The sequence below is a fragment of the Streptomyces sp. NPDC026500 genome, assembly GCF_055567635.1.
Genome location: NZ_JBVHQB010000020.1, coordinates 1 through 54,689 on the forward strand (window position 1 = coordinate 1; position 54,689 = coordinate 54,689).

The window sequence follows — 54,689 nt, forward strand, 5'->3', positions numbered from 1 at the left end:
TCAGGAACAAGATCGGCACGCACCCGGACACCCTGCCGACCAAGATCGACGAGCACAAGACCTGCGGCTCAACTCATTCTGAAACGATCAGTAAGAGCCGCGGCCTTGAGTCCTCAGCGTTCCGCCCAACTGATCAAGTCGGTCCTGAAGGAATACGCACAGTGAAATTCGCAGAGCTCACGAACCCCGACCGTCCGGCGTGGATCGCCTCGTCCTACAGCAATGGTGCCGGCGGGGAATGCGTGGAGGCCGCCTTTGTGTCCTCAGGTGTCCTGGTGCGGGATTCCAAAGTGCCGGGCGGCCCTCATGTCAAAGTGTCTGCCGAGGCGTGGCGCGGGTTCCTCACGACACCGATGAGATGAGGAGAACGGCGGCACCTTGTCTCTCGTTGCCGGGTGCACGTCACCGCTGGCCCACCTGACCGGGCTCCGCGCCGGGGGTGAGCCCGGCGGCCTCAGCCGGGGAGTTAGCCTCGATCTGTTCGGAACGACCCTGTGAGCAGGAGACAGCAATGGCGAAGGTACCGGCCGCGGTGGTGGCCGCCGGGGGGCTTGTCGGTGGGTATGGCGTCGCCCGTTGGACCAAGAAGCGGCAGCTCGGCGGGGTCGTGCTGGCCGGCGCCGGGGCCGTCGCCGCGCGGCAGTGGAAGCAGCAGGCCGGCGGGAAGGCCGCCGGGGCGCTGACCGCCGCCTACGTCGTCGCCTTCGCCGGGTCGCATCCGCTGGCCAAGAAGGTGGGCGCCTGGCCCGCCGTCTTCGGCGTCGCCGGTGCCGTGGCCCTCGCCTCCTGGGCCGTCGCCGACCGGCACGCCTGAACGACGAGCGGCCGACCCCGGTAAGCAACAGGGTGACGAGGAGCGCCTCGCGGCCAAGCCCGTCGGCCCGAGCAGACGGTCTCTAAGGTCCGCCTAAGCTTTCGTGAGAGTTTCCTTGAGTTCCGCCTGGTCTTCTCGGCCGTGGGTGACGGCAGCCGCCGGACCGCCCGCGAGCGCGAGGAGAGCATGTATGCCACGTACGCCAGGCACGTCACGTATGAAGAGCAAGGCACAGTGGACGGCCGTGATCGCCGCGGCCACCGCGGCGATCTGTCTGACCGGGTCGGCAGCCGCGTCCTCGAACCCGTCGCCCGGTGGAAAGCCGAGCACGTCCGCGTCGGTCGACGCGGCGAAGGCCGCCAAAGCCAAGGCGGTCGCGGCCGCCAAGGCGAACGGCAAGGACCAGGGCAAGGGCAAGCCGGTGGAGGACCAGGCGCGGCTCGTGGAGGCCTTCACGAAGGGGATCGCCGCTCGGCTCGGGGTGAGCCCGGCGTCTGCGCGGCAGGCGGTCAAGGAACTGTTCGCGCTGGCTGACCGCCACGGCGGAGTCGATCCGCGAAGCCCGGAGTTCGCGGCCATCGCGAAGCGGCTCGGCGTCACCCCGGGACAGTTCGAGAAGGCACTTTCCGCGACCAAGCAGGCCATCGGGAAGCAGCAGGGCCCCGGAAAGCCCGGCGAGGGCAAGGACAAGGGCACAGGCGCGAACAAGGGCAAGGACAACGGCAAGGACAAGGGCAAGCCCGGACGCGACAAGCCCGTCATCAAGCACCAAGGGCCGGACGACCCCGCCGACGTGCGGAGCATCGCCTCGGGTGTCGCCCTTCGGCTGGGAGTGAGCACGGCCTCCGCGGAGCGAGCGGTCAAGGAGCTGTTCGCGCTCTCCGACCGGCCGGGTGGTGTCGACGCGGGAAGCGCGGAGTTCGCGGCCATCGCGAAGCGGCTCGGCGTCACCCCCGGACAGTTCGAGAAGGCACTGTCCGCGACCAAGCAGGCCGCGATCGCCAAGGAGCAGTCCCTGAAGGGCTGATCGAGCCGGCTCAGCTGATCCGGCTGAGCTAGTTGAGCCAGCTGAGCTATCTGAGCTATCTGAGCCACCCGATCCAGCAGCGTGACGGTCGGTCCGGTGCTCCCGGGCCGACCACCCTTGCCACCCTCTCTCACCCATTCGTCCCGCCCTGTCCGTCCCCGCCTCCCGGACAGCCCTCACGCCTATCCTTCATCCCCTATCCGCCCCGACCCCCGAACAGGACGATTGCCCCATGCGTGTGCTGGTGGTGGACGACGACGACGCGGTGCGCCTCGCGCTCTCCCGGGCCCTGGTCCGGGACGGCCACGAGGTGGCGGAGGCGAGCGACGGAACATCGGCTCTCGCGGAGCTCGGCGGCAGTCGGCCCGACGCCGTCATCCTCGACGTGCTCATGCCGGAGCCCAACGGCCTGGAGGTGTGCCGCCGCATCCGGGCCCGGGGCGACCGCGTGCCGATCCTCATGCTGACCGCCCGGGACCTGGTGGAGGACCGGGTCGCCGGGCTGGACGCGGGCGCCGACGACTACCTCGTCAAGCCGTTCGCGCTGGACGAGTTGCGGGCACGGATCCGTGCCCTGCTGCGACGCAGCGGCGCGGCCCAGGAGGAAGTCGTCCGCTTCGCCGACCTGGAACTGGACGTGGCGGCCTGCCGGGCCCGACGCGGTGGGCGGACGCTGGAACTCACCCGCACCGAGTACGCGCTCCTGGAGCTGTTCCTGCGCAACCCGCAGCGCGTGCTCAGCCGTTCACTCATCTTCGAAGCGGTCTGGGGCTACGACTTCGGGCCCTCCTCCAACGCCCTCTGGGTCTACGTCAGTTATCTGCGCGCAAAGCTGGAGGCGGGCGGCGAACCCCGGCTGCTCCAGACCGTGCGCGGACTCGGCTACGTACTGCGGGAGGAGCCGTGACCCTGAGCAACCGGGTGGCGCTGGCCGGGGGCGCCGTGGTCTGCGCGGCACTGGTGCTGGCCTCGCTGATCATCTACCCGTCGCTGAGCGCCGGCCTGCACCACCAGCACGACTCCCTGTTGGTCACCGCCGCGGACAAGGACGCCTCCAAGCTGCTGGCGGGGTTCAAGACCAAGATGCAGCAGCTCGAGCGGGAGGGCACCCCGCTGTCGGCGCCGACCTCGCCCGTCACCGTCGGCTCCACCCAGCTCCAGTTCATCGTCCCGCCGGTCACCGCCGGCTCCGACGCCGACTTCATCCCGGTCACCGAGAAGGACGTCCAGGTCGCCCGGGGCGCGGCCCCGGCCTACTTCCAGGACGCCCAGTACAAAGGGGTGAACTACCGGGTCTACACAGCGCCGTTGGCCCACTGGAACGGCGCGCTCGTCCGCGCCTCGATACCGCAGTCCGTGGTCGACTCCACCCTCGGTCCGCTCGCCGTCATGCTGATCGTGATCACGGCCTGCGGCACCCTGCTGGCCACCGTCGGCGCGCGGCTCGTCGCCGGCCGGGTGCTCCGCCCCGTGCGGCGGCTCACCGAGACGGTCGAGCACATCACGGCCACCCAGGACCTCACCGCCCGGATCGATGTACGGGGGCGCGACGAGATCGCCCGGCTGGCAGGCTCGTTCGCCGCGATGATGACGGCCGTGGAGGAGTCGGTACGTGCGCAGCGGCAGCTGGTCGCCGACGCCTCGCACGAACTGCGCACCCCGCTGACCAGCATCACCACCAATCTGGAGCTGCTGAGCGAAGGCCCCGGCGTGGCCGATCCGCAGGCCCCCGCACTGGTCGAACAGGCCCGCACCCAGGCCGAGGAACTCCGGTCCCTCGTCAACAACCTGGTGGAACTGGCCCGGTTCGGGCAGCAGGACGCCCACACCGAGGACACCCGCCTCGATCTGCTCACCGAGCGGGTGGTGGCCCGGACCGCCCGCCGCAGCCCGCAGGTGGCGCTGCGCACCGATCTCTCCGTGTGCATGGTGCACGCCGACCCCGACGCACTGGAGCGCGCCGTGGGCAACCTCGTCGACAACGCCGTCAAATGGAGCCCGGCGGGAGGTCAGGTCCTCGTCGCGGTGTTTCCCGACGGTACGGTCACGGTCACCGACGAGGGCCCGGGCATCCCCGCGGCCGACCTGCCCTTCGTCTTCGACCGCTTCTACCGTTCGCCGACCGCCCGGTCCCTTCCCGGGTCCGGCCTCGGGCTCGCGATCGTCAAGCAGGTCGCGGAGACCCACGGCGGCACCGTGGCCACCGAACCCCTGGACCAGGGTCTGCGCATGAGACTCTCCCTCCCGGCCGCGCCCTGACCCCGCGCGGCCGACGGGGCCTCGGCGGCCCTCAGAGAACGCCCTCCCCCACCCGCTCCCCCGCCCCCCGAAACGCCCGCCGGTACGCGTACGGGCTCGTCCCCACCACCCGCTTGAAGCGCTCCCGGAATGCCGTCGGCGAGCCGAACCCCGCCTGGATGGCGATGCGTTCGACGGGGTACGTGGTCGTCTCCAGGAGGTACTGGGCGCGTCGCACCCGGGCCCGGTGCAGCCATTGGAGGGGTGACGTGCCGGTCTGTTCGCGGAAGCGGCGGTTGAGGGTGCGGGTGCTCATACCGGCGTGACCGGCGATGTCCTCCAGGGTCAGTTCCCGGTCCGCGTTCTCCTCCAGCCAGTCGAGGAGCGGCTCCATCGTCGCGCCCGCCGGTACGGGTGGCTGGGTGTGGACGATGAACTGGGCCTGACCGCCCTCCCGTTCGAGCGGCATGACGGACATCCGGGCGGCGTGCGCGGCGACGGCCGAGCCGTGGTCCTTGCGGATCATGTGCAGGCACATGTCGAGGGCCGCCGCCGCGCCCGCCGAGGTGAGGAACTGGCCGTTGTCGACGTAGAGCACGTTCGGGTCGACGGTCACCGCCGGGTACCTGGCCGCCAGCTCCCGGGCCGCGACCCAGTGCGTGGTCGCGCGCAGTCCGTCCAGCAGTCCGGTGGCGGCGAGGACGAAGGCGCCGACGCAGACCGAGGCGATCCGGGTGCCGTTCGCGGCCGCCGTGCGCAGCGCCTCCGTGACGCCCGGCGGGAGGGGGGCGGACGGGTCGGCGACGCCGGGCAGGACGATCGTGTCCGCCTCGGCCAGCGTCTGAAGGCCGTACGGGGCACGCAGCGTGAAGGCGCCCGCGCTCACCTCCGTGTCCGCCGTGACCGCGCACACCCGGGTCCGGTACGCCGGTCGGCCGTCGGGCAGCCGGGCCCAGCCGAAGGTGTCGATCGGGGCGGAGAGATCGAACGGGATGACCTGGTCGAGTGCCAGTACGGCCACAGTGTGCATGGCCAGAGCGTAGGCATACGCCGGATTCCCGTCATGCGGCCGGATGCGGGCGGCAGCGGCCGGCCGGACCCCGACCCCGGGCGAGACCAGCGGTGAGGTGCTGGCCGGAATTCGTTGGCCCCTGGCAGAAGTGCCACTTCTCCAAGATCTGTCCAGGCCCCTACCGTCACCCCGTGACCAAGTTCCTCCTCGCCGTCCATGTCATCGCCGCGATCGTCGCCATCGGGCCCGTCACGGTCGCCGCGAGCATGTTCCCGCCGGCCGCGCGCAAGATGCTCGAAGCGCCGGACGACCCGGGCGCGCTCGCCACCACGCGGCTGCTGCACCGCATCTGCCAGGTGTACGCCGTGGCGGGCGTCGTCGTCCCCGTCTTCGGATTCGCCACGGCGAGCGACATGGGCGTGCTCGGCGACCCCTGGCTGATCGTCTCGATCGCGCTGACCGCGCTCGCGGCCGTGGTCCTCGCCGCCCTGGTGCTGCCCCGGCAGAGCGCGATCCTGGAGGGCGCCCTCCAGAGCGGGGCGGCGCGGGACGGCGCCCTCCAGAGCGGGGCCCTCCAGGCGGGAGCGGTCCAGGAAGGTGCGGTCCGGGCGGGAGCGGTCCAGGAGGACGTGGTCCCGGTGGGGGCGGTGGACCGTACGGCGACTGTTCGGCTCGCGATGTTCACCGGGATCTTCAACCTGTTGTGGGCCACCGTCACCGTCCTGATGATCATCCGGCCGGGGTCCACCACGGGGGCCTAGTACGACCGCCGCCGGGGGCTCCGCTCGCCCGCCCGGCATGCGCGCCGGAGCACACTCCCGAGCGCATACCGGAGCCCGCTTCCCGGGGCTTAGGATCCCGACCATGAACGCACAGCGGGAACAGTCGACGCCCGGCGCCTACCTGACCTTCGTGGAGCGCCGGTTGACGGCGGACGGATGCGCCACGCGATGGGAGGACTGGGCCGGGGTGCCCGTACTCGTGGGGCGCCGGGCCGAGTTCCGGATGCGCTGGATGGCGACGAAACTGCATCTGTTCACGGTGGCCGCGGCCGTCCCGGAGATAACCGTGCCGGTCCTCTCCGGCTTCACCGACCAGGTGATGCGGTACGCCAAGGACACCAAGGGCGGTCTGCCGGTCGGCCTGCAGAACGGTATCGGCGCCTTCCCGCTCCTGGTCAGCGACCGGGTCGATCCGGCGGCCGTGCAGTGGGCGGAGGCGCAGCAGCGGGTCAAGTTCGCCTGCATGACACGGCCCGTCGTGGTCGACAGTTCGCGCCAGTACGTGGGCATGTACCGCGGCAAGCCGGTCCTCGGGCGCGTCTACGCCTCGTACTTCAACGAGAAGGGGTCTCAGTACTTCTACGGCCAGTGCGGGCACGGGCGGTGCGCCCTTGCCTCCGGTGCGGGGGGGTGCGGCCTCGCGCTCGGCGCGCCCCCGTTCCGGCGCACCCGACCTCCAGGCGCGCCTCACTCCAGGCGCGCCTCACATCAGGCGCCGCCTCCGGCGCGCCTCACCTCCGGTGCCCCAGCACATTCACCACCCGCCCGTTCGGATCCCGTACGAAGAACCGTCGTACACCCCACTCCTCGTCACGCAGCTCCCGCAGGACCTCCGCACCCGACGCGGTCAACCGCGCGTACACGGCGTCGACGTCCTCGACCTCCACGCTCAGGTCGGGGACGACGGGGGCGGTGCGTTCCTCGGTGAGGAAGCTGATCTGTGCGGTGGGGTTGGACGGGGACGCGAGCGTCATGACCCAGCCCTGGTTCATGACCTCCTCGAAGCCGAGCAGGCCGTAGAAGTCCCGGTTCGTCGCCATGTCCTTCTCGGAGCCGATCCGGATGTCCGGGACGATCCTGCGGACGGTCATGGGCCTGCCTCCTCACGGCCCACGCAGGTGAGCCGGTTCTCGTCGCGGACCGGGGCTGTTCTCGTCACGGACCGTGGGACCCACGCCCGCGGACGGTGAACCGGCGGCTCAGCGTCGGCCTGCCAGGGCCCACTCCTCTTCCATGGCGTCCGCCAAGTCTGCCCTGAACTGCCGGGCCACCGCGGCCACGACAAGCACGACGGCGGCCCCGAGCAGAGTGACGGCCGCCCACGTCAGCGGCCACACGTCGGCGAAGCCGTCCGGAGCGGCGGGATGGGTCCGCAGCGAAACATAGAGCAGGGCCGCCGGAGGCGCCGCGACCAGGAGCAACGGCCAGGCCAGCGCGTCCCGGAGGCCGAAGTGGACGGCCAGGAGCACCAGGATCGCGGCCAGGGCGAGGACGCCCGTTCCGGTCACCGGGGTGGTCTCCACGGCCGAGCCCGGTGTCTCGGGGCGGTTGCGCAGATCCCAGGGGAGGCAGAGGAAGTACGCCGCGCAGGACAGAGCGGCGCCGAGCACGCGCGTCAGCCAGCGTTCCGGCCAGGGGCGCGTTCGCAGAGGGCGGAGCAGCTTCTCGGTCATGGCTAGGAGAATTCCGCGCCCGGCGGGGGCGCGACAGAGTACGCGTACTCAGAACGGCCCGCCTTGAAGGGCCACTTGGAACCCGGAGGGCTCGCGGCGGAAAGCGTTCGGCGCCCGACGGAACACGTCCAGCCCCGACGGAACACGCCCGGCGCCCGACAGAACACGTCCAGCGCCCGACAGAACACGCCCGGCGCCGGACGGAAAGGGCACGGCGGCCGGGCGGAAAGGGCACGGCACCGGAACTCATGTCGCGCGTGCGGACGGTGCCTTCGACGACACGTCGGTCTCGGCGGGCGCCGTCGACAGCGGCGCGGCGATGTCCTCCAGGGAGCGGCGCTCGGCGTTGACCGCGAGGAACACGGCGACCAGGCCCGCGGCGCACATCAGACCGGCGCCGATCTGGAACGCGAGCACCGTGTCGCCGACGACGCCGGACTTGGTGAGGTCCGCGAAGACCAGCGGCCCGCTGATACCGCCGGCGGCGGTGCCGATGGCGTAGAAGAAGGCGATGGCCATCGCGCGCGTCTCCATCGGGAAGACCTCGGAGACGGTCAGGTAGGCGCTGGAGGCGCCCGCCGACGCGAAGAAGAGGACCACGCACCAACAGGCCGTCATCGTCACCGCGTTCAGTGAGCCCTGGTCGAAGAGCCACGCCGTGCCGAACAGCAGCAGGCCCGAGAGCAGATAGGTCGAGGAGATCATCACCCGGCGGCCGACGGTGTCGAAGAGCTTGCCGAGCAGCAGCGGGCCGAGGAAGTTGCCCGCCGCGATGACGGCGAAGTAGTAGCCCGTGCCGCCCGTGGGCACGTCGAAGAACGTGGTGAGGATGGAGCCGAAGCCGAAGGTGATCGCGTTGTAGAGGAAGGCCTGGCCGATGAAGAGGGCGAGGCCGAGCACGGCCCGTTTCGGGTAGTGCCCGAAGACGGTCCTGGCGATCACGCCGAAGCCGATGCTCCTGCGCTGCCGGATGGTGATCTCGCCCTCGGGTGCCGGCAGCGGTTCACCCCGTTCCTCCTCGATCTCCTCCTCGACGGAGGCCACCAGCTCTTCCGCGGCCTCACCCTTGCCGTGGATGAACTGCCACCGCGGGCTCTCCGGAACATGCCGCCTGACCAGCAGGACCACCAGGCCGAGGACCACACCGAGGCCGAACGTGAGCCGCCAGCCGAGGTCCTTGGGGAAGATGTCCGTGTTCAGCATGACGATCGACAGCAGCGCGCCGCCGATCGCGCCGAGCCAGTAACTGCCGTTGATGATCAGGTCGACACGGCCGCGGAACCTGGCGGGGATGAGTTCGTCGATCGCCGAGTTGATGGCCGCGTACTCGCCGCCGATACCGAAGCCGGTGAGGAAGCGGAAGGTGAAGAACCACCAGGCGTCGAAGGACAGCCCGGTCAGCGCCGTCGCCGAGAGGTAGACGACGAGGGTGACCATGAAGAGCTTCTTGCGGCCGTGCCGGTCCGTCAGCCAGCCGAAGAACAGGGCGCCCGCGCAGGCGCCCGCCACATAGAGCGCCGCCGCGATACCGGTGACCTGCGCCGCGGAGATCGCCAGACCGCTGCCCTCCTCGGAGAGCCGGCCCGCGATGTTGCCGACGGTGGTGACCTCCAGACCGTCCAGGATCCAGACGGTCCCGAGACCGATCACGATCATCCAGTGCCAGCGGGACCACGGCAGCCGGTCCAGACGGGCGGGAACGTTCGTGGTGACCGTGCCGGTGGAGGCGGGGGTCGGGGCCGGTGATTCCGGCGATTCCGGCGAGGCTGGGGCGGTCATGTGGGCTCCCTCTCCTTCGAGTGAGCCGCCCGGGTTCCCTGTCTCCGCCCGGCTACGCCCCCAGAGCCCGCGACACCACGTAGATCAGCAGTCCGGCCAGTGAGCCGACCACCGTGCCGTTGATCCGGATGAACTGCAGGTCACGGCCGATGTTCGCCTCGATCTTCTTCGTCGTGTGCTCGGCGTCCCAGCCGGCGACCGTGTCCGTGATGAGCGAGGTGATCTCCTTGCGGTATGTCGTCACGACGTACACCGCCGCGCCCTCCACCCAGCTGTCGACCTTGGCCTGGAGCTTGGGTTCGGTGGCCATCCGGGCGCCGAGGGACAGCAGCGAGGCCCGCACGCGCAGCCGCAGCTCACTGCGCTCGTCCTCGGCCGCGGACACGATCATCGACCGTACGGCCGTCCACGCGGAGGCGATCAGGTCCTGGACCTCGCCGCGGCCCAGCACCTCGCCCTTGAGGCGCTCCACGCGCGCGCGGGTGTCGGTGTCGGACTGGAGATCGGAGGCGAAGTCGGTGAGGAACCGGTCGAGGGCGCCGCGGGCCGGGTGGGACGGGGAGTCGCGCATCTCGGTGACGAAGCGAAGCAGTTCCTTGTAGACGCGCTCGCCGACCTTCTTGTCGACGAAACGGGGCGTCCAGCCGGGCGCGCCGCCCTGGACGGCGTCCATCACCTGCTCGTCGTGGAACACCAGCCAGTCGTGGGCGCGGGTGACCACCAGGTCGACGAACCGTCTGTGGCCGCCGTCCGCGACGATCTTCTCCAGCATCTTCCCTATGCCGGGGGCGATCTCCTGGGCGTCGGCGCGGCGGGTGATCGCCTCCCCGACCACGGCCTGCACGTCGGAGTCCCTGAGGACGGTCAGCGCCCCTCTGAGCGCGGCGGCCAGTTCGGCCGTGACCCGGTCGGCGTGGTCCGGATCGGCGAGCCAGACGCCCAGCCTGCTGCCGATGCCCACCGCGCGCAGCCGCTGCCGGACGACCTCCTCGGAGAGGAAGTTCTCGCCGACGAACTCGCCCAGCGAGACGCCCAGCTGATCCTTCTTGGTCGGGATGATCGCGGTGTGCGGGATGGGCAGGCCGAGCGGGTGCCGGAAGAGGGCCGTGACCGCGAACCAGTCGGCCAGCGCGCCGACCATGCCCGCCTCGGCGGCCGCCGCGACATAGCCGGCCCAGGCGCCCGCGCCCGCGTGCGAGGCCCATTTGGCCAGCACGTACACGACGGCGACGAAGAGCAGCAGCGCGGTGGCGGTCGTCTTCATCCGGCGCACACCGCGGCGCTTCTCCTCGTCGGCGGCGCTGAAGGTGTTCATAGCCCGGCCCGGTGGTCCGGCGGCGGGCGCGGCGTTCACTGCGTTCGTGGCGGTGCCGGGACGGGCATGCTGCTCCATGTCGTCCGCTTCACCCGAATTCGTGCGTTCCATTCACTCCACCCGTTCGCAGGCCCTGTCGCGCCCCGTTCACATTGTCCCTTTCTCCCTCTCTTCATGACCGACTCCTGGAACGACACAGGAGTTCCCGGCGTCTGTTCGGATGGGGAATCGACCAGGGCGTCCCCTAGGGGGCGGGTCGGAGCTCGTCCACCGCATGACGCATCATGGGGTGATCGCATCGGAGCCCCCGGGCTCCCTCGTTCGAGGAGAAACGCACCGCATGACCAAGCGTCACGGTTATGCCCTGCTCGCCGCGGTCCTCGCCGTGGTCGTGACCCTTTCCGCAGCCATATACCTGGGCGTCGCGGCCGGCGACGGCAACGGCGCCAGGGCCGACGTCACCGGTGGCCGCACGTCGCACAACGCCGCCGCCCCCGCCTCGACCGGCACCTGGGTCGGCGCCTGGTCCGCCTCCCCGGCCGGAGCCGAGCCCGGCACGGAGCCGAGCGGTCTGGCGGGCCGCTCCGTACGCAACGTCGTGCATACGGCCGCCGGCGGTACGAGTGCCCGCATCACGCTGTCCAATCTCTACGGGCAGCAGCCGCTGGTCGTCACGCACGCCACGATCGCCGTCGCCGCGACCGCGAACAACGCCGCCGCCGCGGTCGACACCATGCGCCGCCTCACGTTCGGCGGCGCCACGACGGTCGTGGTCCCGTCCGGCGGCCAGGTGAAGAGTGACGCCGTGGGCGTCCGTATCCCGCACGGCGTGGACGTCCTCGTGACGACGTACTCGCCGACCCCGTCCGGTCCGGTCACCTACCACCCGCGCGCCCGGCAGATCTCGTACGTGGCCGACGGCGACCGCACCGAGGACGTGAGCGCCGCCCGGTACACCGAACAGAGCCCGTACTGGCGTTACTTGACCGCGCTCGACGTGCTCAGCGACGAGGCCACGGGCACCGTCGTCGCCCTCGGCGACTCGCTCACCGACGGCGTCACCTCCACCGTGGGGGCCAACCGCCGCTGGACGGACGTCCTTTCGGAGCGGCTGCGCGCGTCGGCCGGATCCGGCACCACACCCCGCTACAGCGTCGTCAACCAGGGCATCAGCGGGAACCAGGTCCTCGCCGGGGGCTTCGGGCGGCCGGCCGACAGCCCCAGCGGGCTGAGCCGGTTCGGACGCGACGTGCTCGACCGTACGAACGTCAAGGCCGTCGTCATCGACCTCGGCGTCAACGACATCCTGCGCAACCCGAACCAGGTCGACCCCCGCACCGTCACCGACGGCCTGCGGACCCTGGTGCGGCAGGCGCACGCCCATGGACTGCGGGTGATCGGCGCCACCCTGATGCCGTTCCAGGGGTACCGCGGGTACACGGACGCGCGGGAGGCCGTACGCCAGGCAGTGAACGCTGAGATCCGGGGCGGGAAGGTGTACGACGCCGTCGTCGACTTCGACGTGGCACTGCGGGACCCGTACGACCCGCGAAGGCTGCGGACCGACTACGACTCGGGCGATCACCTGCACCCCAGCGACAAGGGGTTCCGGCGGATGGCCGACGTGTTCGACCTGAAGGACCTGAAGGGGTCGGCTCCGGCGGAGCTGTGATCCGCCGGAGGCCCGCGGCCCACGAAGGCACAGAAGATCAGCGGTCCCGAACGGCCCCGGACGGCCCCGGACGTCAACGACCCCGGACAGCTCCGGACGTCAACGATCCCGGATGCCTCCCGAGGTCAACGGCCCCGGAGACCGCCGGAGTTCAGTAGTCGCCGTCGCGAGATCACCAGTCGCCGTCGCGCCGTCGATGGCGGTCCTCCCGGCGCTCCCGGTGCCGCTCCCTGCGGTCCTCGTGGCGCCGGCGGCGGTCCTCGTGGCGGTCACGGATCAGGTCGCGGACGTCGTCGAGCGCGTCGTACGCGTCACCGAGGCCCCCGCCCTGCGAACCCTGCAACTCCTTGCGGGACTCCCTGCGCTCCAGCTTCTCCTGGCGGCGCTCCTCCTTGAGGCGCTGGCGCTCCGCACGGGTGAGTTTGCGCTCGACCCCGACACCGCCCCAGAAGGCGAAGCCCGTGATGATCACCCGGGGCGCCCCGGGGTCGCCCGCCCGGTCCGACTCGCGGTGGTCGAAGCCGCCCATGATGCCGATGCCGCGGACGACGACCTCGACGCCGGGCGGCACGATCACATTCATCCCGCCCATGACCGCGACGCAGTTGATGACGACCTCGCGATCCGCGAAGTTCGCCTCGCGCAGGTCGATCTCACCGCCTCCCATGAAGGCGAAGGCGTTGAAGCGCTTCGGCACCGTCCAGCGGCCCTTGCGCTCGAAGCCGGACAGGATCGCCACGCCCCACGCGGACGAGCCCTCGCCGCCGACGATACGAGAACCCCAACTCCCGTCGTCCACGGGCTGCTTGACCATGGAGACGCGAGCGGTCGGGGCCTCGCCCGGCAGATCGCGGGTGATCGGCGCCAACTCCCCGTAGGTACGCGCCGTGTACGTCGCCTCCAGCCGCTCCTCGAACTCCTCCATGTCGAGACGGCCCTCCGCGAGGGCGTCCCTCAGCTGTTCGGCGACTCGTTCACGATCGGCGTCGGAGGCACGCAGCTCCGGGAGTTCGTCGTCGGTCATGGACAGCAGCCTACGAGTTCCCCCGCCCGCTAGCCATCCGGCCCACCCTTCCCGCAGCCTCCGCTACGAGACCGTCTTCCCCGCGTACATGCGGCTGATGACCGCCTCGATGTCCGGCTCCCGCACCGAGAGATCCACCAGCGGGTACTCCGCCGCGATCCGCGCCACCAGCGGAGCGGCCGACCGGGCTGCGGGGAAGGCCAGCCACTGCCGCGGCCCCTCCACCTTCACCACCCGCGCCGACTCCACCTCGATCGGCGGCAGTTCCCGCTCCAGGTCCACGATCAGGGTCCGCTCGCTCTCCCCCACCTCGTGCAGCCCGCTCAGCGCACCGTCGTACATCAGCCGTCCGTGGTCGATGACCATCACCCGCCGGCACAGTTGCTCGATGTCGGTGAGGTCGTGCGTGGTGAGCAGGACGGTCGTGCCGCGCTCGGCGTTCAGGTCCCGCAGGAACTCCCGGACCCGCACCTTGCTGACCACATCGAGCCCGATCGTCGGCTCGTCGAGGTAGAGCACCTCGGGATCGTGCAGCAGAGCCGCCGCGATGTCGCCGCGCATCCGCTGCCCCAGCGACAGTTGCCGTACCGGAACGTCCAACAGGTCGCCCAGCTGCAGGAGTTCGACACAGCGGTCGAGGTTCTCCCGGAACCGCGCGTCCGGGATGCGGTACATGCGATGCATCAGCCGGTAGGAGTCGATCAGCGGGAGGTCCCACCACAGCGTCGTACGCTGCCCGAACACGACCCCGATCCGGCGCGCGACACGGGTGCGCTCACGGGACGGGTCGAGCCCGGCGACCCGCAACCGGCCGCCGGACGGGGTGAGGATGCCGGTGAGCATCTTGATGGTGGTCGACTTGCCGGCGCCGTTCGGGCCGATGTAGCCGACCATCTCGCCGCGCGCGACGCTGAAGGAGATCGAGTCGACGGCCCGCACCTGCCGCCGCTCGCCACGCAGGAAGCCCGTCTTCTTGCGCACGTCGAAGACCTTCTCGACACCGTCGAGCTCGATGAAGCCGGCCGCCTGGCCCGCTTCCGTCTCCGAGCCGGCTCCCCTGCCCGTCTCCGGGCCGGCTCCCTTTCCCGGAGAGGTGAATTCGCTGTTTCCGGCGATGGCCACGCCCATTCCCCTAACTTCCCGTACTCCGGTACGCGCGCAGCCCCGCGCGCCAGGCGATCCCGGCCAGCGCGCAGCAGCCCGCCGCCACGAGTGGTGGTGCGAACGCGACCCACGTCGGCAGGTCGAGCGGATAGGGCCGCCCCAGCACATACAGCGCGGGCAGCCAGTTGACGAAGGCGAGCGGGAGGACGAAGGTCACCCCGCGCACCAGGTCCTTGGCGAAGACGGTCGGCGGGTACTGCAGGAGCGTATTGCCTCCGTACGTGAAGGAGTTCTGCACCTCGGAGGCGTCCTGTGCGACGAACTGGAAGGCCGCGCCCGCCACGAACACCGCCGAGAAGATCGCTCCGCCGCTGAGCAGCATCAGCGGGATCATCAGCACCTTGAGCGGCGTCCAGTGGATGTCGAGGACGGCGAGGGCGTATCCGAGGACGAGCAGCCCCTGGGTGATCCGGCCGAGGCGGCGCAGCGCGAAGCGGTCCGCCGCGACCTGCGCGAGCACGGGCGCCGGACGCACCAGGAGTGTGTCGAGGGTGCCGTCGCGCACCCGTCGCCCGAGCCGGTCCATCGAGCCGAGCCCAAGGTCCGCGAGCCCGAAGGCGGTTCCGGACAGCCCGTAGAGCAGGGCGACCTCGGGCAGGCTGTAGCCGCCGAGCCGGTCGACCTGCGAGAACATCAGCAGGATCGCCACGAAGTCGAGGGCGGTCGCCGCGAAGTTCCCGAAGGCGGTCATCGCGAAGGAGGCACGGTAGGCCATCGTGGAACGGATCCACATCGCGGTGATCAGCCGGTAGGCCCGCAGCCCGTCCCGCAGCCGCTCGTACGCCCCCTGCCGCTCGAAGGGGTGAGCGTCCACCACGCGGGCCGTCTCCCGCACCACGCCGACCGCGGTCCGCGCCCCCTCCCCCATGGGACCGGCCACCTCGCGCGTCTCCTCCTCCACCGGGTCAGCCACCCTGAACCACCACCCTCCGCGTCGCCACCGACTGGACGAGCCGCCCGGCCACGAGCAGCCCGATCGCCCAGGTGGCCTGTCTCGCGAAAGTGACCAGCGGGTCGGCCGTGCCGAGCAGTACGTCGACGGGCGCCTGGATCAGCGACGACCAGGGCAGCGCCCGTACGACCTCGCCGAGGACGCCCGGGAAGACGTTCAGCGGCAGCAGCATCCCCGAGCAGAAGATCCCCGCGATGAAGGTCAACTGCGCCACCCCCGCGCCGTCGAGCAGCCAGAACGCGGACAGCGCCACCAGGAAGCGGATCGCGAAACTGACGACCACCCCGAGCGCGACCGCGACCAGGAAGGCGAGCCAGGTCAGCGGATCCGAGGGCAGCGCCAGGTCGAAGACGAGCGCGCCGAAGGCGAGCGGGACCACTCCACGGCCCATCAGATGGAACAGCGCCCGGCCCATGTCCTGCGCGAGCCACCACATCTGGAGGTCGGCCGGCCGGTACAGGTCGATCGCGATGTCACCCGTACGGATGCGCTCGATCAGTTCGTCCTCGAAGCCGCCGCCCATCACCGCAACCACCATCAACAGCGCCTGGCTGACCCAGACATAACTGAGCGCCTGCGCCTGGTCGTAGCCGCCGAGGTGCGGCTTGGTGTCCCACAGGGCCATGAACAGGTACGCCAGGATCAGCCCGAAGACGGTGTTGGTGAAGACACCCGCCGCGGTGGCGATCCGATAGGTGGCGTAACGCCGGAACCCGCTTCCCGCGACAGCCGCGTACAGCCGCGCTGTGCCCACAACCCGTCCCTTTCCCCAGCGTTGAGCCAAAGCGCAGGAGCCTAGCCCCGGCCCGGCGTGGCCCGCCAGGCATTTTCCGGCGCGACGCGTGCCGGACGAGGGAACGGAACGCATGGTGCGAGAGTCTTCAAGAGGGGCGTACCAGGCGTACGCGGGCGTATGGGAACGTATGATGCGAAACAGGAGTCCGGCGAACAGATGAGCGACGAGCCGCAGCAGCGCAGCCAGGGCTGGGCACCCAGGGAACCGGAAGCGGGCCCCCGCCCGGCCCCGGCCACCGCGGCGGAACAGCGGACAGGACCGCGGACGACGCCGGGCAGGCCCGGCAAGAAGCCGAAGCGGAAACAGCGGCCGAAGCGGACCGGCCTGCGCAGGCTCGTCCCGACCTGGCGCATGCTGCTCGGCACGGTCCTCGGCGCAGTGCTGCTCCTGGCCGGACTCTTCGCGCTCGGCTACTTCCTCGTCAGGATCCCGTCCGCGAACGCCGCCGCGATCAAGCAGAGCAACGTCTACCTGTACGCCGACGGCAGCCAGCTCGCCCGCGACGGTGACGTCAACCGCGAGAACGTCTCGCTCACGCAGATCTCCAAGGACGCCCAGCACGCCACCCTCGCCGCCGAGGACCGCGACTTCTACAGCGAGTCCGCCATCGACCCCAAGGCGATGCTCCGCGCCGGCTGGAACACGGTCACCGGCAAGGGCAGACAGTCCGGCTCGACGATCACCCAGCAGTATGTGAAGAACTACTACCTGGGCCAGGAACAGACGGTCACCCGGAAGGTGAAGGAGTTCTTCATCTCCATCAAGCTCGACCGGGAGAAGAGCAAGGACGACATCCTGGAGGGCTACCTCAACACCAGCTACTACGGCCGCAACGCCTACGGCATCCAGGCCGCGGCCCAGGCCTACTACGGCGTGAACGCCAGGGACCTGACCGTCGGCCAGGGCGCCTACCTCGCCGCCCTGCTCAACGCGCCCAGCGAGTACGACGTGATCACGCACCCCGAGAACAAGGCCGCGGCCCTCGCCCGCTGGAACTACGTCCTCGACGGCATGATCAAGCAGAAGTGGCTGACCCGGGCCGCCCGCGACCGCGTCGCCTTCCCGGAGCCGAAGCAGGCCAAGGGCCCGGCGGGTCTCTCGGGCCAGCGCGGCTACCTCGTGCAGGCCGTCAACGACTATCTGACCTCGAACAAGATCCTCGACGAGGACACCCTCACCAGCGGCGGCTACCGCATCACCACCACACTCCAGAAGTCCAAGCAGGACGCCTTCGTGAAGGCCGTCGACGACCAGGTGATGGACCAGCTCGACAGGAAGAACCGCAAGGTCGACACCTACGTCCGCGCCGGCGGCGTCGCCATCGACCCCTCCAGCGGCAAGGTCCTCGCGATGTACGGCGGCATCGACTACACCAAGCAGTACGTCAACAACGCCACCCGCCGCGACTACCAGGTCGGCTCCACCTTCAAGCCGTTCGTCTTCACCTCCGCCGTCCAGAACGGCTCAGGGACCCAGGACGGCGGTGCCATCACCCCGAACACCGTCTACGACGGCACCGACCAGCGCCCCGTGCAGGGCTGGAACGGCGGCTCCTACGCCCCGGAGAACGAGGACGGCGTCTCGTACGGTGACATCTCCGTCCGCACCGCCACCGACAAGTCGGTCAACTCGGTGTACGCGCAGATGGCCGTCGACGTCGGCCCGGCCAAGGTGGAGAAGACCGCCGTGGCCCTCGGGCTCCCCGCCGACACCCCCGACCTGACCGCCTCCCCGTCCATCGCGCTCGGCCCGGCGACCGCCAGCGTCCTCGACATGGCGGAGGCGTACGCCACGCTCGCCAACCACGGCAGGCACGGCGCGTACACGCTCGTCGGGAAGATCACCAAGGACGGCTCGGAGGACGTGAAGCTGTCGGCCCAGGACGTCCGGCCGAGCGCCCGGCAGGTGGTGAGCCGCGAGGCCGCCGACACGACGACGTCCATGCTCCAGAGCGTCGTCGACGGCGGCACCGGGCAGGCCGCGCAGGACGCCGGCCGGCCCGCCGCGGGCAAGACCGGCACGGCCGAGGAGGACACGGCCGCCTGGTTCGCGGGCTACACCCCCGACCTGGCCACCGTCGTCTCGGTGATGGGCCAGGACCCCGAGACCGGCGCCCACAAGTCCCTGTACGGCGCCCTCGGAATGGCCCGCATCAACGGCGGCGGCTTCCCCGCGCAGATCTGGGCCCAGTTCACCCAGGACGCCCTGGACGGAACCGAGGCCTCGGACTTCGACCTCCAGCTCCAGCCGGGTGCCGAGGAACCGGACACCACCGAGTACGACCCCGGTGATCCGGCCGTCACCGACGGCCAGGACGCCGGTGGCACCACGGACGGCGGCCAGGACGGGACCGGGACCCAGGGCGGGGTCAACGGCAGCACACCGGCGTCGACGAACGGTCAGACGCAGGGCCAGGGCCACACCCAGGGCCAGACCAACGGTCAGACCAACGGCCGGACCCAGGGTCGGAGCCAGGGACAGAGCCGGGGGCAGACCAACGGCGGCGCCCATGCCTCCGGCGGAACCACGACCGGTGCCACCGGTGGCACCACCACGGACGGCGGTACCACCGGATCCACCACGACCGGCGGCACCACGACCGACGGGGGCCCCATGGACGGCGGCATCACGGGCACGACAGCGGGCCAGGGACCGCTGAGCGGGCTCACACCCAAGAAACAGAAGCACTGAGCGGGCTCAGGACCGCAAGGACGGAGGTCGGTCCGGCTGCCGAACCGACGGCCGGACCGGAGCCCGATCCGACAGCCGGACCTGAGTCCGATCCGACAGCCGTACCGGAGGCCGATCCGACAGCCGTACCGGAGGCCGATCCGACAGCCGTACCGGAGGCCGATCCGATCGCCGTGCCGGAGGCCGATCCGATCGCCGTGCCGGAGGCCGATCAGGCGGTCAGATCCCCAGGTCCTTGATGATCTTCGCCACGTGCCCGGTCGCCTTCACGTTGTACAGCGCCCGCTCGACCTTGCCCTCCTCGTCCACGACCACCGTGGAGCGGATGACACCGACGACCGTCTTGCCGTACAGCTTCTTCTCACCGAAGGCCCCGTACGCCTCCAGGACCGTCTTGTCGGGGTCCCCGACGAGGGTGACCTTGAGCGACTCCTTCTCACGGAACTTGGCCAGCTTCTCGGGCTTGTCCGGGGAGACGCCGATGACGTCGTATCCGGCGCCCGCCAGCAGGTCGAGGTTGTCCGTGAAGTCGCAGGCCTGCTTCGTGCAGCCGGGGGTGAGGGCGGCCGGGTAGAAGTAGACGATGACCTTGCGGCCCTTGTGGTCGGCGAGGGAGACCTCGTTGCCGTCGGCGTCGGGCAGGGTGAAGGCGGGGGCGGTGTCGCCGGGCTGGAGTCGCTCGCTCATCTGAACCTCACGTGGCCGGGGTGGATGGAATGGATACGGAACGAGCGTAATGGGGGGTCCCGAGGGGTGCGGTCCGGTCCGAACTGACAGACTGTCCGAATCAGGGAGTCACTACACGACCACGGAGGCAGCGCGGTGTCGGATACGTCGAGAACGCCGGATACCAGGACTCCGGCGCAGATCGAGGCGGACATCAAGCGCCGCCGCACAACACTCGCCGACACGCTCGACGAGATCGGCGTACGGGTGCACCCGAAGACCATCGTCGGAGACGCCAAGGCGAAGGTCGCCTCCAACATCGATCACACACTCGGACGTGCCTACATCGGTGTCAATCGCGTCGTCGGCGACGTGAAGGGGCAGTTCGTCACGGAGGAGGGCGCGCCCCGCCTGGAGCGCATCGTGCCGGTGGCTCTGGTCGCGGTGGGCCTCGTCGGACTGCTCGTCATGGGCACGCGGCGGCGCAAGCGCTGACCCGCCCGCGTACGAAACCGGCCGGGACAGGTAGGTTCGGGGCGTGAGCGCCAATCGTGAAACGCACAGCACCCATGACGACAAGCTGCCCATCCGGATGCTGCACGACCGCGTGCTGGTACGGCAGGACGCCGCCGAGGGCGAGCGGCGCTCCGGCGGCGGCATCCTGATCCCCGCGACGGCGGCCGTCGGCCGTCGCCTCGCCTGGGCCGACGTCGTCGCGGTCGGGCAGAACGTCCGTACGGTGGAGCCGGGCGACCGGGTCCTGTACGACCCCGAGGACCGTGCCGAGGTCGAGGTGCGCGGGATCGCCTACGTGCTGATGCGCGAACGGGATCTGCACGCCGTGGCCGCGGACCGCTTCGAGGGGTCCGAGGACTCCACCGGCCTGTATTTGTAGGGCATACGCCACCCGAAGGGGCCGGTGACCATGGTCACCGGCCCCTTTGCCTTTCTTTTGCTACGGTGGAAGGACCCCCGACGAGACGCGCCGTACCGGGGCTCCGCAAAGACGACGCACTCCGTCAAGCCGTCGTCTCCCGGAGGTGCCCCCATGGCCTGGGTCCTGCTCATCCTCGCCGGTCTGCTCGAAGTGGGCTGGTCGATCGGAATGAAGTACACGGACGGCTTCACACGCCCGGTCCCCAGCGTCCTCACCGCCGCCGGCATCGTCGCGAGCATGGTCCTGCTGTCGTACGCCGCCAAGTCGCTCCCGATCGGCACCGCCTACGGCGTCTGGGTCGGCATCGGCGCGGCGGGCGCGGCGATCCTCGGCATGCTCGTCCTCGGCGAACCGGCCACCGCGGCCCGCATCTTCTTCGTCTGCCTGCTCCTGGTGTCAGTGGTGGGCCTGAAGGCTACGTCGGGGCACTGACCTACCCGCCGCGGCCGCGTCAGAACGAGATCCACACATCCGGAGCCAGGTCCGGCCGCCCTGGCACGGGCCTTCGCTCCTCCGTCCACGCGTCACCGGCGACCTCGGAGGCGACGCGCCGCCAGAAACGCACGGCACCGGGGTTGCTGTCCTGGAAGGCGACCGTCCACGGCCCCGGGTGCCGGGCGACGACGTCCCGGACCGCGTGCAGCCCGACGCCTCTCCCCCTGACCCCACGCACGACGAAGAAGCTGTTCAGAACTCGCGTGGGACCGGCGAGAGCCCGCACGAACGCGAACCCGACCGGATTTTGCCCGGCCGTGAAGAGGTACGGGGACCAGTCGTCGGAGTCGGTGAAGGCCGTGTGGAGCCGTTCGGCGCGGAACGTCCCGTCCGGTCCGGGCAGTTGACCACCGAACTCGGACAGGTCGTGCCGGAACATCAACCAGAGCCGCTCCACGGCCGGACGGTCGTCGTCGGTCGCCCGACGAACGGTGACGTCCCCGGGCAGGATTTCTCTCTTGAACGTGGTCGCAGACATGAAAAAAGCCTCCCGAGCGGACAGAGGTCCGAGCCCGGAAGGCTTTGCTGACGATCAAAAACATACCACTGGGTGTGACTGTCACTTCAAGCGCCGCGCCTGGGGCAAGCCGGAGAGATCCGCCCCCATGCCGACCGCTCACCGCGTGCTCGTCGTCCTACCCGAGCACGCCGGTCGAACCAACAGGACCCAACTGCACAGAGCCCTGACGGAAGTCGGAGTGCCATGCGCATGCGCGAGTTGCGGCAACACTGGTGAATGGCCGGGGCGCCGCATCACCCTCCAGATCGACCACATCAACGGAGACTGGCACGACAGCCGCCGGGAAAACCTGCGGTACCTGTGCCCGAACTGCCACGCGCTGACAGATACGTGGTGCCGACAGAAGGAAAGGCCGCCGCTCGCCGGATAGCCGCCGCTCGCCGTACACTTGCACCCGCCCGCCACGCTCGACGACGGGCAGGCTAGCGGCCTTGGCGGAACGGCAGACGCCTCGCGTTTAGGGCGCGATGGGAGAAATCCCGTGAGGGTTCGAATCCCTCAGGCCGCACTCACCTTCACTTGCAAGGTCCGGCTTGCGACTTCCGCAAGCCGGACCTTGCCGGTACGTGGTGCGCCCCCCTCAGCCCAGCAACTCCCGCACCACCGGCACCAGCGCCCGGAACGCCTTCCCCCGGTGGCTGATCGCGTTCTTCTCCGCGGGGGTCAGTTCCGCGCAGGTTCGGGTGTCGCCGTCGGGCTGGAGGATCGGGTCGTAGCCGAAGCCGTTCGTGCCGGAGGGGATGTGCCGGAGGGTGCCGCGCAGTTGGCCCTCGACGACGCGTTCCGTGCCGTCCGGCAGGGCGAGGGCCGCCGCGCAGGCGAAGTGGGCGCCCCGGTGGGGGGCTTCGATGTCGGAGAGCTGGGCGAGGAGCAGGTCCAGGTTGGCCCGGTCGTCGCCGTGGCGGCCGGCCCAGCGGGCGGAGAAGATGCCGGGGGCGCCGTTCAGGACGTCGACACACAGGCCCGAGTCGTCGGCGACGGCGGGCAGGCCGGTGGCCTGGGCCAGGGCGTGGGCCTTCAGCAGGGCGTTCTCGGCGAAGGTGACGCCGGTTTCCTTGACGTCGGGGATGTCGGGGTAGGCGTCCGCGCCGACGAGGTCATGGGTGAGCCCTGCGTCGGCGAGGATCGCCGTCAACTCGGTGAGCTTTCCGGCGTTGCGGGTGGCGAGGATCAGGCGGGTCATGGTCGCCAGTATCTCCGAGTCCGGTCCTGGGCCCGGCCCCCTGGGCGGCGCCCAGTCCGGCTCCGAGTCCGGCGCCTGCCCTCCCAGTCCAGCCCCGGCCTGGCTCCCGCCCAGCCTCGGTCCACTTCGCCGTCCAGGCTCCGCCCGGGCCCCCGCCCGGTCACTAGCCGGGCCGGTCACTAGCCGGGCCGGTCACGGGCCGGGCCCCGGTCCTGTCGGCCCCCGCTACGGCGTGCACACCTTCGTCAGTTCGCCCGCCGCCGCCGTGACGGGGCTGATGTCGGGAGTGCTGTCGCCGTTCTTGACGGCCGTACGGACGTTGTCGACGGCCTTGTTGAGGTCGTCGACCGCCTTGTTGACGTCGGCGTTGTCGGTCTTGTCGCCTATCTTGGCGAGATTGTTCTCTATGGAGTTGAGGGACGCGTCGGTCTGCGTCGGGTCGTTCGCCGCGTTCTCGACGGCCTGTTGGAGCGCGGTGACGCTGTCGGCGATCGAGTCGGCGGTCTGCACGCAGTCGAGCGCCTTGTTGACCGCGTCGCAGCCGACGGCCGCCGGCAGGACGACGAGTGCGGCGACGACGGCGAGTGCGGCGGTACGGCGGCGATTGCGGTGGCGCGCGGCCATGGAACGGTCCCTCCCCGTGGGCATGATGTGGTGCGGCCGCGTCGGCGGACCGCACCGGCCCGCTGCGCGGTCGGCCCGATCCGCCCGAAGGGGCCGGCGGGCGCACGGCTGGACCGTACGCCCGTACCCATAAGAACGCGACGGGCTAACCCGCGGTTGCCTCACCGGTCGCTTCGAGTACCGCGCGCTGGATGGCGGCGAGTTCGTCGCAGCCCGCGACGGCCAGATCCAGCAGGGCGTTGAGCTCCTTGCGGTCGAAGGGCTCGGCCTCGGCGGTGCCCTGGACCTCGACGAAGCGGCCGTCGCCGGTGCACACGACGTTCATGTCGGTGTCGGCCCTGACGTCCTCCTCGTAGCAGAGGTCGAGGAGGGGGACGCCGCCGACGATGCCGACGGAGACCGCCGAGACCGTGCCGGTGAGCGGCTTGCGGCCGGCCCTGATCAGCTTCTTGCCCTGGGCCCAGGTGACGGCGTCGGCCAGGGCGACGTACGCGCCGGTGATGGCCGCGGTGCGGGTGCCGCCGTCGGCCTGGAGGACGTCGCAGTCGAGGACGATGGTGTTCTCGCCGAGCGCCTTGTAGTCGATGACGGCGCGCAGCGAGCGGCCGATGAGGCGGCTGATCTCGTGGGTCCGGCCGCCGATCTTGCCGCGGACCGATTCGCGGTCGCCGCGGGTGTTGGTGGCGCGGGGCAGCATGGAGTATTCGGCGGTGACCCAGCCCTCGCCGCTGCCCTTGCGCCAGCGCGGGACTCCTTCGGTGACGGAGGCCGTGCAGAAGACCTTGGTGTCGCCGAAGGAGACGAGGACGGAGCCCTCGGCATGCTTGCTCCAGCCACGCTGGATGGTGATGGGGCGCAGCTGTTCGGGGGTGCGGCCGTCGATTCGAGACATGGCGTCGAGCCTATCCGCACAGGGGTGAGGGGCTGCCCGCCGGTGGCGGAAACAGCCCCTCACGGGTGAGCCGGAGCTTCTGAAGCGGTGTGCGGATCGGGGGGAGCCGGGCCGGCTTCAGTGGGTTCCGTCGCTCACATCATGTCTTCGATCTCTCCGGCGATGGGGTCGGCGTCGGTGCCGATGACGACCTGGATGGCGGTGCCCATCCTGACGACTCCGTGGGCACCGGCGGCCTTCAGGGCGGCCTCGTTCACCAGGTCCGGGTTGGCGACCTCGGTGCGGAGCCGGGTGATGCAGCCTTCGACCTCTTCGATGTTGTCGATGCCGCCGAGCCCGGCGACGATCTTCTCAGCCTTGGTGGCCATGTCCTACTCCCTGATCAGAACCGCTTTGTCGCAGTAACCCACAGTTGGCCCATCTTCGCGAGCGGTCATGTCGTAGGTGCCGAAGGATGGCGATCACGACAGAGCGACAGCCCGTCCACTGGTCTACACCAGTGGACGGGCTGTCGCCAAACCGGCCCGGCCCGGAGGACGCCCATGAGTGCCGTCAGCGCCGTCTCGCCAGCACGCGCCCGCTGGAACAAGGCTTTCCAGGGGCTGCAGAAGATGGGCCGGAGCCTGCAGTTGCCGATCGCCGTGCTGCCGGCCGCGGGCATCCTCAACCGGCTGGGGCAGCCGGATGTGTTCGGCGCGGACGGGCTCGGCTGGGACAACCTCTCCAAGGTGATGGGGGCGGCGGGCGGCGCGCTGCTGGACGGCCAGCTCGGGCTGCCGATGCTGTTCTGTGTCGGCGTGGCCATCGGTATGGCGAAGAAGTCGGACGGCTCCACGGCGCTCGCGGCGGTCGTGGGCTTCCTCGTCTACTACAACGTGCTGCGCGCGTTCCCGGAGACCTGTCCGGGCGGGAGCGTCAAGATCAAGCTGGGCTGCCAGCTGGAGGACAACTCCGTCGTGGAGTTCACCTACCAGAACCCCGGGGTCTTCGGCGGCATCGTCATCGGGCTGCTGTCGGCGTACTTCTGGCAGCGCTACCACCGGACGAAGCTGGTGGACTGGCTCGGCTTCTTCAACGGGCGGCGCCTGGTGCCGATCATCATGGCGTTCGTGGCCGCCGCGTTCGCCTCGCTGTGCGTGTGGGTCTGGCCGCCGATCGGTACGGGACTGGAGAACTTCAGTGACTGGCTGGTGGGGCTGGGGGCGTGGGGGGCGGGTGTGTTCGGCCTGGCCAACCGGGCGCTGCTGGTGATCGGTCTGCACCAGTTCCTGAACGTGCCCATCTGGTTCCAGTTCGGCAGTTACACCAAGCCGGACGGGCAGGTCGTGCACGGTGACATCAACATGTTCCTGGCGGGCGACCCGAACGCGGGGCAGTTCCTCACGGGCTTCTTCCCGATCATGATGTTCGCGCTGCCGGCGGCGGCGCTGGCGATGACGCACTGCGCGAAGCCGCATCGCCGCAAGGAGATCGGCGGCCTCATGCTCTCGGTCGCCCTGACGTCGTTCGTCACGGGCATCACCGAGCCGATCGAGTACTCGTTCCTGTTCATCGCGCCGCTGCTGTTCGCGGTGCACGCGGTGCTCACCGGCGTTTCCATGGCGGTGACGTGGGGGCTCGGGGTGCACGACGGCTTCAGTTTCTCCGCGGGCCTGATCGACTACATCATCAACTGGAACCTGGCGACCAAGCCGTGGGCGATCGTGCCGATCGGGCTGTGCTTCGGCGCCGTGTACTACGCGATCTTCCGGTTCGCGATCACGAAGTTCGATCTGAAGACCCCGGGGCGGGAGCCCGAGGAGGACGTCGAGGACACCACCAAGGCATAGGCCTCCCCGCCAGGAGGCGGGCCTCGCAGGCCTCTGCGCGAAGGGCCCCCGGACCGACTGCGGGGGCCCTTCGCCGTAAACGGAACCACTTGTTCCCGTTATGGCCGAGACCACAAAATTCGTGGGTTCCTTATCCAGCCTTCACCGTGCTAGAAACAGGTCTACACCACTGAGTGGTGTAGACCACGCGAGGCAGACGAGTCACCGCGTGCCGTCGAAGACGCCGCCGTCCTCTCTCCTGTCCCCTGGGCGGCGCCTGCCAACTGGAGGAAGTTGATGACCACGGCCAGCGCGGTACCCGCCGCCGAGAAGAAGAAGGGCGCCGGCGCGATGGCGGTGCTGCAGCGCATCGGCCGCAGCCTGATGCTGCCGGTCGCCGTGCTGCCCGCAGCCGCGCTTCTGGTGCGCCTCGGCAACACCGACATGCTGGGGCGCCCGTCGTTCCCGACATTCCTCACCAAGATCGCCGGCTTCATGGCGGCGGGTGGCAACGCGATCCTCGACAACATGGCGCTGCTGTTCGCGGTGGGCATCGCGATCGGCTTCGCGAAGAAGTCGGACGGCTCGACCGCTCTCGCGGCCGTGGTCGGTTACCTGGTCTTCAAGAACGTCCTGTCCACGTTCACCGACAAGAACCTGCCGAAGGTGGCCACGGCCGTCGACGGCAAGGTCGTCATGGTCGACGCACCGGTGGACGCCAAGGTGCTCGGCGGCGTCGTCATGGGCCTCGTCGTGGCCCTGCTCTACCAGCGCTTCTTCCGCACGAAGCTGCCCGACTGGGCGGGCTTCTTCGGCGGCCGCCGTCTCGTCCCGATCCTGTCGGCCTTCGCGGGCCTGGTCATCGGCATCGTCTTCGGCTACATCTGGCCGGTTCTCGGCACGGGTCTGCACAACTTCGGCGAGTGGCTCGTCGGTTCGGGCGCCGTGGGTGCCGGCATCTTCGGTGTCGCCAACCGTGCGCTCATCCCGATCGGCATGCACCACCTGCTGAACTCCTACCCCTGGTTCCAGGCGGGCGACTACCACGGCAAGAGTGGCGACATCTCGCGCTTCCTCGCGGGCGACCCGACCGCCGGTCAGTTCATGACGGGCTTCTTCCCGATCATGATGTTCGCACTGCCCGCGGCCTGCCTCGCGATCGTGCACTGCGCCCGCCCCGAGCGCCGCAAGATCGTCGGCGGCATGATGTTCTCGCTCGCCCTGACCTCCTTCGTCACGGGTGTCACCGAGCCCATCGAGTTCACGTTCATGTTCATCGCGCCGGCCCTGTACGCGATCCACGCGGTCCTCACCGGTGTCTCGCTGGCGCTCACCTGGGCTCTCGGGATGAAGGACGGCTTCGGCTTCTCCGCCGGCGTGGTCGACTTCGGCCTCAACATAGGCATCGCGTCCAACCCCTGGGGCCTGGTCCTGGTGGGTCTGTGCTTCGCGGCCGTCTACTACGTCGTCTTCCGCTTCGCGATCACCAAGTGGAACCTCCCGACGCCGGGCCGCGAGTCCGACGAGGAGCTCGCCGAACTGCAGAAGGCCGAGGCCAAGTAACAGCAGGCTTTCCGTTCAGCACAGCCGAATTCCCCGGGCCGACCGCCGGTCCGGGGAATTCGGCATGCCCGGAAAGCGAATGGACCGGCGCCCCCACAGAAGAAGGAAGAGCTGCAAAGTGACCTCAATCACTCACCATTCGGACTTGATCATTTACGTCTCCCGCATCTAACGTCTTCATCGGTCCGGCCATGAACACGACCAAGAAGGCCGGCCATGACCAGAACAAGTGGGGAAATTCGATGAGTCTTCAAGCTCTTCGCGAGATGCAGTTCACCGCGCTCACCGACGAGGAGGCGGCCGCCGTCTCCGGTGAGGGCAAGCCGAGCCGAGCCCAGTGCGAGTGGATTTTCGCGCAGATCGGCAATCCGATGTCGTGCAGCTACGGGGACTATTACAAGCTCTGGAAGTCGCTGGGCTGCGACAAGCTCTGAGGCCGACCGGTGCCCGCCCCTCGCTCGGGGCGGGCACCTCCTTTTCACAGGCCCAGGAGATCCTCCTTGAAGTGGCAGAGCTACCACACCCGTCAGTCCGGGGAAACGGACTGCGGCCCCGCGTGCGCCCACACCGTGCTGCTGCGGCACGGCGTGGTCGTCGACACCGCGATCCTGCGCGAGTCGATCGGGCTCGGTGAACGCGGTTCGAACTTCCTCCGGCTCCGCGACACCCTCGCGGGGTACGGCGTCGACAGCGAACTGCTGCGCCTCGACATCGCCGAGCTGGCCCAGGCCGTGCGGCTGGCGGGCCCCGCGGTCATCCTGATGGACGACGAGGGCTACCGGCACTTCGTCGTCGTCCACGAAGTCACCGCTCAGGGCGACTTCATCGTCGGCGACCCGCTGATGCACCGCCCGATGCGTCTGCCGCCCGAGACGCTGGCCGAGGTGTTCCACGGCGAGGCCCTGATCACCGACCGCCCCACCGCGCGGCCGGCACTGACCGCACGGCTGCGCCGTCCGGGTTCCGCCGGACTGCTGAGGCAGGCGGTCCGCGATCACCGGGGCCGGCTGGCGACCGTTCTGCTCACCACGGTCGTCGTCTCCCTCGTGGCCCTGCTCAACAGCCTGTTCGTGCAACTGGCGGTGGACCGTGTCGTACGGGACGGCTCACGGTGGCAACTAACCGTCATATCAGGCGAGTTCATCGCTGTCGCATTGGCGGCGGCCGGGGTCCAGTACCTGCGCGGCCGGGTCATCGTCGCGCTCAGTCAGTCACTGCAACGACAGCTCTCCGAGCGCTATCTCGGCAAGTTGCTGCGCCTTCCCGCCCGGTACTTCAAGAGCCGCAGAGCGGGCGACCTGGTCAGCCGGATCGACGACGTCCAGGAAATTCAGGGCCTGATCACCTCGGCCGCGGTACGGGCGGCCGTCGACCTCTGTGTGGTCTTTTCCGTCGGCACCTACCTGCTCGTTTCGAACCCGGTCCTCTTCCTTTTCCTTATTCCGCCCGCCGGCGTCAATCTGCTCAGTTCCTTCCTCCTCTACCCGCACATCAAGAACGCTGCGGAAGAAGCGCTCCAACGCGACGCCACCCTGAAATCCGAGACACTCAATGTGCTGCGCGGCCACGGGGAGCTCATCGGATACGGCCGACGGGAATTCGCCTTCCACCGAATGACGCGGGCGCTGGACCGAAGAATCACCTCCGAAACCCGACTGGGCCGACTGGAGAACTTCAATTCGGTGATCAAGGCGGGCAACCAGACCGTGTTCACCGTGGTGATCGCCTGGGCCGGCCTCACACACATGCTCTCCGGATCCCTCACCGTCGGACAGGTCTTCGGATTCCTCACCATGTCCGGCTACTTCCTCGGCGCCATGGACTCCGTGGCCTCGCTCCAGGTCACCGCCCAGCGCACCTCGGCCGCCCTCGGCCGGTACCGGGACGTCATCCTCCAGCGGGACGACGACCGCCGGAGCCTGAAGGACGCGGAGGCGCAGACGCCGCTCGAACCGGCCGACCTGGCGGTCAGGGACCTCGGCTTCGCCCACGAGGGTTCCGGCCGTGACACGCTCTCCGGAGTCGATCTGGACATCCCCCACGGCACGAGCGTGCTCCTGCGGGGCGCGAACGGCTCGGGAAAGAGCACCCTCCTCGCCCTGCTGGCCGGAACCCACACCGGATACCGGGGCAGCATCCGACTCGGCGGCGCCGAAGTCAGCCGGATACGCGAATCCGACCTCCACCGCCACATCCTCTACGTCCCCGAGAACCCCGTCCTGCTCACCGCGTCGCTGCGGGAGAACCTCACGCTCGGCGTCGCCCGTGACAGCGCCGACATCGTGGAAGCCTGCCGTGTGGCTTGCTTCCTGGACGTGATCGACAGCCTCCCCGAAGGCCTGGACGAACCCCTCAGGGAGAGCGGCGCCGGTCTGTCCCGGGGACAGATCCAGCGGCTGTCGATAGCCCGTGCCGTCCTGCACGCCCCCGAGGTCTACCTGTTCGACGAGACGTTCAGCGGGATCGACCGCGAGACCCTCACCCTCATCTGGGGCCACCTGGGCTCTTTGAAGGGAACGAAGGTCATGGTCTCGCACGGCCATGTCCAGGACATTGCGTTCGACCTCGTCCACACCCTCGGCTGAATCCCGACCGGAAAGGCCCCACCACCTCCGATGAAGCTCGCGAATCTGCTGGATCTCGTCCGCACGGACGGCGGCCTCCCACCGTCCCGGCTGGCCGCCGACCTGGCCCTGATCACCACGGTGTCCCTGGACCTCGCCGAGACCGAGCTCGCCTCTTCCGACTGCGCGCGGATGGCAGCGTCGTACGAGCGGAGCCGACCCGCCACTGTCACGGCCGTCGTCCTCACCCGCGACGAGGAGGAGCGTGTCGAGGGCACGCTGCTCGCGCTCGCCCGCGACGCCGACCACTGCCTGCTGATCGACTCCGACTCCACCGACGCCACGCTGGAACGTGCCCGCCGGGCCCGGCCTGACCTGCGCGTCCTCTCCGCGCCCTGGGTCGAGGACTTCGCCCACCACCGCAACCTCGCCCTCGACGACGTAACGGAGGGCTGGATCCTCCACGTCGACGCGGACGAGGTCCTCGCCGCCGAGCACGGGGGCCGCATCCGCCGAGCGCTGACCGTCCTCGACCACCTCCTGCCCACGGCGGACTTCGTCGTGTCGCCCGCGATCGCCGACATCGACGGCCCGACCTACACCAACACCCAGCGCGTCCTGCGCTCCGGCAGCCCCTTCCGTTTCATGGGCCGCGTCCACGAGCACCCCTACGACGTCTCGGGGAACACGCCGCCCCGCGTCGGCATCGATGTGCGGCTGGACCACTCGGGGTATCTGCCGGAAGTGGTCGAAACCCGCGGAAAGCGCGACCGGTACGGCCGGCTCTGCCGGCTGGCCGCGGCCGAGGAGCCCGACAACCCCAAGTGGGTCTTCTACGAGGTCCGCGACACGCTGGACTACCGGACCATGTCCCGAAAGGAACTGACGGCGGCCTTCACCCGGATCGAGAAGGCCTTCGAGGGTGCTGCTCCCGGTGCGGGACCGGAGTACCGGTCGGAGCGGACCGTGGACGCGTGGGCCCTGCTGTGCGAGCTGGCCGTCCGTTTCGGCGGAGCCGAGGAGATCCGCGCCTACACCGCGCTGCTCGCCGGGGCCGGGAGGTCGGTGGAGGCGACGTACTACCGCACCGTGCTGGAGTCGAGCCGGTTGCTCGGACGTCTCTCCGCGCTCGTCGACGGCGTCACCGCCGTCGAGCGGGACGAGGAGCCGGACAACCGGCATCTGATGGCGCGGCTCTTCGAGCTCCAGGCGACGCTGGCGCTCGCCAGCGGCCGGTACGAGACGGTCGTGCCCGCCTACGGCAAGGCCGTCGCGCGGGGTGCCGGGCAGAGTGTGACCGAGGACTTCGCGATGCTGGCCCGTGTACTGCCCGGCCCGCACGACGGCGCCGGGCAGTAACAGCGGTCAGATCTCGTACGTAGCCCCCGGCGCCGCCAGTTCCACCGGACCGGTGTACGCCGAGCGGGCGTCCGTCAGGTTGGTCCGGGCGTCCGTCCACGGGGGGATGTGGGTGAGGACCAAGCGGCGGGCGCCTGCGCGGGCGGCGGTCTCGCCGGCCTCGAGGCCGTTGAGGTGGAGGCCGGGGATGTTCTCCTTGCCGTGGGTGAACGCGGCCTCGCACAGGAACAGGTCCGTGTCGCGGGCGAGTTCGTCCAGGGCCGCGGTCACCCCGCTGTCCCCGGAGTACGTCAGTGACCTTCCGCCGTGCTCCACCCGGATGCCGTACGCCTCGACGGGGTGGCTCACCCGCTCCGTGTGCATCGTGAACGGGCCGACCTCGAACGTGCCCGGCTTGACGCTGTGGAAGTCGAAGACCTCGCTCATCGAGGACGCGGACGGCGTGTCGCCGTAGGCCGTGGTCAGGCGGTGCTCCGTTCCCTCGGGTCCGTAGACGGGGATCGGGTCGCAGCGCCCGCCGTCGTGGCGGTAGTAGCGCGCGACGAAGTACGCGCACATGTCGATGCAGTGGTCGGCGTGCAGATGGCTGAGGAAGATCGCGTCGAGGTCGTAGAGACCGCAGTGGCGCTGCAGCTCGCCCAGGGCACCGTTGCCCATGTCGAGGAGCAGCCGGAAGCCGTCGGCCTCTACGAGGTAGCTCGAACAGGCCGATTCCGCGGACGGGAACGACCCCGAGCAGCCGACGACGGTGAGCTTCATAAGAGCTGGAACCTCCGCGCTGGCAGGAAGTGCAGAGAGAATAGATGCGGGGTGCAGGTACTCGGTTGCAGATACGTGAACGGGGGTCGTGCGGTCCATCGAGCGTAAGGCGCAAAAGGGCCGGTCGCTCCTCCGCCAGGGGCTGTTGTGGGCGAACTCACCTGTGGTGTCACCGGTTCGGATGGACCTTGGGGCACCTGGGGTCCGCACAGGGCGGGCGGGGGCACATGCGCGCCGGTACCTTCCTTGCTATGGACACGTCCTGGTGGCTCGCGTTGGCGGCGGTCGTATTGCTCGCGCTGGTCGCGACGCTGGTGGACGGCTGGGGGCGCCGCGGGCGCCGGCCGGCCGGTCGGACGCGTCCGCCGGGCCGGCCCCGCGGACCCCGCCTGGGCACGACGCGGCGCGGCGGGCCGCTCCCGCGGGCGGCGGAGATCTGGTGGGCGAACGTCCCCTACGAGGACGGGCCGGGGGCCAAGGACCGGCCGTGTCTGGTGCTGGTGGTGCGCGGGAAACAGGTGACCGTCGCGAAGATCACCAGCAAGTACCACGACGAGCGGCCGGGGGTGATCCCGCTGCCACCGGGGGCCGTGGGGGACTCCCACGGTCGGCCGAGCTTCCTGGAGACGGACGAGCTGCGCGAGGTGCCGGTCGGCGACTTCCGGCGGCGGGTCGGCGTGGTGGATCCGATCCTGTGGGACCAGGTCCGCTACCTGGCGCGCTGAAGCCCACACCCACACGGAGTCTCACTCCGCGCTCCGGAAGCTCTCCCCCTCGGTGCGGAAAAGCCGGAGGGCGCGGGGACCTGGTTCGGTCCCCGCGCCCTCCGGTCCAGCCGGTCCGGTTGCCCGGGCTATGCCCAGAGCTGTCCCTGCAGTGTCTCGATCGCCTCTTCCGTCGTCGCCGCCGTGTAGACGCCCGTCGACAGGTACTTCCAGCCGCCGTCCGCGACCACGAAGACGATGTCGGCCGGCTCCCCGGCCTTGACGGCCTTGTTGCCCACGCCGATCGCGGCGTGCAGCGCGGCTCCGGTGGAGACGCCCGCGAAGATGCCCTCCTGCTGGAGGAGCTCCCGGGTGCGGGTGACCGCGTCCGCCGAGCCGACGGAGAAGCGGGTGGTGAGGACCGAGGCGTCGTACAGCTCCGGTACGAAGCCCTCGTCCAGGTTCCTGAGCCCGTAGACCAGGTCGTCGTAGCGCGGTTCCGCGGCGACGATCCTGACGTCCGGCTTGTGCTCGCGCAGGAAGCGTCCGACGCCCATGAGGGTGCCGGTGGTGCCGAGGCCCGCCACGAAGTGGGTGATGGACGGGAGGTCGGCGAGGATCTCCGGGCCCGTCGTGGCGTAGTGGGCGCCGGCGTTGTCCGGGTTGCCGTACTGGTAGAGCATCACCCAGTCCGGGTGCTCCGCCGAGAGTTCCTTGGCGACGCGGACGGCGGTGTTGGAGCCGCCGGCGGCCGGGCTGGGGATGATCTCGGCGCCCCACATGCCGAGCAGTTCACGGCGTTCCTGCGAGGTGTTCTCGGGCATGACGCAGACCATGCGGTAGCCCTTGAGCTTCGCCGCCATGGCCAGCGAGATTCCGGTGTTGCCGCTGGTCGGCTCCAGGATCGTGCAGCCCGGAGTGAGACGGCCGTCCTTCTCCGCCTGCTCGATCATGTGGAGGGCCGGCCGGTCCTTGACCGAACCCGTCGGGTTGCGGTCCTCCAGCTTCGCCCAGATACGGACGTCCGCGGACGGCGAGAGTCGCGGCAGGCGCACCAGAGGGGTGTTGCCCACCGCGGCGAGCGGGGAGTCGTAGCGCATCGGAGACCAGCGGCCTATCAGGCCATGCCACCGGCGACGGCCGGCAGGATCGTGACGTTGTCGCCGTCGGTCAGCTTGGTGTTGATGCCGTCGAGGAAGCGGACGTCCTCGTCGTTGAGGTAGACGTTGACGAAGCGGCGCAGTTCGCCGCCGTCCACGATCCGGGCCCGGATGCCCGCGTGACGGGTGTCGAGGTCGGTGAACAGCTCGGCAAGGGTCGCCCCGCCGCCCTCGACGGCCTTCTCGCCGTCGGTGTAGGTGCGGAGGATGGTGGGGATGCGGACCTCGATGGCCATGGTTGCGGGCTCCTGTCGGAAGGAAAGTCAGGTCGGAAGACGCGCGGCAGCGCGGGCAGGGCAGGGGGTACGCCGGTTGCGGTGCCGCGGCTCTCGGCCGTACGGCGGCGGCAGTTCAGCGCGTACAGATGGCGCTCTGCAGCCTGCACAGGTCGACGTGCAGCCGCGCCACGAGCAGCATGCCCGGCGTCTTGTCGCTCACGTCGTGGAAAACCATGGGCTCATCGTATCGATTCCCGGCACGGGCCCCGGAGTGTGATCTCGCATCGCGGACGCTTTTCGACCGGTGGGTGGGATCAGTAGCTCTCTACGACCTTGACCTCCTCCTCCGTGACCTCGCCATCCACGATCCGGTACGAGCGGAACTGGAAGGGGCCGGCGTCGTCGGTGTCCGCGGTGGAGACCAGGACGTAGTGCGCGGCGGGCTCGTTCGCGTACGCGAGGTCGGTGCGGGAGGGGTAGGCCTCGGTCGCGGTGTGCGAGTGGTAGATGACGACGGGCTCCTCGTCGCGGTCGTCCATCTCGCGGTAGAGCTTCAGCAGATCGCCGGAGTCGAACTCGTAGAACGTGGGCGAGCGGGCCGCGTTGAGCATCGGGATGAACCGCTCGGGGCGGTCGGTGCCGGCGGGTCCCGCGACGACGCCGCACGCCTCGTCGGGGTGGTCCTGGCGCGCGTGCGCGACGATCTGGTCGAACAGGGCCTCGGTGATTCTCAGCATGCTGGTCAGGATAGACAGAAGGGCCGTCCCGTACCGAGGCGTGGTACGGGACGGCCCGCATGCCGGACGTCCTGAGCGGTGGCCGGTGCGGCCGGACGTCCGTGCGGCGGTCAGCCGACCGACTCGAACTCCGGTTCGCGGCGTTCGGTGACCTGGGGGTTGCGTGCCTTGAGGACCGCCCAGCCGATGGCCAGGGCGGCGGCCCAGACGGCCATCACGTAGAGGCAGATGCGGGAGTCGGCGTCGTAGGCGATGAGGCCGGTGACGAACAGCAGGAACACGACCGCGACCCAGCTGCACTTCGCGCCGCCCGGGGCGGGGAAGGACGAGGCCGGCAGCCGGCCGGCGTCGACCGCGCGGCGGTAGAGGATGTGGCTGATCAGGATCATCAGCCAGGTCCAGATACCGGCCGCGGTGGCCACCGAGGTGACGTATCCGAAGGCCTTCTCGGGGACGACGTAGTTGAGGATCACGCCGATGCCCATGAAGAGCACGGAGATGGTGATGCCGAGCGCGGGCGTCTTGGTCGAGGACAGCTTGCTGAAGACCCTCGGGGCCTCGCCGCTGTCGGCGAGGTTCCGGAGCATGCGGCCCGTGGAGTACATGCCCGAGTTGCAGGAGGACAGGGCGGCGGTGAGGACCACGAAGTTGACGATGCCCGCGCCGGCCGGGATGCCGATCTTCGCGAAGGCCTCGACGAAGGGGCTCACGCCTGGCGCGAACTCCGTCCACTTCACGACGCAGAGGATGACCGTGAGGGCGCCGACGTAAAAGAGGGCGATGCGCCACGGGAGGGTGTTGATGGCCTTCGGGAGCGTCTTCTCGGGGTCCTCGGACTCGCCCGCCGTGACGCCGACGAGCTCGACGGCGAGGTAGGCGAACATGACGCCCTGGAGGGTCATCAGGGACGAACCGATGCCGTTGGGGAAGAAGCCGTCGAACTGCCAGAGGTTGCTGACGGAGGCGGTGTCACCGGCGGAGCTGAAGCCGAAGGTGAGGACGCCGATACCGATGACGATCATGCCGATCAGCGCGGTGACCTTGACCATCGAGAACCAGAACTCGATCTCGCCGAAGAGCTTCACCGAGATCAGGTTCGCCACGAACAGGACGACCAGGAACACCAGTGCCGTCACCCATTGGTGGATTCCCGGGAACCAGTAGTGGACGTAGATCGCGGCGGCCGTGAGCTCGGCCATGCCGGTGACCACCCACATCAGCCAGTACGTCCAGCCGGTGAAGTAGCCGAAGAACGGGCCGAGGAACTCGCGGGAGTACTCGGCGAAGGAGCCCGAGACCGGGCGGTAGAGCAGGAGCTCGCCGAGCGCCCGCATGATGAAGAAGATGATCACGCCCGCGAGAGCGTACATCACGATGAGGCTGGGGCCGGCCTTGGCGATGTTCGCCCCGGCTCCCAGGAAGAGGCCGACGCCGATGGCGCCGCCGATCGCGATCATCTGGACCTGACGGCTGCCGAGCCCGCGCTCGTACCCCTCTTCGGGGGCGTCGCCGCCCACGGCCTCACTGCCGTCGTACTGCTTGCCGACCTGCGATGAGGTCATGTCTGGTGCGCCTTTCTCCATACCGGTCCGAGCCAGTCCCTTGGCTTCGAATCGGCTTCCGATCCCCCCGGACAGGTGGAGCTTGTGCCTGGCCGGCGGTCCGCCGGCTCGGTGGCGCACCCGGCGGGACATGGGTGGTGTCCTGCCGGGCGGTCGTGAAGATCTATCACGGCGGCGGCGTTGATCGGTTGAGGGTCGTGTTGCGCAGACCACAGGAAGAACCGGACAAAACGTCGAACCGCGCCCCAAAGGGCGCGGTTACGGTGACATGATCGTTATCCGGATTTGAGCATCCGCTGAGCGAACGCCAGAGGTGTTATGTCATGACAGTTCAGGGCATAAGGGTTTCGACCAGGGTCTCCTGGAGGCCGCCCAGCCAGAGGTACGCCATGACCATCGGCTTGCGCGGGTCCTCGTCGGGGAGTCGGTAGAGGAGGTCGGTGTCCTCCTCGTCCACGACGTCGAGCCGCGAACCGATGGCGAGGCGCAGGTCGTTCAGGGCGCGCAGCCACTGCTCGGACTGCGCGGTGGTCAGCTTGAGGACCGCTCCGCCGTCGCCGCCGAGGGTCAGTCGGTCCAGCGAGCGGATCACGGCGAGGGCGTTCTCGCGCTTGCCCGCACGCAGGTCGTTCTCGGTGAAGCGGCGGAACTCGGCGGAGTGGGCCTGCTGTTCCTCGGCCTGCTCGGGCGAGGAGGCCTCGACGCCGGGGCCGCTGTAGGCGTCGGGGAACAGGCGCTTGAGCACCGGGTCGCTCGGCGGCTCGCTGGGTCCCTCGGCGAAGAGCTCGGCGAGCGGGTCGGCGGAGGCGTTCTCCGCGGGGCCGGGACCGATGAGCTCCAGGAGCTGGACGGCGAGGGAGCGGATGATGGAGATCTCGACCTCGTCGAGCGCGACGGCCGCGCCGCCGCCGGGGAGCGGTTCGAAGTGTCCAGGCATGGAGTGAATTCGCTACTTCCGGTCCTGCAGGCGGTCGGTTGACAGGGGGCCGGCTACTTCCGGTCCTGCTGAAGGGTGGCCCACAGACCGTAGCCGTGCATGGCCTGCACGTCGCGCTCCATCTCCTCGCGCGTGCCGCTGGAGACGACGGCCCGGCCCTTGTGGTGGACGTCCATCATCAGCTTGGTGGCCTTGTCCTTGGAGTAGCCGAAGTACGTCTGGAAGACATACGTCACATAGCTCATGAGGTTGACCGGGTCGTTGTGGACGATCGTGACCCAGGGGACGTCCGGCTCGGGTACGGCGAAGACCTCCTCCGCCGACTCGGTCTTCTCGATCTCTAGAGGTGCGGGAGCCGTCACACGCCCATGCTGCCACCAGAGGGGGTCACCCGCACAAACGGACCCCCGAATAGGGGGCCGACACCCCGGGAATCACAGGGCTCCCAGAAATCGTCAAACTGACGAGATGGGGGTACGATCCCTGCCATGAACACAGCGGACCTTGGGCTGCCGGAAGAAGAAGGGCGCGAAGCGCTTCCCCAGAAGGACGGTGGCGGGCGACGGGTGGGCGTTCCTTCCACGGCGCTCTTCACGGACCAGTACGAGCTGACGATGCTGCAGGCCGCGCTCGCGGCCGGGACCGCCGAGCGGCGCTCGGTCTTCGAGGTCTTCACCCGGCGGCTGCCCGAAGGACGGCGCTACGGAGTCGTCGCGGGCACCGGACGCGTCCTCGACGCCGTCGAGAACTTCCACTTCGACGCGGACGTCCTCGGCTTTCTGCGCGAGCGCGGGATCGTGGACGAGCCGACTCTCGAGTGGCTCGCCTCGTACCACTTCGGCGGGGACATCTGGGGCTACCCCGAGGGCGAGGTGTACTTTCCGGGCTCTCCCCTCCTGCGGGTCGAAGGCAGCTTCGCGGAATGCGTGCTCCTGGAGACGGTGGTCCTCTCGATCCTCAACCACGACTCCGCCATCGCGGCGGCCGCCTCCCGGATGTCCTCCGCCGCGGGCGACCGGCCGCTGATCGAGATGGGCGCCCGGCGCACCCACGAACTGGCCGCGGTGGCCGCCGCGCGGGCCGCGTACATCGGCGGGTTCGCCACCACCTCCGACCTGGCCGCCGGTTTCCGCTACGGCATCCCGACCGTGGGCACCTCCGCGCACGCCTTCACCCTCCTGCACGACCACGAGCGGGACGCCTTCCGGGCCCAGGTGGACTCGCTGGGCCGCGGCACCACGCTGCTCGTGGACACCTACGACGTCGCCGAGGCGGTCCGCACGGCGGTCGAGGTCGCCGGGCCCGAGCTCGGCGCGGTGCGCATCGACTCCGGAGACCTGCTGCTCGTCGCCCACCGGGTGCGCCAGCAGCTGGACGAGCTGGGCGCGACCGGGACGAAGATCGTCGTGACCTCCGACCTCGACGAGTACGCCATCGCCTCGCTGGCGGCGGCGCCCGTGGACGCGTACGGCGTCGGCACCCAGCTGGTGACGGGATCCGGCCATCCGACCTGCTCCATGGTCTACAAGCTGGTCGCCCGCGCCGAGTCGGCCGACCCGAAGGCGCCGCTGGAGCCGGTGGCCAAGAGGTCCACGGGCGGCAAGACGTCCATCGGCGGCCGCAAGTGGGCCGCGCGGCGCCTGGACGAGCAGGGGGTCGCCGAGGCCGAGGTGATCGGCGTCGGGCCGGTGCCCGGCGAACTGGCCGACCAGCAGCTCCTGGTCCAGCTGATCAAGGGCGGACAGGTCCTGTCCCGCGAGCCGCTCGATGTCGTACGCGACCGGCACGCGGCTGCCCGCGCCCGGCTGCCACTGTCGGCGACCCAGCTGTCGCGCGGCGAGCCCGTGATTCCCACCGAATACATCTGAGGCGTGCGGGGCGGGTGGTGCGGGAGTGACGCCGCGCATGAACCTCCGGTGAGCGGGAATGCAACGGCAGCGTGCCCGCGCGGGCCGTGGAAGCCGAATTACCCCTCCCGCACAGCCCTCTAAGTCTCTAGGCTCGGAAGTTCAACGGCCGGGCCCGCACCCTTGTCTGCCGCACCCATAGCCGAAGGACACCGCCCATGCGCCGCGCCTTGATCGTCGTAGACGTGCAGAACGACTTCTGCGAGGGAGGCAGCCTCGCGGTGGCCGGGGGCGCCGACGTGGCCGCCGCGGTCACGGAGCTGATCGGGCAGGCCCCCGCCGGCTACCGGCATGTCGTCGCCACCCGGGACCTCCACATCGCGCCCGGGGGTCACTTCGCCGACAATCCCGACTATGTGCACTCCTGGCCCGCGCACTGCGTGGCCGGTACCGAAGGGGTGGGCTTCCACCCGAACTTCGCCCCCGCCGTCGCCTCCGGCGCGATCGACGCCGTCTTCGACAAGGGTGCCTACGCGGCGGCGTACAGCGGTTTCGAGGGCGCCGACGAGAACGGGGTGCCGCTGGGCGACTGGCTGCGTGCCCGCGGGATCGGCGAGGTGGACGTGGTCGGCATCGCGACCGACCACTGCGTCCGGGCGACCGCCCTGGACGCCGCGCGACAGGGCTTTCATACGACCGTCCTGCTCGACCTGACGGCCGGCGTGGCGGAGGAGACGACGGAGCGCGCCCTGGAGGAGCTGCGCGCCGCCGGAGTCGAGCTCACGGGCAAACCCGTGGTCTAGGACCTGTCCGGTCGATCACGGCGGAGACGCGGGGTAGGTCCTGGCCGGGACGGCCCGCGCGTCACACAGGGTCATACGACGTCACGTCCCGTCCGTCCGGGGCGTCACGGCTGCGGTGCCGGGCGTCTGAGCAGCGTCCTGATCGGGTGCCACAGCTCCTGGGGGAGCTCGGGGACACCGATGGCGGTGACGCCGGTGCCCGGGACGCCGACGTCGGGGGCCGTGCGCCATATGAGCCCGTCGGGATGGTGCAGGACCGCGGTGATCTCGTCGGGGGTGGGCGGGGCCGCGTTGCCCCGCAGGTAGACGGCGCGCAGGCCCAGGTTGCGCAGCCGGGTCAGGGCGCGGGCACGGTTCTGGGCGACGACCAGGAACCGCACGCAGCCGTAGCCGGAACCTGCCGGACTGGGCAGGTTCAGCGCCACTACGACGCTGCCGTTCGGCAATCTGCAGAAACCTCCTGCGGCCATGCGGTCACACCCCCGTGCGAGTCGTTGTCAATAAGCCGGGCACAGGACGCACCTAAACACGATCGGCGGCAACCCGCCAGGGGGTTGCCGCCGATACGCTTCTGACCTGCGGAAATGCTGACTACTTCACCGCAGGGCCGACCTTGAGGGAGATCGTGGAGCCGTCCTTGGCCTCCTTGACGATCTCGATCTTGGTGTTGGTGTCAGTGATCTTGACGCCGCCGGTCGGGTTCCGGTTGTCGTAGTAGTCGCTGGTGTGGTCGTTGAAGACCGACACCCCCTTCGACGACGGAATCTTCGTGGCGACGTCCGCGCTGTGCAGCGTGATGCCGTCCGTGCGGTACAGGCTGAACGGGGAGTCGTAGGCCTGGATGCGGTTGCGCATCAGCGTGCCGTTGTCCCACCACAGGGCCTTCGGGTGCGAGTCGACCGGAAGCGCGAGGCCGACACCCGGGTGCTGGCTGGTGTTGTTGTCCGCCTGCGAGGTGTCCCACTTCCAGATCAACAGGCCGTTCTGGTAGGCGTAGTGCTCCACCCAGTCCGGACGGGTCGTCGAGAAGCCGAAGTTGTACGGGCCGACCTTGAGGGTCTTGTCGTACGAGACGTACTGGCGGTTCTCCGCGAGGTAGTACTGCGCGTAGTCCTTGGTGAACGAGGCGCCGATGCGGGAGAAGCCGCTCGCGGTCCAAGCGGCGTCGGCCGTCTCGGCGTTGTCCGAGAAGAGCGCGGTGCCGTCCGCGGTGACGCCGATCTCGTCGGCCGCGAAGCCCTTCAACGCCACGCCGCCGTCGCTCTGGTAGCGGAAGCGGATGTCGATCTTCTTGCCCGCGTAGGCGTCGAGCGGGTACGCCAGCTTCTTGTACGCGTCGACCGTGCCGGTGAGGGCGGGCTTGTCACTGCCGTCGCGCGGGATGGCGGCGCCGTCCACCGTGCCGTCGAGAGCGGTCCAGTTGGCGCCGCCGTCGGTCGAGACCTCGGTGTAGAGGTAGTCGTAGCCCGCCTCGATGTCGTACCAGCCGTCGAGGGTCAGCGTCGCCGACGACTTGCCCGTGAGGTCCACGGACCGGGTCAGCGTGTTCTTCAGGTTGTCGCCGCTGCCGCTCCACCACTGGGCCGAGCCCTGCGCGGGGTTGACGACCGTGGTCGTGACCGCCTTGTCCGGCAGGCTGACGACGAGCGCCTGCTTGTTCCAGGTGTTGTACTCGGCGACGCCCAGCTTGTGCGTGGACTGCTTGCCGGCCTTGGCCGTGTCGTAGTTCAGCCAGCCCAGCTGGAGCTTGTCCCAGGCGTTGAAGTCGCCGGGGAGGTCGCCGATGGACTCCTTGCCGGTGCCGAGCCAGGAGCCCGAGGACATCAGGGTCCAGAAGCCGGTGGAGTTGTCGCCGCCGGCGGTGTCGTAGTGGTCCGGCAGACCGAGGTCGTGACCGTACTCGTGGGCGAAGACGCCGAGTCCGCCGTTCTCCGGCTGGATGGTGTAGTCGCCGACCCAGATGCCGGAGTCGCCGATCTGGGCGCCGCCGAGCTTGTTGTCGGCCGGGCCCGTGGCGCCCGCGTCCGTGCCGAACGCGTACCAGCGGTGGGCCCAGATCGCGTCGGTGCCCTGGACGCCGCCGCCCGCGGACTCGTCCTCACCGGCGTGCACGATCTGGAAGTGGTCGATGTAGCCGTCCGGCTCGTTGAAGTTGCCGTCGCCGTCGTAGTCGTAGCGGTCCCACTGGTCGAACTGCGCCAGGTCCGTCTTGATGGCGGCGTCGGACTTGCCGGCCGCCTTCTGCTGGGCGACCCAGGCGGTGACGCCGTCGCTGACGACGTTCCACACGCTCGGGCAGTTGGTGGAGCCGCAGGCGTCGTTGCCGTAACGGGCCTCGTTGTAGGGGACCTTGACCCAGTCGGCGACCTCGCCGTCCACCGAGTAGCGGCCCGAGGACTGCGTCTCGTAGAACTTCTTCATCGACTCGACGTTCTTGCCGGTGCCGAAGTAGAGGTCCTGGAAGTGCTTCTGGTTGTAATCCGCCTGCCAGGCCGTGCTGTTGTCCTTCTTGCGGTCCGGCTTGGCTATCTGGTTGTGCAGCGGGCCGGCGGTGCCACCGAACTTCGGGTCCGTCTTGTCGCCGAACTGGACGAGGATCGTGAAGATCTTGTCGGTCTTCTCGCGGCCCAGCTCGACGTACTTGCTGCTGCCCTTCTTGCTCTTCAGCTGGACAACCTGCGAACCGTTGCGGTTCTGCACCTTGGCGTCGCCGGATATCACCTGGTTCAACGCCTCTTGGTGCTGGGCGTTCTGGGTCTTGCTCAGCGGGCCGTCGAGGTCGTGGTCGACCGTGTTCCTGACCGGCTGCGGGTCGTGACGGTTCACGACGGGTGACGCGGCCGAGTCGGCCTGCGCCACCGCGTACGTCGAGAACGTGGCGGTGGCCGCCGCGAGGGCGACGCCCACCGCGGTTGCTCTGAACGTCCATGGCCTGTTGGTCACTTGATGTCCTCCCCCGCGTGCGTTCACGCGGAGGGGGTTCCGGGTCATGGAGGTCCGCGCGCGCAACGCGATTCAAGTGACGACATTCGACCGGAGTTACCAAAGAAAAGACAGATCTTGACTTGAACCTGGCAAGTGCATTATGCGAAGCCTACGTTCGGTATCCGGACGCCCCGAAACCCCCCAACAGGCGCGTCCGCGCGTCCACTTGATGGACGTGATGACTCCGTGCGCCCCCTGTGCACCGGCACCGTGGGTAAGGTCACGCTTACCGGACGTTCCACTCGGGCATGCAGGCGAATAGAGTCGATTGGCGAAGCGTCGGAAGTCGGCGGAAAGCCACGTCGACACCGTTGTCTCACCCCCGATTTCTATCCGCACCCTCCCCCATCGCGAGAGGCCCCGGGGGGAGAACCCCCATCCGAGGACACGATTGCCATGCCTCGTCCGACCGCCGCACAGCTCGCCTACGGTTCCTGCACCGTGATCTTCTCCACTCTCGCCATGCTGCTGCTGTCACAGACGAGTTCGAGCCTGGGGATCGTGCTGATCACCCTCTCGGCACTCGCTCTCGGACTGCTGGTGGCCATGACGGTCCCGCTGCCGAAGCCGGCGCCGTCCGCCGCCTCGGCCGTCATCCACGAGCGGGTGCCGGCGCAGCGCGAGACCGCGTCCGTCTCCGCCTCCTCCGTGCCCGAGCCGGTGCACGAACCCGCGGGGCCCTGAAGCGGCGCAGGCGAGCCTGCGGACCCCGGTACCCCAGCGGACCGGCGGACCGCCGGCGCCCCGGACGCTCCGACCTCGTACCCGAACGGCGGGCCCGTGAACCACGGGCCCGCCGTTCGCGTGTGCGCCGTCACCACCCCGGCCGACGTCGTCCGGCCCATGCCGTCCGGCCCACGTCGTCCGGCCGAATCACCCGGCCACCGTCACCCGGCGTCGACCACCACCGTCTTGGCCGCCTTGTCGTGCAGGCCCTGCTTGTAGGGCTTGTCGAAGAAGCTCCAGCCGCCCGCGATCGCCGTCCAGATGCAGGCGCAGCAGAACGCGAACGGAATCCACAGGACCAGGGCGCGGACCAGCGAGGTCTGCACGGAGGGCGTCGAGCCGTTGTCGAGGTTGGCGACGCGGTGGTTGAACAGCCGCTTGCCGAGGGTCTGTCCCGTCTTGCTGATCATCACGGTGTCGTAGGAGACGAAGAGCACGGCGACCACCAGGGACTGCCCGAGCGACTTGCTGTACTCGATCTTGTTCGAGTCCATGTTGTACTCGGTGACCCCGAACGCCCATGACAGCAGCCACGCCACGATGCCCACCAGGATCATGTCCAGGATCCTCGCCAGCACCCGCTTCCCGCTGTCCGCGAGCGGCGGCATCCCGGCGAGCGGATCGCCGCCGTAGGGACCGCCACCGCCGTAGGGGTCGCCGCCCCCCTCGTGCGGGCCGCCGCCTTCGCCGTAGGGGCCGCCGCCGCCGAACGGGGGCGGCTGACTGCCGTAGGGCGGGGTATGGCCGCCGGACGGAGGCGGCGGGTCGTACGGGGAACCCGTTCCCTCGCCGGGCGGGGGCTGCTTCTTGAACGGGTCGTCGTCCGGTGGCCGGCCGGGGCCCGGGGGCGGCGGTTCGCTGCTCATGGCCCGAGTCGACCGCGAACCCCCCGGCTCCGCATCCGGCGAAGGGCCGTCCGGGGGACGGGATTACCGGGTCGGCCCCGCCACGAAGGTGTGCGCCGCCTTGTCGTGCCAGCACTGGCCCCAGGGCTTGTCGAACAGGCACCACAGGAGGCCGACGAAACCGACGAGCAGCAGAGACGGCACGCTGAGGACGAGCCAGCGGCTCAGCGCCCGTCCGAAGGCCGGTGGTTCGTGACCCTCTATGTCGCGCACCTCGATGCCGCACAGCTTCTTGCCGAGCGTGCGGCCCCACTTGGCGGTGGGCAGGACGTCGTACAGGACGCCGAAGAGGAGCAGTACGGCGAGGATGGCGCCGAAGCAGGAGGCGGTCGTGCCGTCGACGAGCCAGACGGTGACCTTCTCGCCCGACAGCTTGGCCGCGTCGATCTTCTCGTTGACGTGGTCGACCGCCCTGGTGCCCAACGGCACGGCGGCCACCGCGGTCACACCGGCGAGGACGACGGTGTCCACCAGCCGGGCGGCCAGCCGTCTGCCGAGGCCGGCCGGACGGGCCGCCGACTGCCGGCGCGCGGCCGCCTGGAACACGTCGTCGACCGGCGGCTTCCACGGCGGGACCCGCTGCCCCTCCTCGGCCGGGTCGCCCGCGAGCTGGTGCACCTGCTGGGCCCAGGAGGGCTGGCCGCCGCCGGCCCCGGAGGCCATGGGCGCTGAGCCGCCGGGCTGTTGGGGGACGGCGGGGGCGGGAGCCGCCTGGGCGGCCTGCCCGGCTCCGAAGCCGCCGCCGGCCGGCGCACCGGAAGCGGTGGCTGCGCCGGACGGCCCGGACGCGGCAGGTGCGACCGCGGCGGACGGGGTGGACGCGCTCGGCGCAGCCGCCACCGGACCCGTGCTCCCGCCGCGCGCCCCGCTCTGCTGCTCCGTACGCGGGGAGGGCGCACGAAAAGCCCTGTCGCCGTCGGAGAGGACGGGGTCGGGGGCGCCGGGAGTGGTGGTGGAGTGTCCGGCCCCGGACTGCCCGGTGCCCGCGGCAGCCCCGGTCCCGGACCCGCCCCAGCCCTCGGCTCCGCCCGAACTCACGTCACCCGTACGGCTCGTACCGCCTGTACCGCTGGTGTCTTCCGCGCCCTCCGGCCCCGTGGGCGGCACCGGTCCCGTGGGGCGGCGGAAGACCACGGGGCCTCCGGACGCCGGGGGCCGGACGGCGCCGCCCGGGTCGGCGGGCGGAATCGTCGTCGTACCGTCCGTGCGCGCGGCCGCCCCGTCGGGCTGGGTCACCGCGTCGGTGGACCCCGCCGCACGCGGGACGCGCGGGTCGGGTCCCTGCGGCGCGCCCCAGGACACCCGGCGGTCCTGGTCGCCGCCGAACCCGGACTGCTGGGAGCGGTCGGCGCCCCACGCGGCGGCGGGCTCGGGCCGGCTGCCGTGCTGGGACTCGGCGCGGGTGGCGCGCTGGGGCTGCGGGTCCTCGTCGAAGAAGTGCGGACCCGTCTCCTCCGCGGCGGGGGTGCCTCCCTGCGCGCGCGAGGCCGACAACTCGGAGGAGGGTGCCGGAGCGGGCACACGCGCGGGGCGCACGCCGGCCGGCGGGGCGAGCGGCTCGCCGCCCGACGGCGCCGGGCGGCTCGTGCCCGGCACCCAGGCGGCACCGTTCCAGTACCGGACATATCCAGGAATGGAGGGGTCCGGGTAATACCCTTCGCGGGGCCTGTCGTCACCGGGGGCCGGGGTTGGGGCGCTCATGTCCGTCGTCCCGTATCTGCTCGGGGGTCGTGTTGGGGGTCCACATCTACCAGACCGGCGCACGCGTCACGGCCGGTCCCGCCGTACCCACTCCTTTCGGGCAAGGTTCCGCCACCTCTTGCGAGCGGACGTCCGAGGCTGTGCGCCCTGTGCCCGAAGAAGGGCGGAAGCGGGCCGGAAAGAATTCTCCGAACTCGCGTAATGGTTGCGGCGCGAGGCGCTCTCCACTCGTACGGGCCCATCGGAAGGAGCCCGTACGACGAAAGGAAGCGCATCGACATGCACACCGTGGTGGAACGAGAGCTGGAGCTCCAGCTGGTCCTGTCGCCCGAGCGCAGCATCCCTGTGCCTGCGCGCCTCAGTTACCGCGCCGACGACCCGTACGCCGTCGCTATCACCTTCCACATCGGCTCCGACCATCCCGTCAACTGGACGTTCGCCCGTGAACTGCTCGTCGAGGGGGTGTTCCGGCCGTGCGGCCACGGCGATGTGCGGGTGTGGCCGACGAAGGTCGGCGGCCGGAGTGTCGTCCTGATGGCGCTGAGCTCGCCGGACGGGGACGCGCTGCTCGAAGTGCCCGCGGCACAGATCTCGGCCTGGCTGGAGCGCACCCTCAGGGCGGTGCCTCCGGGCTCCGAGGCCGAAGGGCTCGGCATCGACGCCGGTCTGGCCGAGCTGCTCGCGCCGTCCCCCAGGCTCTCGGCCTCGCTCGACCAGGCGGGAGCGGTGTCGCCCGACGACCTGTGGCTGCGCGACCCGTGGCCGTCGGACGAGTCCGCGGACGGTGAGTAACCCTGACGCGACTCCGAGGACGGTGGGTGACCCTGACGCGACTCCGAGGACGGTGGGTGACCCTGACGCGACTCCGAGGACGGTGGGTGACCCTGACGGATCGACGGAAGGCGAACAGCTCTGCCGAGACGACGGACGGGGAGAAGCCCGGACGGGTCGGCAGTCGGTGACCAGCCCTGGGGTCTCAGAACAGCTTGCCCGGGTTCAGGAGGCCCAGCGGGTCGAACGCCGTCTTGATCGCCCGCTGCATCTCCACGCCCACCGGGCCGATCTCGCGGGCCAGCCACTCCTTCTTCAGCACGCCCACGCCGTGCTCGCCGGTGATCGTGCCGCCGAGTTCCAGACCGAGCGCCATGATCTCGTCGAAGGACTCGCGGGCGCGCCGGGACTCGTCGGGGTCGGTGGCGTCGAAGCAGACGGTGGGGTGCGTGTTGCCGTCGCCCGCGTGTGCGCAGACGCCGATGGTCAGGGCGTACTTCTCGGCGACGCGCTCGATGCCGTCGAGCATGTCGCCGAGCCGGGAACGCGGCACGCACACGTCGTCGATCATCGTGGTGCCCTTGACCGCTTCGAGTGCCGTGAGCGACAACCGCCTTGCCTGGAGGAGGAGTTCGGACTCGGCCGCGTCCTCGGCCGGGACCACCTGGGTCGCGCCGGCGGCCTCGCAGAGGGCGCCCACCAGCGCGAGGTCGGCCGCCGGGTCATGGGTGTCGAAGGCGGCGAGCAGCAGCGCCTCGGTGGTCTCCGGGAGGCCCATGTGCGCGAGGGCGTTGACGGCCTTGACGGTCGTACGGTCCATCAGTTCGAGGAGGGACGGCACATGGCCGCCCTCCATGATCCGGCAGACGGCGTCGCAGGCGGCCCGCGCCGACCCGAACTCGGCGGCCAGGACGAGCTGTTGGGGAGGCTGGGGCTTCAGCGCCAGGATCGCCCGTACGACGATGCCGAGCGAGCCCTCGGAGCCCACGAAGAGGCGGGTGAGGTCGTATCCGGCGACGCCCTTGGCGGTTCTGCGCCCGGTGGACATCAGCCGTCCGTCGGCGAGGACGACGTCCAGGCCGAGGACGTACTCGGCCGTCACCCCGTACTTCACGCAGCACAGGCCGCCGGAGGCCGTGCCGATGTTGCCGCCGATGGTGCACGTCTCCCAGCTGGAGGGGTCCGGCGGGTAGTACAGACCGTGTTCGCCCACGGCGCGGGAGAGCGCGGCGTTGACGACACCGGGTTCGACGACGGCGATGCGGTCGACCGGGTTGATCTCCAGGATGCGGTCCATCTTCACCAGCGACAGCACCACGCAGCCTTCGGTGGCGTTGGCCGCTCCGGACAGGCCGGTGCGGGCCCCCTGCGGGACGACCGGGACGCGCAGTTCGGTCGCGACGCGCATGATGTGCTGGACCTGCTCGACCGTGCGCGGCAGGACGACCACGGAGGGTGTGCCCGCCTCGCAGAAGCTCGCCATGTCGTTGGCGTAGGAGGCCGTGACGTCCGGGTCCGTGAGGACGGCCTCGGCCGGCAGACCGCTCAGCAGACGGTCGAGAAGGTTGCCGGTCGCTTCGTCGCGCGGCGCTTCGATACGGCTCATGATCACAGCGTCGCACCCGGGGCCATCGGTGTGAACCCCATCCGCGCGAGGCTTCGCATGCGGGGGCTCGGTCTTCGTATTGACGCACAGTGAACGGCATGGAGATCGAAGAGCGACAACCGGTGCCCGCCGGGTCCGGGCGCGCGGTGCCGGCCGGTCCGCGGCCCGAGGAGCCCGTCGGCGCGCAGTCCCCGGAGCCCTCCGGTCCGGGCCGCTCTCCGCTCGGGCGGCGCGCGCTGATCGGCGCGGTCGCCGGCTGTGTCGTGCTCGGCGGTGTGCTGGTGCTGCTGCCCTCGGACCCGGGCGGGGCGGCGCGGCCCGCCCCGGGTCCGGTGGCGCGGGCGGTGAGCGCGGTGGGAGCCGGGGTGCCCGCGGCGCTGCCCGATCTCGCCGCGCTGATCGACGACCGCGAGGCCCGGGTGCGGGCCCGTCCGCGCGACGACGTGTCGTGGGCGGTGCTCGGCGTCGCGTACACGGAGCAGGCGCGGCGGACGGCGGCGGCCGCGTACTACCCGAAGGCCGAGAAGGCGCTGCGCACCTCGCTGAGCGTGCGGCCGAAGGACAATGTGGCGGCGTTGGAAGGGCTCGCCTCTCTCGCCGCCACGCGGGGGGACTTCCGGGCCGCGAAGCAGTGGGGCGAGGCGGCGGTGAAGCTGTCTCCGAAGCGGTGGACGACGTATCCGACGCTCATCGACGCGTACAGCGGGCTCGGTGACTACAAGGCCGTGGCCAAGGCCCTCGACAAGCTGCTCGCCCTGCGTTCCGGGCCGGCGGCACGGGCCGTCGCGGCGCGCGTGTACCGGGACCGCGGCCGGCGCGAGGACGCCGCGGCGGCGATCTCGGACGCGGCGGCGGGCGCGGCGACCCCCTCGGAACAGGCGGCATTCCTCCAGCAGGCCGGAGATCTCGCGTGGGAACGCGGTGACTGCCAGGAGTCCCTGGACCACTACCGGGCCGCGGTGAACACCGACGCCGACGCGTACGACGCACTGGCCGGGCAGGGGCGCGCGCTGGTGGCGCTGGGGCGCACGTCGGAGGCGCTGCGGGCGTACCGGGCGGCGCTCGCCAAGCGGCCCACGGCGCGTTACGCGCTGGAGCTGGGCGAGCTGTACGAGAAGCTGGGGCTCGGCGGGGCCGCGCGCGTGCAGTACGACCTGCTGCGGGAGCTGGTGCGGCGGGAGAGCGCCGAGGGTGTGGACGACGAGCTGGTCCTCGGGCTCCTGGAGGCGGACCACGGCGATCCGCAGGCGGCGGTGCGGGCGCTGCGCGCCGAGTGGCAGCGGCAGCCCGGCATCGCGGTGGCGGACGCGCTGGGCTGGGCGCTGCACCGCGCCGGGGACGACAGGGAGGCCCTCGGCTTCGCCGTACGGGCCACGGACGCCGAGCACGGGGGCGGTGTGCGCAGCGCGTTGTACGCGTATCACCGGGGGCAGATCGAGCGTGATCTGGGGCTGTCCGGCCCGGCCCGCCGGCATCTCGCCGAGGCGTTGCGGATCAACCCCTACTTCTCTCCGCTGCTGGTGCCCGCGGCTCAGCAGGCCCTGGCGGCGCTGGGCGAGCCACCGGCCGGGGGCCCGCCGGAGCCGGCGGGTGAACCGGACGGGTCCGAGCAGTCCGGGTCGTCCGAGGAGTCCGACGAATCGGCGGGGGCGCCGGGCGCGGCCGGGGCTCGCGAGACGGCGGAGTCGTCGCCCGGGTCCGGCTCTTCCGGCCCGGCTGCCCCGTCGACCGCGCCGGGGCAGCAGTCGGCTCCCGCCGCGAGGCCTTCCGCGGCGCGGTGAACGCCGGAGCACGTGTGGCCGGTGGAGGCAGGGACAAGCGAGTCTCCGGCCCGGGGCACGCGTCCCCCGGACCCGGGGACCCGTGTGTCGACCCCGGGAACCCGTGTGCCGGTAGCCCCGGGAACAGGTGTGTCCGGTGGACGCCGCCGTGGCGTTCACCGGACACGTGAGGACCGACCGGCCGGACCGGCCGGCCCTCAGGAGCTGCCCATTCTACGGGTTCAGAGGTTGCCGCGCTTCTCCTGCTCGCGCTCGATCGCCTCGAAGAGGGCCTTGAAGTTGCCCTTGCCGAAGCCCATCGAGCCGTGCCGCTCGATCATCTCGAAGAAGACGGTCGGACGGTCCTGGACCGGCTTGGTGAAGATCTGGAGCAGATAGCCGTCCTCGTCGCGGTCGACGAGGATCTTCAGTTCGCGCAGGGTGTCGACGGGGACGCGGGTGTCGCCTGCCCACTCGCCGAGGGTGTCGTAGTAGGAGTCGGGGGTGTCGAGGAACTGGACCCCGGCCGCGCGCATGGCCCGCACGGTCCGGACGATGTCGTTCGTGTTCAGCGCGATGTGCTGGACGCCCGCGCCGCCGTAGAACTCCAGGTACTCGTCGATCTGGGACTTCTTCTTGGCGATGGCGGGCTCGTTGATCGGGAACTTGACCTTGAGCGTGCCGTCGGCGACGACCTTCGACATCAGCGCGCTGTACTCGGTCGCGATGTCGTCGCCCACGAACTCCTTCATGTTCGTGAAGCCCATGACCTTGTTGTAGAAGGCGACCCACTCGTTCATCCGGCCGAGCTCGACGTTGCCGACGCAGTGGTCGATGGCCTGGAAGGTGCGCTGGGCGGGCGGTTCGACGATCGGTGCGGCGGCCACGTACCCGGGCAGGTAGGGGCCGTCGTAGCCGGTCCGCTCGACGAGCGTGTGGCGGGTCCTGCCGTACGTGGCGATCGCGGCGAGGACGACCGTGCCGTTCTCGTCCTTCATCTCGTACGGCTCGGCGATCGAGGTGGCGCCGTGCTCGACGGCGTACGCGTACGCGGCGCGCGCGTCCGGGACCTCGATGGCGAGGTCGACGACGCCGTCGCCGTGCTCCGCCACGTGCTCGGCCAGGAAGTGGCCCCAGGCGGTGGCGGGCTTGATCACCGAGGTGAGGACGAAGCGCGCCGAGCCGTTCTCGAGGACGTACGACGCCGTCTCACGGCTGCCGTTCTCCGGTCCGGAGTAGGCGACGAGCCGCATGCCGAAGGCCGTGGAGTAGTAGTGCGCGGCCTGCTTGGCGTTGCCGACGGCGAAGACGACCGCGTCCATTCCCTTGACCGGGAAGGGGTCGGCCTGCCGGGCGGTGTCGGGAGTGTCGTGTGTGGTCTGCGTCATGGCCGCAGACTCCCTCCGTTCCGCAAGGTGCGCAATAGTTCGCCTGTCGACTGAACAATGTGTGCAGTGAGAGACCCGGAGTGGCGGGCTTTCTGTACATGATGACCATCTCGGAGGCCCGCATGGCGATCGATCATCTGGACGGGCGGCTGCTCGTGCTGCTGGCGAAGGAGCCGCGCATCGGGGTCCTGGAGATGTCGCGGCGGCTCGGGGTCGCGCGGGGAACGGTGCAGGCGCGGCTGGACCGGCTTCAGTCGAACGGAGTCATCCGGGGGTTCGGTCCACAGGTCGACCCGGCGGCGCTCGGCTATCCGGTCACGGCGTTCGCCACGCTCCAGATCCGGCAGGGACAAGGCGCGGACGTACGCGCCCACTTGGCGACCGTGCCCGAGGTGCTGGAGCTGCACACCACCACCGGCAGCGGGGACATGCTGTGCCGTCTCGTGGCCCGCTCGAACGCCGATCTCCAGCGTGTGATCGACCGGGTCGTCGGTTTTGACGGCATCGTCCGGGCGTCCACGGCGATCGTCATGGAGAACCCGGTTCCGCTGCGGATCATCCCGCTCGTGGAACAGGCGGCGACCGAGCACTGAACCGAACTGTCGTCGCCAAAGGCGACCCCCCTGGCCCGCGCTGTCGAAGTCGGACCCGAGCGCGGTCACCCCGTGCGGGGAGAGCGAGTTCGCCAACCGGGCCGACGGCGCCGAGGTCATCGAGCCGGTGACGAAGAGGCTGAACGACACGGTGGCACAGGATCTGAACGCGAAGATCGACGTACAGGGCCGGGACCCGCACGAGGTGGCGCCGAGCTGGATGACCATGACCTCGGAAGGCTTCGTCGAGCAGGACTGAACCGGCGTGCGCCGCCGGGCCGGTGGGCCTGATCCAAAGAAGTGGTTGCAAAGAAGTGGTTGCAAGGGGTTCTTTGCAACGCTATCTTTGTACACATGACGGAGCAGCCACCGCCTCCCCCGCTTCCCGCGCTTCCCCCGGAAGCCCCTGACCCGCCGCAGCCACCCCTGCCGCCCGAACCCCCACGGAACCGTCGCCTCGACGCGCGCTCCCTGCGCGGCCTCGCCCATCCCCTGCGCATGGAGCTGCTGAGCAGCCTCCGCCAGAAGGGGCCGGCCACCGCGTCGATGCTCGCCGAGCGGCTGGGCGAGTCCAGCGGAGCGACCAGCTACCACCTGCGGCAGCTCGCCGCGCATGGTTTCGTCGAGGACGCGCCGGAGCGGGGCAAGGGGCGGGAGCGCTGGTGGCGGGCGGTCGACCAGGGTCTGGACTTCGGCGAGGACCTGTTCAAGGACCCGGACCCGGCGGTGCGCGGGGCGGTCGACACGTTCCTGCACGAGGTCGCCACCACTCACGCCCGTGAACTGTCGACCTGGCTGGGAACCCGGGACGACTGGTCCGACAAGTGGGCCCGCGCCCACGACATGAGCGACTTCACGATGCGTCTGACGCCGGCGCAGTCCCAGGAACTCATCCAGAAGATGCACGACCTGCTCGACAGCTACTGCGCCGTCGAACGCCCGGAGGACGACCCCGAGGCGGCGCAGGTGCGCTTCCACACGCACGTGTTCCCGCAGGCCTCCGACTGATCCGCTCGGTCAGGTGCCGCGCGGTGCCCGCTCGGCCCGCGCGGCCCGCTCAGTCGGACAACTCGCACGACCCGCACGACCCGCACGACCACATCGACTCGATCACACCGAAGAGAGGTCACTCTGATGCATCCGGACACCTGCCTCCAGCTGCAGAACGTGCGCGCCGCCGACCTGCGGGCGGAGGCGGACGCGTACCGGCTCACGGCCGAGACCAAGAACCCCGGCCCGCTGCGCGCCCGCGTCGGCTGGACCCTCGTTGAGGTCGGCCTCCGCCTGGCCTCCGCGCCGAGGCCGGCCGCCGCCTGCTAGCAGCTCGGAACCGAGCCCCTGTCCTTCTCCAGGGCCACCAGGGCGTTCACCGCGCCCTGAAGAGTGGTCACCGGGACCAGCCGGAGCCCCTTCGGCAGCTCCGCCTTCGCGTCCGAGCACTCCGCCTTCGGAACCAGGAACACGGTCGCGCCGTCGCGGCGGGCCGCCTGGGTCTTGAGGCTGACGCCACCGACCGCACCGACCTTGCCGTCGGCGTCGATCGTCCCCGTACCCGCGATGACACGGCCGCCCGTGAGGTCGCCGCCGCTGCCGTCGCCGTCCAGTTTGTCGATGATGCCGAGCGAGAAAAGCAGCCCGGCGCTCGGTCCGCCGACGTCGGCGAGCTTGAGGGTGACCTTCACGTCGCCCTTCTCGTGCAGGTAACCGAGTGCCGCCTCGGTGGCGGTGTCCTGGGACTGCTTCATCTCGTTCGCGTTGTGCTGCTCGATCTCCTTGACGCTGCCGCCGCCCGGGTAGACCGAGTCACGGGGCATCACGGCCTTGTCCGCGGCGAACCAGCCGCTGAGCACATCGCCGAGGGAGACGTTCGCGTCCGGGCCGGTGGCCTCGATCGTCGTCATCCGCAGCTGTCCCTTGGTGTCCCGGGTGGGCGCACCGCTGATCGTGATCACCGGGTCGCCCTTGTTCTCGCCGAGG

The 54,689-nt window shown here is 70.1% G+C and carries 55 protein-coding genes, 1 tRNA gene, 1 pseudogene and 1 riboswitch (1 of these 58 running past the window's edge); of the genes and pseudogenes, 27 read left to right on the top strand and 30 right to left on the bottom strand.

Annotated elements, in window-relative coordinates; translation table 11 throughout:
- The 5 genes from ACZ4N5_RS30715 to ACZ4N5_RS30735 form a co-directional block, all read left to right on the top strand.
- On the top strand, nt 1-362 hold a 362-nt coding region (locus ACZ4N5_RS30715; protein ID WP_467760305.1), incomplete at its 5' end, for a DUF397 domain-containing protein.
- A gap of 149 nt (nt 363-511) precedes the next feature.
- On the top strand, nt 512-814 hold the full coding sequence (locus ACZ4N5_RS30720; protein ID WP_467760306.1) for a hypothetical protein: 303 nt from the start codon (nt 512-514) through the stop codon (nt 812-814).
- 190 nt (nt 815-1,004) lie between these two features.
- Entirely contained in the window at nt 1,005-1,841 is an 837-nt protein-coding gene (locus ACZ4N5_RS30725; protein WP_467760307.1) for a hypothetical protein, read from the top strand.
- 232 nt (nt 1,842-2,073) lie between these two features.
- Complete coding sequence (locus ACZ4N5_RS30730; protein ID WP_467760308.1) at nt 2,074-2,748, top strand: response regulator transcription factor; 675 nt, start codon at nt 2,074-2,076, stop codon at nt 2,746-2,748.
- Nucleotides 2,745-4,100, top strand: a complete 1,356-nt coding sequence (locus ACZ4N5_RS30735; protein ID WP_467760309.1) for a sensor histidine kinase — start codon at nt 2,745-2,747, stop codon at nt 4,098-4,100. The genes ACZ4N5_RS30730 and ACZ4N5_RS30735 overlap by 4 nt, the downstream gene beginning before the upstream one ends.
- A 31-nt stretch (nt 4,101-4,131) precedes the next feature.
- On the opposite strand, the gene ACZ4N5_RS30740 is transcribed toward ACZ4N5_RS30735, so the two are convergent.
- Entirely contained in the window at nt 4,132-5,109 is a 978-nt protein-coding gene (locus tag ACZ4N5_RS30740) for a GlxA family transcriptional regulator (protein WP_467760310.1), read from the bottom strand.
- 173 nt (nt 5,110-5,282) lie between these two features.
- Between ACZ4N5_RS30740 and ACZ4N5_RS30745 the strand changes: the two genes are divergently transcribed.
- Complete coding sequence (locus ACZ4N5_RS30745; RefSeq protein WP_467760311.1) at nt 5,283-5,852, top strand: hypothetical protein; 570 nt, start codon at nt 5,283-5,285, stop codon at nt 5,850-5,852.
- 752 nt (nt 5,853-6,604) lie between these two features.
- Here ACZ4N5_RS30745 and ACZ4N5_RS30750 read toward each other — a convergent pair.
- From ACZ4N5_RS30750 to ACZ4N5_RS30765, 4 genes are all read right to left on the bottom strand, one after another.
- Nucleotides 6,605-6,964, bottom strand: coding sequence for a VOC family protein (locus ACZ4N5_RS30750; RefSeq protein ID WP_467760312.1), 360 nt, complete (start codon nt 6,962-6,964; stop codon nt 6,605-6,607).
- A 108-nt stretch (nt 6,965-7,072) separates the two neighbouring features.
- Nucleotides 7,073-7,546, bottom strand: coding sequence for a hypothetical protein (locus ACZ4N5_RS30755; protein ID WP_467760313.1), 474 nt, complete (start codon nt 7,544-7,546; stop codon nt 7,073-7,075).
- Nucleotides 7,547-7,792: 246 nt separating this feature from the next.
- The gene (locus ACZ4N5_RS30760) at nt 7,793-9,325 is read right to left on the bottom strand and encodes an MFS transporter (protein ID WP_467760314.1); all 1,533 of its coding nucleotides are present in this window, start codon (nt 9,323-9,325) and stop codon (nt 7,793-7,795) included.
- 52 nt (nt 9,326-9,377) lie between these two features.
- Complete coding sequence (locus ACZ4N5_RS30765) at nt 9,378-10,751, bottom strand: DUF445 domain-containing protein (RefSeq protein ID WP_467760315.1); 1,374 nt, start codon at nt 10,749-10,751, stop codon at nt 9,378-9,380.
- A gap of 229 nt (nt 10,752-10,980) precedes the next feature.
- Here ACZ4N5_RS30765 and ACZ4N5_RS30770 point away from each other — a divergent pair, with 229 nt between their 5' ends.
- Nucleotides 10,981-12,312 carry an SGNH/GDSL hydrolase family protein gene (locus ACZ4N5_RS30770; protein ID WP_467760316.1) on the top strand — a complete coding sequence of 444 codons (1,332 nt, stop codon included), beginning with the start codon at nt 10,981-10,983 and terminating at the stop codon, nt 12,310-12,312.
- Between the two features lie 172 nt (nt 12,313-12,484).
- Here the strand turns inward: ACZ4N5_RS30770 and ACZ4N5_RS30775 are convergent, their stop codons facing one another.
- The 4 genes from ACZ4N5_RS30775 to ACZ4N5_RS30790 all read right to left on the bottom strand — a co-directional run bounded on the left by ACZ4N5_RS30775 (nt 12,485) and on the right by ACZ4N5_RS30790 (nt 16,206).
- A complete protein-coding gene (locus ACZ4N5_RS30775) occupies nt 12,485-13,336 on the bottom strand; it encodes a DUF1707 SHOCT-like domain-containing protein (protein WP_467760317.1) in 852 nt (283 codons plus the stop codon).
- A gap of 63 nt (nt 13,337-13,399) precedes the next feature.
- Nucleotides 13,400-14,350, bottom strand: a complete 951-nt coding sequence (locus tag ACZ4N5_RS30780) for an ABC transporter ATP-binding protein (RefSeq protein ID WP_467760431.1) — start codon at nt 14,348-14,350, stop codon at nt 13,400-13,402.
- Between the two features lie 118 nt (nt 14,351-14,468).
- Nucleotides 14,469-15,368: an ABC transporter permease gene (locus tag ACZ4N5_RS30785; RefSeq protein ID WP_467760432.1), complete on the bottom strand. Its 900-nt coding sequence runs from the start codon at nt 15,366-15,368 to the stop codon at nt 14,469-14,471.
- A gap of 37 nt (nt 15,369-15,405) precedes the next feature.
- Entirely contained in the window at nt 15,406-16,206 is an 801-nt protein-coding gene (locus ACZ4N5_RS30790) for an ABC transporter permease (protein ID WP_467760318.1), read from the bottom strand.
- Nucleotides 16,207-16,404: 198 nt separating this feature from the next.
- On the opposite strand from ACZ4N5_RS30790, the gene ACZ4N5_RS30795 reads away from it, so the two are divergent.
- Complete coding sequence (locus ACZ4N5_RS30795) at nt 16,405-18,939, top strand: transglycosylase domain-containing protein (RefSeq protein ID WP_467760319.1); 2,535 nt, start codon at nt 16,405-16,407, stop codon at nt 18,937-18,939.
- Nucleotides 18,940-19,158: 219 nt separating this feature from the next.
- Here ACZ4N5_RS30795 and bcp read toward each other — a convergent pair whose 3' ends face one another.
- Nucleotides 19,159-19,626, bottom strand: coding sequence for a thioredoxin-dependent thiol peroxidase (gene bcp, locus ACZ4N5_RS30800; RefSeq protein ID WP_037619171.1), 468 nt, complete (start codon nt 19,624-19,626; stop codon nt 19,159-19,161).
- A 135-nt stretch (nt 19,627-19,761) separates the two neighbouring features.
- Between bcp and ACZ4N5_RS30805 the strand changes: the two genes are divergently transcribed.
- The 3 genes from ACZ4N5_RS30805 (at nt 19,762) to sugE (ending at nt 20,974) form a co-directional block, all read left to right on the top strand.
- Nucleotides 19,762-20,100 (top strand): DUF3618 domain-containing protein, encoded by a 339-nt coding sequence (locus tag ACZ4N5_RS30805; RefSeq protein ID WP_467760320.1) that lies wholly within the window; start codon nt 19,762-19,764, stop codon nt 20,098-20,100.
- A 97-nt stretch (nt 20,101-20,197) separates the two neighbouring features.
- On the top strand, nt 20,198-20,500 hold the full coding sequence (locus ACZ4N5_RS30810; RefSeq protein WP_103554526.1) for a GroES family chaperonin: 303 nt from the start codon (nt 20,198-20,200) through the stop codon (nt 20,498-20,500).
- A gap of 49 nt (nt 20,501-20,549) precedes the next feature.
- Nucleotides 20,550-20,621, top strand: a riboswitch (guanidine-III (ykkC-III) riboswitch).
- A 32-nt stretch (nt 20,622-20,653) separates the two neighbouring features.
- Entirely contained in the window at nt 20,654-20,974 is a 321-nt protein-coding gene (gene sugE / locus ACZ4N5_RS30815; protein ID WP_467760321.1) for a quaternary ammonium compound efflux SMR transporter SugE, read from the top strand.
- 19 nt (nt 20,975-20,993) lie between these two features.
- Here sugE and ACZ4N5_RS30820 read toward each other — a convergent pair whose 3' ends face one another.
- Nucleotides 20,994-21,515, bottom strand: a complete 522-nt coding sequence (locus tag ACZ4N5_RS30820) for a GNAT family N-acetyltransferase (RefSeq protein WP_467760322.1) — start codon at nt 21,513-21,515, stop codon at nt 20,994-20,996.
- Between the two features lie 467 nt (nt 21,516-21,982).
- Between ACZ4N5_RS30820 and ACZ4N5_RS30825 the strand changes: the two genes are divergently transcribed.
- Nucleotides 21,983-22,065 (top strand) — tRNA-Leu (locus ACZ4N5_RS30825).
- Nucleotides 22,066-22,137: 72 nt separating this feature from the next.
- Here ACZ4N5_RS30825 and rdgB read toward each other — a convergent pair.
- The 4 genes from rdgB to ACZ4N5_RS30845 all read right to left on the bottom strand — a co-directional run bounded on the left by rdgB (nt 22,138) and on the right by ACZ4N5_RS30845 (nt 24,624).
- Nucleotides 22,138-22,740, bottom strand: coding sequence for an RdgB/HAM1 family non-canonical purine NTP pyrophosphatase (gene rdgB, locus ACZ4N5_RS30830; RefSeq protein ID WP_467760323.1), 603 nt, complete (start codon nt 22,738-22,740; stop codon nt 22,138-22,140).
- Nucleotides 22,741-22,965: 225 nt separating this feature from the next.
- Entirely contained in the window at nt 22,966-23,364 is a 399-nt protein-coding gene (locus ACZ4N5_RS30835; protein ID WP_467760324.1) for a hypothetical protein, read from the bottom strand.
- A gap of 145 nt (nt 23,365-23,509) precedes the next feature.
- On the bottom strand, nt 23,510-24,256 hold the full coding sequence (gene rph, locus ACZ4N5_RS30840) for a ribonuclease PH (RefSeq protein WP_355848886.1): 747 nt from the start codon (nt 24,254-24,256) through the stop codon (nt 23,510-23,512).
- 134 nt (nt 24,257-24,390) lie between these two features.
- Nucleotides 24,391-24,624 carry a PTS sugar transporter subunit IIB gene (locus ACZ4N5_RS30845; protein WP_351122607.1) on the bottom strand — a complete coding sequence of 78 codons (234 nt, stop codon included), beginning with the start codon at nt 24,622-24,624 and terminating at the stop codon, nt 24,391-24,393.
- A 174-nt stretch (nt 24,625-24,798) separates the two neighbouring features.
- Between ACZ4N5_RS30845 and ACZ4N5_RS30850 the strand changes: the two genes are divergently transcribed.
- The 5 genes from ACZ4N5_RS30850 to ACZ4N5_RS30870 all read left to right on the top strand — a co-directional run bounded on the left by ACZ4N5_RS30850 (nt 24,799) and on the right by ACZ4N5_RS30870 (nt 31,550).
- Nucleotides 24,799-26,085, top strand: a complete 1,287-nt coding sequence (locus ACZ4N5_RS30850) for a PTS transporter subunit EIIC (protein WP_467760325.1) — start codon at nt 24,799-24,801, stop codon at nt 26,083-26,085.
- 276 nt (nt 26,086-26,361) lie between these two features.
- Entirely contained in the window at nt 26,362-27,627 is a 1,266-nt protein-coding gene (locus ACZ4N5_RS30855; protein WP_467760326.1) for a PTS transporter subunit EIIC, read from the top strand.
- A 242-nt stretch (nt 27,628-27,869) separates the two neighbouring features.
- A complete protein-coding gene (locus ACZ4N5_RS30860) occupies nt 27,870-28,061 on the top strand; it encodes a hypothetical protein (RefSeq protein ID WP_467760327.1) in 192 nt (63 codons plus the stop codon).
- A gap of 66 nt (nt 28,062-28,127) precedes the next feature.
- Nucleotides 28,128-30,212 (top strand): peptidase domain-containing ABC transporter, encoded by a 2,085-nt coding sequence (locus ACZ4N5_RS30865; protein ID WP_467760328.1) that lies wholly within the window; start codon nt 28,128-28,130, stop codon nt 30,210-30,212.
- Between the two features lie 30 nt (nt 30,213-30,242).
- The gene (locus ACZ4N5_RS30870) at nt 30,243-31,550 is read left to right on the top strand and encodes a glycosyltransferase (protein ID WP_467760329.1); all 1,308 of its coding nucleotides are present in this window, start codon (nt 30,243-30,245) and stop codon (nt 31,548-31,550) included.
- A gap of 6 nt (nt 31,551-31,556) precedes the next feature.
- Here ACZ4N5_RS30870 and ACZ4N5_RS30875 read toward each other — a convergent pair whose 3' ends face one another.
- Complete coding sequence (locus tag ACZ4N5_RS30875) at nt 31,557-32,309, bottom strand: MBL fold metallo-hydrolase (protein ID WP_467760330.1); 753 nt, start codon at nt 32,307-32,309, stop codon at nt 31,557-31,559.
- Nucleotides 32,310-32,560: 251 nt separating this feature from the next.
- On the opposite strand from ACZ4N5_RS30875, the gene ACZ4N5_RS30880 reads away from it, so the two are divergent.
- Nucleotides 32,561-33,034, top strand: a complete 474-nt coding sequence (locus ACZ4N5_RS30880; protein WP_467760331.1) for a type II toxin-antitoxin system PemK/MazF family toxin — start codon at nt 32,561-32,563, stop codon at nt 33,032-33,034.
- A 128-nt stretch (nt 33,035-33,162) separates the two neighbouring features.
- On the opposite strand, the gene ACZ4N5_RS30885 is transcribed toward ACZ4N5_RS30880, so the two are convergent.
- The 7 genes from ACZ4N5_RS30885 to clpS form a co-directional block, all read right to left on the bottom strand.
- Complete coding sequence (locus ACZ4N5_RS30885; RefSeq protein WP_467760332.1) at nt 33,163-34,113, bottom strand: PLP-dependent cysteine synthase family protein; 951 nt, start codon at nt 34,111-34,113, stop codon at nt 33,163-33,165.
- A 17-nt stretch (nt 34,114-34,130) separates the two neighbouring features.
- Nucleotides 34,131-34,409, bottom strand: coding sequence for a MoaD/ThiS family protein (locus tag ACZ4N5_RS30890; protein WP_355848868.1), 279 nt, complete (start codon nt 34,407-34,409; stop codon nt 34,131-34,133).
- A gap of 115 nt (nt 34,410-34,524) precedes the next feature.
- Nucleotides 34,525-34,626, bottom strand: a complete 102-nt coding sequence (locus tag ACZ4N5_RS30895) for a putative leader peptide (RefSeq protein WP_311736770.1) — start codon at nt 34,624-34,626, stop codon at nt 34,525-34,527.
- A gap of 79 nt (nt 34,627-34,705) precedes the next feature.
- The gene (locus ACZ4N5_RS30900) at nt 34,706-35,128 is read right to left on the bottom strand and encodes a M67 family metallopeptidase (protein WP_467760333.1); all 423 of its coding nucleotides are present in this window, start codon (nt 35,126-35,128) and stop codon (nt 34,706-34,708) included.
- A gap of 110 nt (nt 35,129-35,238) precedes the next feature.
- On the bottom strand, nt 35,239-36,690 hold the full coding sequence (locus tag ACZ4N5_RS30905) for an amino acid permease (protein ID WP_467760334.1): 1,452 nt from the start codon (nt 36,688-36,690) through the stop codon (nt 35,239-35,241).
- Nucleotides 36,691-37,021: 331 nt separating this feature from the next.
- Nucleotides 37,022-37,627, bottom strand: coding sequence for a DUF2017 domain-containing protein (locus ACZ4N5_RS30910; RefSeq protein WP_467760335.1), 606 nt, complete (start codon nt 37,625-37,627; stop codon nt 37,022-37,024).
- A gap of 53 nt (nt 37,628-37,680) precedes the next feature.
- The gene (gene clpS, locus ACZ4N5_RS30915; protein WP_355848856.1) at nt 37,681-37,989 is read right to left on the bottom strand and encodes an ATP-dependent Clp protease adapter ClpS; all 309 of its coding nucleotides are present in this window, start codon (nt 37,987-37,989) and stop codon (nt 37,681-37,683) included.
- Nucleotides 37,990-38,115: 126 nt separating this feature from the next.
- Between clpS and ACZ4N5_RS30920 the strand changes: the two genes are divergently transcribed.
- Complete coding sequence (locus ACZ4N5_RS30920; RefSeq protein WP_467760336.1) at nt 38,116-39,495, top strand: nicotinate phosphoribosyltransferase; 1,380 nt, start codon at nt 38,116-38,118, stop codon at nt 39,493-39,495.
- Between the two features lie 197 nt (nt 39,496-39,692).
- Nucleotides 39,693-40,277, top strand: a complete 585-nt coding sequence (locus tag ACZ4N5_RS30925; RefSeq protein WP_467760337.1) for an isochorismatase family protein — start codon at nt 39,693-39,695, stop codon at nt 40,275-40,277.
- Nucleotides 40,278-40,381: 104 nt separating this feature from the next.
- Here the strand turns inward: ACZ4N5_RS30925 and ACZ4N5_RS30930 are convergent, their stop codons facing one another.
- Nucleotides 40,382-40,747, bottom strand: coding sequence for a hypothetical protein (locus tag ACZ4N5_RS30930; RefSeq protein WP_467760338.1), 366 nt, complete (start codon nt 40,745-40,747; stop codon nt 40,382-40,384).
- 121 nt (nt 40,748-40,868) lie between these two features.
- Nucleotides 40,869-43,220, bottom strand: a complete 2,352-nt coding sequence (locus ACZ4N5_RS30935) for an immune inhibitor A domain-containing protein (RefSeq protein ID WP_467760339.1) — start codon at nt 43,218-43,220, stop codon at nt 40,869-40,871.
- A 438-nt stretch (nt 43,221-43,658) separates the two neighbouring features.
- On the opposite strand from ACZ4N5_RS30935, the gene ACZ4N5_RS30940 reads away from it, so the two are divergent.
- Nucleotides 43,659-43,946 carry a hypothetical protein gene (locus ACZ4N5_RS30940; protein ID WP_467760340.1) on the top strand — a complete coding sequence of 96 codons (288 nt, stop codon included), beginning with the start codon at nt 43,659-43,661 and terminating at the stop codon, nt 43,944-43,946.
- Between the two features lie 203 nt (nt 43,947-44,149).
- On the opposite strand, the gene ACZ4N5_RS30945 is transcribed toward ACZ4N5_RS30940, so the two are convergent.
- Nucleotides 44,150-44,854 carry an RDD family protein gene (locus tag ACZ4N5_RS30945; RefSeq protein ID WP_467760341.1) on the bottom strand — a complete coding sequence of 235 codons (705 nt, stop codon included), beginning with the start codon at nt 44,852-44,854 and terminating at the stop codon, nt 44,150-44,152.
- A gap of 63 nt (nt 44,855-44,917) precedes the next feature.
- A complete protein-coding gene (locus tag ACZ4N5_RS30950) occupies nt 44,918-46,594 on the bottom strand; it encodes an RDD family protein (protein ID WP_467760342.1) in 1,677 nt (558 codons plus the stop codon).
- Nucleotides 46,595-46,873: 279 nt separating this feature from the next.
- On the opposite strand from ACZ4N5_RS30950, the gene ACZ4N5_RS30955 reads away from it, so the two are divergent.
- The gene (locus ACZ4N5_RS30955; RefSeq protein ID WP_467760343.1) at nt 46,874-47,386 is read left to right on the top strand and encodes an SsgA family sporulation/cell division regulator; all 513 of its coding nucleotides are present in this window, start codon (nt 46,874-46,876) and stop codon (nt 47,384-47,386) included.
- Nucleotides 47,387-47,570: 184 nt separating this feature from the next.
- On the opposite strand, the gene ACZ4N5_RS30960 is transcribed toward ACZ4N5_RS30955, so the two are convergent.
- Nucleotides 47,571-48,977, bottom strand: a complete 1,407-nt coding sequence (locus ACZ4N5_RS30960) for an FAD-binding oxidoreductase (RefSeq protein ID WP_467760344.1) — start codon at nt 48,975-48,977, stop codon at nt 47,571-47,573.
- A gap of 92 nt (nt 48,978-49,069) precedes the next feature.
- Here ACZ4N5_RS30960 and ACZ4N5_RS30965 point away from each other — a divergent pair, with 92 nt between their 5' ends.
- Nucleotides 49,070-50,752, top strand: a complete 1,683-nt coding sequence (locus ACZ4N5_RS30965; RefSeq protein ID WP_467760345.1) for a tetratricopeptide repeat protein — start codon at nt 49,070-49,072, stop codon at nt 50,750-50,752.
- A 221-nt stretch (nt 50,753-50,973) separates the two neighbouring features.
- Here the strand turns inward: ACZ4N5_RS30965 and hppD are convergent, their stop codons facing one another.
- A complete protein-coding gene (hppD, locus tag ACZ4N5_RS30970) occupies nt 50,974-52,119 on the bottom strand; it encodes a 4-hydroxyphenylpyruvate dioxygenase (protein ID WP_467760346.1) in 1,146 nt (381 codons plus the stop codon).
- A 122-nt stretch (nt 52,120-52,241) separates the two neighbouring features.
- On the opposite strand from hppD, the gene ACZ4N5_RS30975 reads away from it, so the two are divergent.
- The 4 genes and pseudogenes from ACZ4N5_RS30975 (at nt 52,242) to ACZ4N5_RS30990 (ending at nt 54,032) form a co-directional block, all read left to right on the top strand.
- On the top strand, nt 52,242-52,712 hold the full coding sequence (locus ACZ4N5_RS30975; RefSeq protein ID WP_355848980.1) for an Lrp/AsnC family transcriptional regulator: 471 nt from the start codon (nt 52,242-52,244) through the stop codon (nt 52,710-52,712).
- Nucleotides 52,713-52,749: 37 nt separating this feature from the next.
- A pseudogene (locus ACZ4N5_RS30980) lies at nt 52,750-52,971 on the top strand (glycine betaine ABC transporter substrate-binding protein); the annotation flags it as partial.
- 95 nt (nt 52,972-53,066) lie between these two features.
- Nucleotides 53,067-53,720, top strand: coding sequence for an ArsR/SmtB family transcription factor (locus ACZ4N5_RS30985; RefSeq protein WP_467760347.1), 654 nt, complete (start codon nt 53,067-53,069; stop codon nt 53,718-53,720).
- A 126-nt stretch (nt 53,721-53,846) separates the two neighbouring features.
- Nucleotides 53,847-54,032 (top strand): hypothetical protein, encoded by a 186-nt coding sequence (locus ACZ4N5_RS30990; protein ID WP_467760348.1) that lies wholly within the window; start codon nt 53,847-53,849, stop codon nt 54,030-54,032.
- Here the strand turns inward: ACZ4N5_RS30990 and ACZ4N5_RS30995 are convergent.
- Nucleotides 54,029-54,689, bottom strand: the 3' portion of a protein-coding gene (locus tag ACZ4N5_RS30995) for a YlbL family protein (protein WP_467760349.1). Its footprint extends 128 nt past the window's final position; 661 of the gene's 789 nt are visible here — the last part of the coding sequence; its start codon lies off the right edge, out of view — the gene reads right to left on this strand; it ends in the stop codon at nt 54,029-54,031. The two genes, ACZ4N5_RS30990 and ACZ4N5_RS30995, sit on opposite strands and share 4 nt — an antisense overlap.

Excerpts from the sequence above, each read along its gene's own strand:
- ACZ4N5_RS30720 (WP_467760306.1), top strand. The coding sequence starts at position 512 with ATGGCGAAGGTACCGGCCGCGGTGGTGGCCGCCGGGGGGCTTGTCGGT.
- ACZ4N5_RS30725 (WP_467760307.1), top strand. The coding sequence starts at position 1,005 with ATGCCACGTACGCCAGGCACGTCACGTATGAAGAGCAAGGCACAGTGG.
- ACZ4N5_RS30730 (WP_467760308.1), top strand. The coding sequence starts at position 2,074 with ATGCGTGTGCTGGTGGTGGACGACGACGACGCGGTGCGCCTCGCGCTC.
- ACZ4N5_RS30740 (WP_467760310.1), bottom strand. The coding sequence starts at position 5,109 with ATGCACACTGTGGCCGTACTGGCACTCGACCAGGTCATCCCGTTCGAT.
- ACZ4N5_RS30750 (WP_467760312.1), bottom strand. The coding sequence starts at position 6,964 with ATGACCGTCCGCAGGATCGTCCCGGACATCCGGATCGGCTCCGAGAAG.
- ACZ4N5_RS30755 (WP_467760313.1), bottom strand. The coding sequence starts at position 7,546 with ATGACCGAGAAGCTGCTCCGCCCTCTGCGAACGCGCCCCTGGCCGGAA.
- ACZ4N5_RS30760 (WP_467760314.1), bottom strand. The coding sequence starts at position 9,325 with ATGACCGCCCCAGCCTCGCCGGAATCGCCGGAATCACCGGCCCCGACC.
- ACZ4N5_RS30765 (WP_467760315.1), bottom strand. The coding sequence starts at position 10,751 with ATGGAACGCACGAATTCGGGTGAAGCGGACGACATGGAGCAGCATGCC.
- ACZ4N5_RS30770 (WP_467760316.1), top strand. The coding sequence starts at position 10,981 with ATGACCAAGCGTCACGGTTATGCCCTGCTCGCCGCGGTCCTCGCCGTG.
- ACZ4N5_RS30775 (WP_467760317.1), bottom strand. The coding sequence starts at position 13,336 with ATGACCGACGACGAACTCCCGGAGCTGCGTGCCTCCGACGCCGATCGT.
- ACZ4N5_RS30785 (WP_467760432.1), bottom strand. The coding sequence starts at position 15,368 with ATGGGGGAGGGGGCGCGGACCGCGGTCGGCGTGGTGCGGGAGACGGCC.
- ACZ4N5_RS30795 (WP_467760319.1), top strand. The coding sequence starts at position 16,405 with ATGAGCGACGAGCCGCAGCAGCGCAGCCAGGGCTGGGCACCCAGGGAA.
- bcp (WP_037619171.1), bottom strand. The coding sequence starts at position 19,626 with ATGAGCGAGCGACTCCAGCCCGGCGACACCGCCCCCGCCTTCACCCTG.
- ACZ4N5_RS30810 (WP_103554526.1), top strand. The coding sequence starts at position 20,198 with ATGCTGCACGACCGCGTGCTGGTACGGCAGGACGCCGCCGAGGGCGAG.
- sugE (WP_467760321.1), top strand. The coding sequence starts at position 20,654 with ATGGCCTGGGTCCTGCTCATCCTCGCCGGTCTGCTCGAAGTGGGCTGG.
- ACZ4N5_RS30820 (WP_467760322.1), bottom strand. The coding sequence starts at position 21,515 with ATGTCTGCGACCACGTTCAAGAGAGAAATCCTGCCCGGGGACGTCACC.
- rdgB (WP_467760323.1), bottom strand. The coding sequence starts at position 22,740 with ATGACCCGCCTGATCCTCGCCACCCGCAACGCCGGAAAGCTCACCGAG.
- ACZ4N5_RS30835 (WP_467760324.1), bottom strand. The coding sequence starts at position 23,364 with ATGGCCGCGCGCCACCGCAATCGCCGCCGTACCGCCGCACTCGCCGTC.
- rph (WP_355848886.1), bottom strand. The coding sequence starts at position 24,256 with ATGTCTCGAATCGACGGCCGCACCCCCGAACAGCTGCGCCCCATCACC.
- ACZ4N5_RS30845 (WP_351122607.1), bottom strand. The coding sequence starts at position 24,624 with ATGGCCACCAAGGCTGAGAAGATCGTCGCCGGGCTCGGCGGCATCGAC.
- ACZ4N5_RS30850 (WP_467760325.1), top strand. The coding sequence starts at position 24,799 with ATGAGTGCCGTCAGCGCCGTCTCGCCAGCACGCGCCCGCTGGAACAAG.
- ACZ4N5_RS30855 (WP_467760326.1), top strand. The coding sequence starts at position 26,362 with ATGACCACGGCCAGCGCGGTACCCGCCGCCGAGAAGAAGAAGGGCGCC.
- ACZ4N5_RS30860 (WP_467760327.1), top strand. The coding sequence starts at position 27,870 with ATGAGTCTTCAAGCTCTTCGCGAGATGCAGTTCACCGCGCTCACCGAC.
- ACZ4N5_RS30870 (WP_467760329.1), top strand. The coding sequence starts at position 30,243 with ATGAAGCTCGCGAATCTGCTGGATCTCGTCCGCACGGACGGCGGCCTC.
- ACZ4N5_RS30875 (WP_467760330.1), bottom strand. The coding sequence starts at position 32,309 with ATGAAGCTCACCGTCGTCGGCTGCTCGGGGTCGTTCCCGTCCGCGGAA.
- ACZ4N5_RS30880 (WP_467760331.1), top strand. The coding sequence starts at position 32,561 with ATGGACACGTCCTGGTGGCTCGCGTTGGCGGCGGTCGTATTGCTCGCG.
- ACZ4N5_RS30885 (WP_467760332.1), bottom strand. The coding sequence starts at position 34,113 with ATGCGCTACGACTCCCCGCTCGCCGCGGTGGGCAACACCCCTCTGGTG.
- ACZ4N5_RS30890 (WP_355848868.1), bottom strand. The coding sequence starts at position 34,409 with ATGGCCATCGAGGTCCGCATCCCCACCATCCTCCGCACCTACACCGAC.
- ACZ4N5_RS30895 (WP_311736770.1), bottom strand. The coding sequence starts at position 34,626 with ATGGTTTTCCACGACGTGAGCGACAAGACGCCGGGCATGCTGCTCGTG.
- ACZ4N5_RS30900 (WP_467760333.1), bottom strand. The coding sequence starts at position 35,128 with ATGCTGAGAATCACCGAGGCCCTGTTCGACCAGATCGTCGCGCACGCG.
- ACZ4N5_RS30905 (WP_467760334.1), bottom strand. The coding sequence starts at position 36,690 with ATGACCTCATCGCAGGTCGGCAAGCAGTACGACGGCAGTGAGGCCGTG.
- ACZ4N5_RS30910 (WP_467760335.1), bottom strand. The coding sequence starts at position 37,627 with ATGCCTGGACACTTCGAACCGCTCCCCGGCGGCGGCGCGGCCGTCGCG.
- ACZ4N5_RS30920 (WP_467760336.1), top strand. The coding sequence starts at position 38,116 with ATGAACACAGCGGACCTTGGGCTGCCGGAAGAAGAAGGGCGCGAAGCG.
- ACZ4N5_RS30925 (WP_467760337.1), top strand. The coding sequence starts at position 39,693 with ATGCGCCGCGCCTTGATCGTCGTAGACGTGCAGAACGACTTCTGCGAG.
- ACZ4N5_RS30930 (WP_467760338.1), bottom strand. The coding sequence starts at position 40,747 with ATGGCCGCAGGAGGTTTCTGCAGATTGCCGAACGGCAGCGTCGTAGTG.
- ACZ4N5_RS30940 (WP_467760340.1), top strand. The coding sequence starts at position 43,659 with ATGCCTCGTCCGACCGCCGCACAGCTCGCCTACGGTTCCTGCACCGTG.
- ACZ4N5_RS30945 (WP_467760341.1), bottom strand. The coding sequence starts at position 44,854 with ATGAGCAGCGAACCGCCGCCCCCGGGCCCCGGCCGGCCACCGGACGAC.
- ACZ4N5_RS30950 (WP_467760342.1), bottom strand. The coding sequence starts at position 46,594 with ATGAGCGCCCCAACCCCGGCCCCCGGTGACGACAGGCCCCGCGAAGGG.
- ACZ4N5_RS30955 (WP_467760343.1), top strand. The coding sequence starts at position 46,874 with ATGCACACCGTGGTGGAACGAGAGCTGGAGCTCCAGCTGGTCCTGTCG.
- ACZ4N5_RS30965 (WP_467760345.1), top strand. The coding sequence starts at position 49,070 with ATGGAGATCGAAGAGCGACAACCGGTGCCCGCCGGGTCCGGGCGCGCG.
- hppD (WP_467760346.1), bottom strand. The coding sequence starts at position 52,119 with ATGACGCAGACCACACACGACACTCCCGACACCGCCCGGCAGGCCGAC.
- ACZ4N5_RS30975 (WP_355848980.1), top strand. The coding sequence starts at position 52,242 with ATGGCGATCGATCATCTGGACGGGCGGCTGCTCGTGCTGCTGGCGAAG.
- ACZ4N5_RS30985 (WP_467760347.1), top strand. The coding sequence starts at position 53,067 with ATGACGGAGCAGCCACCGCCTCCCCCGCTTCCCGCGCTTCCCCCGGAA.
- ACZ4N5_RS30990 (WP_467760348.1), top strand. The coding sequence starts at position 53,847 with ATGCATCCGGACACCTGCCTCCAGCTGCAGAACGTGCGCGCCGCCGAC.